Origin of the sequence: Janthinobacterium sp. FT14W (assembly GCF_009208755.1) — a bacterium.
GTDB classification, from domain to species: domain Bacteria; phylum Pseudomonadota; class Gammaproteobacteria; order Burkholderiales; family Burkholderiaceae_D; genus Janthinobacterium; species Janthinobacterium violaceinigrum.
In genome coordinates this window covers 1-47,659 of sequence record NZ_WFLL01000044.1, presented here as the reverse complement: position 1 = coordinate 47,659, position 47,659 = coordinate 1, and the positions used below count along the sequence as shown (strand labels likewise).

The window sequence follows — 47,659 nt, the reverse complement described above, 5'->3', positions numbered from 1 at the left end:
CGCCACGGCGCGCGGCGCGGCCGGCTTTGCGCTCGCGTTTGCGCGCGCGGCGGTCGCCTGTGCGCCATCGAGCTTGAAGACGCTGACCACTTCGGCCAGCTGGCCCGATTGCTCCTGCAGGGATTCGGCCGCGGCGGCCGCCTCTTCCACCAGGGCCGCATTCTGCTGCGTCACCTGGTCCATCTGGCCGATGGCCTGGTTGATCTGGTCGATGCCCGAGCTTTGCTCCTGCGTCGCCAGGCTGATTTCCGCCATGATGTCCGTCACGCGCTGCACGCTGGAGACGATTTCGGCCATCGTGCTGCCCGCCTCGGCCACCAGCTTGCTGCCCGCGTCGACGGCCACCACGGAGTCGCCGATCAGGGTCTTGATTTCTTTCGCTGCGCCAGCGGATCTTTGGGCCAGATTGCGCACCTCGGTGGCCACCACGGCAAAGCCGCGCCCCTGCTCGCCCGCGCGCGCCGCTTCCACGGCCGCGTTCAGGGCCAGGATATTCGTCTGGAAGGCGATGCCGTCGATGACGGAAATGATGTCGACGATCTTGCGCGAGGAATCGTTGATGGCATCCATGGTCTCGACCACCTTGCCCACCACCTCGCCGCCCTTGACGGCGACGCCGGAAGCGCTCAGCGCCAGCTGGTTGGCCTGCTGGGCATTGTCGGCATTCTGCCGCACGGTGGACGTCAGCTCTTCCATCGACGACGCAGTCTCTTCCAGCGAACTGGCCTGCTCTTCCGTGCGCGAAGACAGGTCCAGGTTGCCGCTGGCGATCTGCGACGACGCCGTGGCGATCGTCTCCGTGCCGCCGCGCACCTGGCCGACGATGTTCACCAGGCTGGTGTTCATGTCCTTCAGCGCCTGCAGCAGCTGGCCCGTTTCTTCCGTCGTGTGCACCTCGATCCGGCTGGTCAGGTCGCCCGAGGCCACCGTCTGCGCCACTTTCACGGCCGAATTGATGGGCTGCGTGATGGCACGCGTGATGTAGGCGGCGCAGCCGATGCCCAGCGCCGATGCCAGCAAGCCCATGACCAGCATCAGGCTTTCCGAGCGCACGACGGCCGCGCTGCCATCCTTGACGCCGGCGTCGGCCACGCCGTTATTGAGCTTGATGATCTCGTTGAGCGTGGCTTCGGCCTTGCCGAACAGGCTGCGCGAATCCTGGTACTGCTTGTAGAAGGCCACGAACAGGGTCTTTTGCTGCTGCTCGTCGCGGTTGTCGGCCAGCTGGCGCAGGATGGCGCGCACCTTGTCGTCGTCGCCCTTCCAGGCCGCCCACTCTTCCAGGAAGCGCTTCCACAGCACGGCTTCCGCGGGCGTTTGCGGCAGCGGCTCGTACAGTTTGCGGCCCGCCTCGATATTGCTCCAGGCCTTGGTGCGCAGCTGCAGCGCTTCCGCGAACTTGTCCTGCGCCTGATAATTGTTTTCGTAGATGGCGGCCGTCAGGGTGGCGGCGGCAACGGCCGTCTGGCCCTCGCTCATCATCATCAGGCCCTGGATCGACGGCAGGCGCACCACGCCGATTTCATTGACGGCGTCGCCCACGGTGGCGATGCCCGAATAGCCGCAGATGCCGACGACCAGCAGGGCCGCCATCATCACGGCAACGAGCGTCGCCAACTTCCATTTGATCAGTAAATTCTTAAACATGGCTAGGTCCTTTATAAAGTCACGACGACTGCTGGCGAGGTTGGGGCTGGCATGTTCGAGTAAAACGGCTGACACTTGTATAAAGGCGGCGGGGATGGGGCAAACGCTTCGTTACAATTGGCTAGATTTTATAACTGGAAGCATAGTGGAAAAAGATGTTTCTGGCTGATACATACTTGATACAAAACAAGATTTATTTCTTTACTGTGGCGCGCCTTGCACAGCGCCATCCCCGAATGGGGAAATACCGCGCTTTGGGGCAAGAAATCCTGCCCTGCCCCTATTGGCTGCGCAGTTGATAGTCGTATAAGATGAGCAACAAGCTAACCACAGGCAGACCATGGCATATCCTATCGAACACAAACTGGTGATCGGGGTCGCTTCCAGCGCCCTGTTCGACCTGGCCGAATCGCACCAGGTCTACCTCGACAACGGCCCCGAGGAATACCGCAAGTATCAGGAAGCGCATATCGACACGGTACTGCCGCGCGGCGTGGCCTTCCCCTTCATCCGCCGTTTCCTGAACATCAACAAGCACTATCCACGCCAGTCGCCCGTGGAAGTGGTGCTATTTTCGCGCAACTCGCCGGAAACGGGCTTGCGCGTCATGCACAGCATCGCCCACTACGGCCTCGATATTTCGCGCGCGGCCTTCATGACGGGCCAGTCGCCGTATCCCTACCTGCCCGCCTTCAACGCCTCGCTCTTCCTCAGCGCGAACGAGGACGACGTGCGCAGCGCGCTGGCCTGCGACTATCCGGCCGGCCTGGTGCTGCCGTCGCGCACGGAAGACGACGAAAACGACGAAGAGCTGCGCGTGGCCTTCGATTTCGATGGCGTGATCGCGGACGACGAAGCGGAAACCGTGTTCAAGCGCAACAACGACGTCGATGAATTCCACGCCCATGAAACCCTGAACGTGGGCACGCCGCACCGCCCCGGCCCGCTGGCCGGCCTGTTCCAGAAGCTGGCCACCATGCAGCGCCTGGAAGAAAGGGCGCAGCGGCGCGACCCCGGCTATAAAAAGATCCTGCGCATCGCCATCATCACGGCGCGCAACGCGCCCTCGCACGAGCGCGTGGTGACGACCCTGAAAAGCTGGGGCGTGGCGGCCGACGAGACGTTTTTCCTGGGCGGCATGGACAAATCGCGCGTGCTGGCCGTGTTCAAGCCGCATATCTTCTTCGACGACCAACTGAGCCACCTGAAATCGGCGGGCGGCACCATCCCCATGGTCCACGTGCCGTTCGGCATCGCCAATGTCCGCGCAGGATAAAACCTGCTGCGCGTCGTGCTTTGCGGCCTGCGATGCTCACTGTGCTCAAGCACAGTTGCGCTTCTCGGCCACAAATCACTGCCGCTCGCGACGGTTTTCTCAAGCGCGGAGATATAAGTGATGGTCTATAATCCTGCCTGTCAGCGCCGTCACTGGCGGCGCGGCGCGCACCACAGCTGTCCCACTCAACTGCCTCTGCCACTAGTGTCATCGCCTGCATGTCCTTAGACTTAACAAAAGCCCTCCCCAAGCCCGGCAACCGCTACGCGCTGCCCGCCCTGTATGGTTCATCCGACGCCTATGCCCTGGCGCTGGCCGCTTTGGCCTTGAAAGCGCGGGGCCAGATGCTGGCCGTGGTGGTGGCGCAGGCCAGCGACGGCCAGCGCCTGCTCGATGAAATCCCGTGGTTCGGCGGCGCGCAGCTGCGCTGCCATCTGCTGCCGGACTGGGAAACCCTGCCCTACGACGCCTTTTCGCCGCACCAGGACCTGGTTTCCGAGCGCCTGGCCACCCTGCACGAAATCCAGACGCGCCAGTGCGACGTGCTGATCGTGCCGGCCACCACGGCGCTGGTGCGCCTGGCGCCGCCGTCCTTCCTGGCCGCCTACACCTTCTTCTTCAAGAAGGGCGAAAAGCTCGACGAGGCGCGATTGAAGTCGCAGCTGACCCTGGCCGGCTACAGCCATGTCTCGCAAGTGATGTCGCCCGGCGAATACTCGGTGCGCGGCGGCCTGCTCGACCTGTTCCCCATGGGTTCGGCCCTGCCCTACCGGCTCGACCTGTTCGGCGACACCATCGAGACCATCCGCACGTTCGACGCCGACACCCAGCGCTCGCTGTATCCCGTGCACGAGGTACGCTTGCTGCCGGGGCGCGAATTCCCCATGGACGAAGCGGCCCGCACCACGTTCCGCAACCGCTGGCGCGAACAGTTCGAAGGCGACCCATCGCGCTCCGTCGTCTACAAGGACATCAGCAGCGGCATCGCCTCGGCCGGCATCGAATACTATCTGCCCCTGTTCTTCGAACAGACGGCCACCCTGTTCGACTACCTGCCGCCCGACGCCTCGCTGGCCCTGGTGGGCGAGATCGACTCTGCCATCGGGCGCTTCTGGACCGACACGCAGTCGCGCTACCGCTTCCTGAAGGCGGACCGCGAGCGGCCGATTTTGCCGCCCGAATCGCTGTTCCTGTCGGACGAACAGTTCTTCGGCCTGGCCAAGCCGTATCCGCGCCTGGCGATCGCCAAGTCGAACGATGCGCTGGCGTCCGAACTGTCGGCGCCCGTGCCGAACATCGCCGTCAACCGCCGCGCCGACGATCCGCTGGCCAACCTGCGCAGCTACCTGCTGCAAGCGGGCCGCCGCGTGATGATCTGCGCCGAAACGAACGGCCGCCGCGAAACCCTGCAGCAGTACTTCACCGAATACGACCTGCAGCTGGCGCCCGTGGAAGGCTGCGACGGCTTTTTGCAATCAAGCGCCAAGCTGATGCTGGGCGTGGCGCCGCTGCATGCGGGCTTCGAACTGTTCACGCCGGAAGGCAATCTATCCTTCATCACGGAGACGGAGCTGTATGCCGGCTCCGGCCGCAGGGTCGGCACCAGGAAACAGGAAGGCGTGACGCAGGTCGAGTCGATGGTGCGCGACCTGTCGGAACTGAAGATCGGCGACCCCGTCGTGCACATCAACCACGGCATCGGGCGCTACATGGGCCTGACCAGCATGGACCTGGGCGAAGGCGAGACGGAATTCCTGCACCTGGAATACGCGAAGGACACCAAGCTGTACGTGCCCGTATCGCAGCTGCACGTCATTTCCCGCTATTCGGGCGCTTCGCCGGAAGACGCGCCGCTGCACTCGCTCGGTTCGGGCCAGTGGGAAAAAGCGAAAAAACGCGCGGCCGAACAGGTGCGCGACACGGCCGCCGAGCTGCTCAACCTGTATGCGCGCCGCGCGCTGCGCCAGGGCCACTCGTTCGAATTCTCGGCGCACGACTACCAGCGCTTCGCCGACAGCTTCGGCTTCGACGAAACGCCGGACCAGGCCGAGGCCATCCACAACGTCATCAAGGACATGACTTCCGGTAAGCCGATGGACCGCCTCGTGTGCGGCGACGTCGGCTTCGGCAAGACGGAAGTGGCCTTGCGCGCCGCCTTCATCGCCGTGATGGGCGGCAAGCAGGTGGCCATCCTGGCGCCCACCACCCTGCTGGCCGAGCAGCATGCGCAAACCTTTGCCGACCGCTTCGCCGACTGGCCCGTGCGCATCGCGGAATTGTCGCGCTTCCGCAGCGGCAAGGAGATCACGCAGGCGTTCAAGGGCATGGCCGACGGCACCATCGACATCGTCATCGGCACGCACAAGCTGCTGTCCGACGACGTGAAGTTTACCCGCCTGGGCCTGGTCATCATCGACGAGGAACACCGGTTCGGCGTGCGCCAGAAGGAAGCGCTGAAAGCCCTGCGCGCGGAAGTGGACGTGCTGACCCTGACGGCCACGCCCATCCCCCGCACCCTGGGCATGGCGCTGGAGGGCCTGCGCGACTTTTCCATCATCGCCACGGCGCCGCAAAAGCGCCTGGCCATCAAGACGTTCGTGCGCAGCGAAGGCGAAGCCATCATCCGCGAAGCCTGCCTGCGCGAACTCAAACGGGGCGGCCAGATCTACTTCCTGCACAACGAGGTGGAAACCATCGAGAACCGCCTGGCGATGCTGACGGAACTGCTGCCCGAAGCCCGCATCGCCGTGGCGCACGGCCAGATGCACGAGCGCGACCTGGAAAAGGTCATGCGCGACTTCGTCGCCCAGCGCTTCAATATTTTGCTGTGCACGACGATCATCGAGACGGGCATCGACGTGCCGACGGCGAACACCATCATCATGCACCGCGCCGACAAGTTCGGCCTGGCGCAGCTGCACCAGCTGCGCGGCCGGGTCGGACGCTCGCATCACCAGGCCTACGCCTACCTGCTGGTGCACGACGTGCAGGGCTTGACGAAACTGGCGCAGCGCCGCCTGGACGCCATCCAGCAGATGGAAGAACTGGGCAGCGGCTTTTACCTGGCCATGCACGACCTGGAAATCCGCGGCGCCGGCGAGGTGCTGGGCGAGAGCCAGTCGGGCGAGATGACGGAAATCGGCTTCCAGCTGTATTCGGACATGCTGAACGAAGCCGTGCGCTCGCTCAAGGCGGGCAAGGAGCCGGACCTGGCCGCGCCGCTGGCCTCGACGACGGAAATCAACCTGCACGTGCCGGCCCTGCTGCCGGCGGATTTTTGCGGCGACGTGCACGAGCGCCTGTCGATCTACAAGCGCCTGGCCAACTGCGCCACGCAGGACAAGATCGACGATATCCAGGAAGAGCTGATCGACCGCTTCGGCAAGCTGCCCGACGCCGTCAAGGCCCTGGTCGAGACGCACCGCCTGCGCATCGCGGCAAAGACCGTGGGCATCGTCAAGATCGACGTGCATGGCGAGGCGGCGACCCTGCAATTCATGGCCAAGCCGCCCATCGACCCCATGCGCATCATCGGCTTGATCCAGAAGAACCGCCATATCAAGCTGCATGGCCAGGACAAGCTGAAGATCACGGCCGCCATGCCGGACCTGGCCGCGCGCGTGACGCAGATCAAGACCACCATCAAGCAATTGACGGTTTAGACTATTCCTATCATTTATGCAGGGCTGACCCATGACCAATACCAAGACCATCACCATGAATCTGATCCTGCAGGGCCTCGACGGCGATAGCGCCCGCCTCGAGCGCATCGCCGCGCTGGCCGCGCCCACGTCCATCACGCACCTGGGCCCGAACGCCGTACGCTGCGAGAAGATCGCCTACTCGCCCGCGCTGCGCCCCACCATCGAAGTGGCGGCCCAGGCGGCGCAGCTGGATGTCACCTACATGATGGGCCAGCGCGAACTCAGCGAGTTCAAGCTGGTGGCGATGGACATGGATTCGACCCTGATCACCATCGAGTGCATCGATGAAATCGCCGACATGCAGGGCTTGAAGCCGCAGGTGGCGGCCGTCACGGAAGCGGCCATGCGGGGCGAACTCGATTTCAGCTCCAGCCTGAAACAGCGCGTGGCCCTGCTCGAAGGCCTCGATGCGTCGGCCCTGCAGCGCGTCTACGATGAACGATTAAAACTGTCGCCGGGCGCGGAAGCCATGCTGGCGGCCGTGCAGAAGGCGGGCCTGAAAACCCTGCTGGTGTCGGGCGGCTTCACCTTCTTCACGCAGCGCCTGAAGGAGCGCCTGGGCCTCGACTACACGCATGCGAACGAACTGGAAATCGTCGACGGCAAGCTGACGGGCAAAGTGTTGGGGGGCATCGTCGACGCCGAGGAAAAACAGCGCACCGTGGAAAGAGTGTGCGCGGAACTGGGCATTTCCCCGTCCGAAGCCATCGTCATGGGCGACGGCGCCAACGACCTGAAAATGATGGGCATCGCCGGCCTGTCCGTGGCCTTCCGCGCCAAGCCCGTGGTGCGCTCGCAGGCGGACGTGGCGCTGAACTTCGTGGGACTCGATGGCTTGCTGAACGTACTGGCATGATTTGATGCGGGCCTGAGCCAGCAGCATCCGGCGGCATCCGGCGGCGCGCGCACGATCGCATATTTTTGCTATATTGCAAACTTGTGATCGTCCCGCCAGCCCATCGTGAAAGAACACCGCATGCCGCCACCGCTGCCCGAAGAAATACAACGCCACCTGGAGGTGTTTGTCGCCGCCGCGTACAACACGTTTGGCCCTGACCTGGTCGCCGCCGTGCTGTTTGGCTCGGCCGCCGACGGCCAGGTGCGCGCCACCTCCGACGTCAACCTGCTGCTCCTGCTCAAGCGCTTCACGCCGCCCGCGGCCGATGCGCTGCGCGGGCCATTGCGCCTGGCGCATGCCGCCATCGACCTGCAGGTGATGTTCCTGCTCGAAGGCGAATTGGCGCAGGCCGCCGACGCCTTCGCCGTCAAGTTCGCCGACATCATCGCGCGCCACAAGGTGCTGCATGGCGTTGACCCTTTTGCCAGCCTGCGCACGAACCGCGACGCCGTGCTGCGGCGCCTGCGGCAAGTGCTGCTGAACCAGCAGCTGCGCATGCGTGAACGGTATCTGCTCTTGAGCCTGAACGAAGAACAGCTGGCCGGCGCCATCGCCGACGCGGCCGGCCCGTTGCGCTCGGCAGCAGCGTCGCTGGCGCAGCTGGAAGGCCGGGCGCCGCAGCCGGGCAAGCAGGCGCTCGAAGCGTTTGTCGACCAGCTGGGCGAACCGGCCCTGCACGCGGCCTTGCAAGCCATGTCGGCGGCGCGCGAAACGGCGCGCCTGGCGCCGGGGCAGGCCCTGCCCGCCTTTACGGGCTTGATGGCGATTACCGAACGCTTGCGCGAGCACGCGGAGCAGATGCGGTGAACGGCCCCAATCCGTTCGACTGGAGCGGGCCGTGGTTCCTGCTCGCCTACCTGCTCTTCGGCGTACTCGTGCTGTATCTGGCGCGCGAGCTGCTGATCCGCCAGGAATTGCGCAATCCCCACGCCCAGCTGTCGCTGGCCGACGATCCCTACCGCATCGCCTTCCTGCGCGGCGGCGCCGTCGAGGCGGTGAAGATCGCCGCCATCGTGCTGGTCGACCGCGGCTTGCTGCGCGCCGACGGCCCCTTGCTGGAAACGGCCAGCGCCGACAGCCTGCGCTTCGCCAGCCATGACATCGAACGCGACGTGCTGCGGCTGTACCTGGGCCGCCAGGGCCACAGCAAGGAACTGGCCGTGCAGGCCGAGATGCTGCCCTCGTGCCGCGCCTACCTGGAGACCCTGACGCAGCAGGAACTGCTGGTCGGCCCGCCGCTGCTGCGCCGGCGCGAACGCATCACGTGGACCGCGCACTGGCTGCTGCTGACGGTGGCCGCCGCCAAGGCCGTCATCGCCATCAGCCGCCAGCACTACAACCTGCTGTTCCTGGCGCTGCTGCTGGCGATATTCCTGCTCGTGCTGCGCGGCTTGCGCAAGCGGCGGTCCAGCTGGAGCGCGCAGCGGCTGCTGACCGACCTGCGCATGCTGTTCGGCCGGCTGAACATGCGTTCGTCGCGCCTGCAGGCGGGCGGCAACAGCGCCGACATGGCCCTGCTGGCGGCCATCTTCGGCCTCGGCGCCCTGCCGCCGTCGGTGTACGCGTATGTCGCCCAGCTGTACCCGGCGCCCCGGCACAACACGGGCAGCGACTCGTCGTCCGGCAGCACGGGCGACTCGGGCGGCGGCTCGTCGGGCGATGGCGGCGGCTCTTCCTGCGGCAGCGGCTGCGGCGGCTGCGGCGGTGGCGGCGGCTGTGGCAGCTGACAAGGGGGCCGCGCGCGACCGCGTGGGCCTGGGCTGGCGCGGCGAGCTGGCTGCCGGCATCCTGTCGAACCTGGCGCACATCGATGTGCTGGAAGTGATCGCCGACGATTATTACCACGCCCCGCGCGCCGGCATCGCCGCCTTGTGCAGCCTGGCGCGCCAGGTGCCGGTGAGCCTGCACGGCGTCGGCATGGGCTTGGCGTCGACGATTCCCGCCGATCCGCGCCGCCTGCATGCGATGGCGCGCCTGATGCAGACGGTGCAAGCGGAATCGTGGTCCGAGCACCTGAGTTTCGTGCGCGCGGGCGGCGTCGAAATCGGCCACCTGGCAGCGCCGCCGCGCACGCCGCACAGCGCCGCCGGCGCCATCGCCAATATCGGGCTGGCCACGCGCCTTGTCGGCAGCGCGCCCCTGATGGAAAACATCGCCACCCTGGTCCAGCCGCCGGCCAGCACGCTGGACGAAGCCGCATGGCTGACGCGCATCCTCGACGGCGCGCAGGTGCCGCTGCTGCTGGACCTGCACAACCTGTATGCGAACGCCGTCAATTTCGGCGAGGCGCCGGAGCAACTGCTGCTGCGGCTGCCCCTGGACAGGGTGGGCGCCGTGCACCTGAGCGGCGGCCACTGGGTCGATGCGCCGGGCGGCGGCCAGCGCCTGCTGGACGACCACCTGCACGACGTGCCGCCCGCCGTCTTCGATTTACTGACCTTGCTGGCGCGCCATGCGCCCCAGCCCTTGACGGTGATCGTCGAACGCGACGGCAATTACCCGTCGTTCGGGCATGTGCTGGACCAGCTGGAACGGGCGCGCGCGGCCTTGCGCGCGGGGCGGCGCGCATGAGCTCTCCCGCACTGGAAACCTACCTGGCCAGGCTGTACACGGACGATGCCCTGCGTGCCGCCTTCCTGCTGGCGCCCCGTGCGCAAGCCTTGCTGCATGGCTTGTCGCCGCAGGAAGCGGATGCGATGGCGGCGCTGGACTGCATCGGCCTGCAGATGGCGGCGGCCAGCTACCGCGCCAAGCGCGCCGCGCACGGCAAGAAGGCCGGGCCGGCGCGACGCGGGTGGCGCCGGCTGCTGCCGGCCTGGCTCCGGCGCTCTACAGGACTATAACTGCCACAGCCGCAGCGGCAGCAAGCCCCACCAGGCCAGCACCAGCAGCAGCTGCAAGGCCGCCAGCAAGGCCACCCAGTCCCATTTCGCCAGCGAGCCCGCCCCGGCCGCCGTGCCCCGGCTGCGCCAGCAGCGGGCCAGGCCGAACGCCATGGCCAGCGGCAGCGCGCCCGTCGCCAGCGCCAGCAGCACGCTGGCGCTGGTGACGTCGCCCAGGCGCAGATAGGACTGGAAGTAAAAGAATGGCGCGGGCAGGAGCAGCGCCAGCATCGACAGCAGGGGCGCGAACAGATGGTCGCCCCGCGCCAGGCTGCGCCGCGCGGCGCGCCACGCGCCCACCAGCAGCACGTACAGCAAGCCCGCCGCGCCCAGGGCCAGGCTGCCCCACAGCACCAGCATGCGCAGCATCGACGCGCGCTCATAGCTGCGCAAACCGTCGCTGAGGATATGCTTGCCATCTTCCTGCAGCAGCACGTGCGACGGCGCGCTGCGGTCGCTGGCGCGGAACAGCAGGCCGCCCACCGGTTCCAGTTCCTTCGGCTCGCCCTGGAACGGGATCAGGAACAGCGATTCGCCATCCCATTTCAGGCGCGTGAAGCCGAAGACGGCATCGACCCAGGCCATGCTGGCCATGGAGCTGGGCGACGGCACGTAGACGCCCTGCCAGTTTTCCACCGTGGGCGCGGGCGTGCCGTGCGGGGCCGGCGCGCGCAAGGGCAGTTCCAGGTCGCGCAGCAGCAGGCGGTTGAAGCGTTCATAGTCGGCGGCTTCCGCATCCGTATTGAAGGCCACGAAGAAGGCGCTGTCCTGCTCCGGGTAGATGCACAGCATGGCGCGAAAACCCACGGCCGTGCCAGGGTGGCAAGCGCCCACCACGTTGTGGCGGTCGCGCACGGCCAGGGCCAGGCCATGGCCCGTTTCCAGGCCCGCCTGCGCCGCATCGGTGCCGGCCGGCTCGGACAAGGCGCCCATCAGCGCCAGGTCGATGAAGCGCTGGCCCTGCAGCTTGCCGTCGCCCATCAGGAACTGCGCCAGCTTGCCCATGTCGGCCGCCGTGGTGGTAAATTGCGCGGCAGGACGCAAATACTGGGGCACGGCCGCCTGCGCCACGCCATGCTCGAAGTGGCCCATGGCCAGGCGCGGGTCCGCAGGCGGGCCCGCCTGCGCGCTCAGTTGCGGGCTCGTTTGCGTGCTCATTTGCGTAACGAAGGCAAACGTGCTGTCCGCCATGCCCAGCGGCTGCAGCAGCTGCGCATCGAGGTAGCGTTCATATGGCTGGCCCGTGACCTTCTCGATCACCATGCCCAGCAAGCCATAGCCCATGTTGGAATACGCATAGCGGCTGCCGGGACGCGCGCGCACGCGCAGCAGGTTGCGGCCGCCGTCAAAAGCGTCGGCCAGCGGCGTGTCCGGCGCGGGGTCCAGGCTGAACGCCTGCCAGAAACGCACGTTGTCGAGGCCGGACGTATGCGCCAGCAGGTGGCGGATGCGCACGGGGTCGCTGGCCTGCCACGGGTTCTTCAGCGCCAGTTCCGGCAATACCTGCTGCAAGGGCGTGTCGAGCGTGAGCCGGTCTTCGCTGATCAGGCGCAGGACGCCCAGCGCCAGCGCCACCTTGCCCACGGAACCCACTTGCACGCGCGTGTCCGCCTGCATGGGTATTTGCTTGGCGGCATCGCGCACACCGGCGGCGCCCGTGCGCACTGTGCCATCGGGAAAGACTTCACTCCAGACGGCGCCCGCCAGGCCCTCTTCCTTCAAGCCGGCGGCAAACTCCGTCGCCAGGGGGGCGCCCGCGGCATGGGCCGCCGTGGCGCACAGCAGCAAGGCCGGCAAGGCGCGGCGCAGCCATGCGCCGGCGCGCGCGGCCAAGGTGGGATAGCGATCTCGTTTCAACAATGTATTCTGCCTTTTTCATGGACTGCGCCCCTGCGCCGCTTTGCTTGTTACAATTAAAAATTGAGCAACGACGGGAGCTTTCATGTCACAAGAGATTATTTTGGATACCCAACTCCAGCAGACCAGGAACCTGGCCTGGTGGTTGTACCTGATACATGGCGCCAGCTTTGTGTTTTCGCTGGGCGCGTTTTCCTTCATTCCGCTCATCATCAATTATGTCAAGCGGGACGAGGCGGCCGGGACCTTCGTGTACAGCCATCACAGCTGGATGATCCGTTCCTTCTGGTGGTATGTGGCCTGGATCGTCGTCGGCGCCATCCTGTGGATCACGCTGATCGGCATTCCGCTGGCCCTCGTCGTGTGGGGCGTGGCCTGGCTGTGGAAAGCCTACCGCTTGCTGCGCGGCTTCCTCGACCTGAACAATAACAAACCCGTGCCCATGTAAGGTTGACGTTGCGTGCGGGCAAGCCTTTGCGCTGACCCGCACACCCCTACATCGCCGCGAACGCCCGTTCGATATCGGCGATCAGATCCTGCGGATCTTCCAGTCCCACGTTCAGGCGCACCAGCTGGCCCGGCAGCTTCCAGCCCTTGCGCATGGCGGCGATGCGGTACGGCATCACCAGGCTGTTCGCGCCACCCCAGCTGTAGCCAATCTTGAACAACTGCAAGGCATCGACGAAGCGGTCCGTCTGCTGCTCCGTATAGCGGGCGTCGAACAGCACGGAAAACAGGCCGCCCGCACCCGTGAAATCGCGCTGCCAGATGGCGTGGCCCGGGCAATCTTCGAAAGCGGGATGCAACACCGTGGCGATCTCGCTGCGCTCCTTGAGCCAGGCGGCCACCGTGCGCGCGCCCGCGTCGTGGGCGTCGAAGCGCAGCTTCATGGTGGGCAAGCCGCGCAGCACCAGGTAGGCGTCATCGGCCCCCACGCCCATGCCCAGACGCATGTGCGCCTGTGCCAGGCGCTCGTGCAGCGCCCGCTCGCGCGTGATCAGGGCGCCCATCAGCACGTCCGAGCCGCCCGACTGGTATTTCGTCAGCGCCTGCATGATGAGGTCCACGCCCAGCTCGAAACCGCGCAGGGCCAGGCCCGCCGACCAGGTGTTGTCGAGGGCCACCAGCACGCCGCGCGCATGGGCGGCCGCGCAGATGGCGGGCAAGTCCGGCACTTCCATGGTCACGGAACCGGGCGCTTCCGTCCAGATGAGTTTGGTATTTGGCTGGATCAGGGCCGCGATGCCGGCGCCGATCAGCGGGTCGTAATAGCGGGCCGTGATGCCGAAATCCTGCGACAGCCAGCGTCCCAGTTCGCGGTTCGGGTTGTAGATGTTTTCCGGCAGCAAGACATCATCGCCCGTCTTCAGCAGGGCAAAGTCGACCATGGCGATGGCCGCCAGGCCTGACGGCGCCAGCAGGCAGTGCGTGCCCCCTTCGATCTCGGCCAGCCGCGCTTCCAGGGTGAACGTGGTGGGCGTGCCATGCAGGCCGTACGTGTAGGCATTCTTCTCTTTCCAGTCGCCCGAGCGCATGGCCGCCACGTCCTTGAACAGCACGGTGGACGCATGGTGGATGGCGTTGGGAAAGGCGGCAAAGCCTTGCGGGGCCTGGTAATCGCTGTGGATCAGCGCCGTCTGGGGGGATTTGATAGTGGTCATGGCGTCGTCGGCAAATAAAAAGGCGGGCCAGTCTGAGCTGGTCCGCCTTGATTGTAAGGGCTTTACGCCCCGTACGCCGTACGTATGACAGAGTGTTACACCTTCCCAGATATCATCTTCACCGCGTAAAAACGTTCAGGCCAAGGCGCGCTGCCGCAGGCAGTACTTGCTGTACGACAAGGCAGCGCAACGCCGGCATGGACGTTGTTTACTCCGCAGCGCCCCACAGGTCATGCGCATCGGCCGAGGTGATGGTCACGTCGACGAACTGGCCCACGGCCAGCTTGCGGTGCGGTTCGAACGGCGGTTTCACGTAGACGACGCCATCGATTTCCGGCGCGTCGGCGGACGAGCGGCCCACGCCGCCGGAGCGGGTGACTTCATCGATGAGCACGCGCACGGTCTTGCCGACCTTGGCTTGCAGGCGCTTGCGGGAAATTTCTTCCTGCAGCAGCATGACGCGGCCGCGGCGCTCTTCGCGCACTTCTTCCGGCACGGGGTTGGCGATTTCGTTGGCCGTCGCACCTTCCACGGGCGAATACGCGAAGCAGCCCAGGCGGTCGATCTGCGCTTCCTTGAGGAAGTCCAGCAAGTACTCGAATTCCGCTTCTGTTTCGCCAGGGAAACCGGCGATGAAGGTCGAGCGGATGGTCAGGTCCGGGTTGATGGCGCGCCAGGCCTGGATGCGGTCCAGGTTTTTCTCGCCGCTGGCCGGACGCTTCATGCGCTTCAGCACGTCAGGGTGCGCGTGCTGCATGGGAATGTCCAGGTATGGCAGGATGTGGCCGCCGCTCATCATCGGAATGATCTGGTCCACGTGCGGGTACGGGTACACATAGTGCAGGCGCACCCAGGCGCCGTAGGACTTGGCCAGCTCGCCCAGCGCTTCCGTCAGCTGCGTCATGTGCGTCTTGACGGGACGGCCATTCCAGAAGCCGGAACGGAATTTCACGTCCACGCCATACGCCGACGTGTCTTGCGAAATGACCAGCAATTCCTTGACGCCGGACTTGAACAGGTTTTCCGCTTCCATCATCAACTCGCCGATCGGGCGCGACACGAGGTCGCCGCGCATGGACGGGATGATGCAGAAACTGCAACGGTGGTTGCAGCCTTCGGAAATTTTCAGGTAGGCATAGTGCTTCGGCGTCAGCTTGACGCCTTGCGGCGGCAGCAGGTCGAGGAAAGGCGCATGCGGCTTCGGCAGGTGCAAGTGCACGGAATCCATCACTTCGGCCAGCGCGTGCGGGCCCGTAACAGACAACACTTTCGGGTGCACCTTCATGATGATGTCGTCGCCGGCAGCATCTTTCTTGGCGCCCAGGCAGCCGGTGACGATCACTTTGCCGTTTTCAGCCAGCGCTTCGCCGATGGCGTCGAGCGACTCTTGCACGGCGGCATCGATAAAACCGCAGGTATTGACGATCACCAGATCGGCGCCAGCGTAGGATTTCGCCGTTTCGTAGCCTTCGGCGCGCAGTTGGGTCAGGATTTGTTCCGAGTCGACCAGCGCTTTCGGGCAGCCGAGCGAGACAAAGCCCACTTTCGGCGCCGCACCTGGCATGGCCAGCATGGCCTCTGGCTTGGCGGAAGGAACGGGAATACGGTGAATTTCAGACATAGTTGGCAGCTAGTAAAATGGTGAGGCGAATCGGCTATTGTACCCCGAGCCGCCCCTTGCTGGCAGAACTATGCTGATTTGATGACGCCAATACAACTCCCGGGCGCGAAATGGCCCGCGAGCGTCTGGCATCGCTTACTTTTTGTCCGTCGGCGGCACCGGCGGCACAAACGGGAAGGTGCCGAACAGATTCTTGCTCTGGTTCTGCATCTGTTCCTGCATCTGCACGAACAGGCTCTTGCTCTGGTCGATGTAGTTGTTCATCATGCCTTGCATCATCGGGCCCTGGACATTCATGAACTGGGTCCACATTTCCGGGCTGAATGGCTTGCCTTCGAAACTGCCGGCCGACGTGCCCGTGAATTTGTGCTGGATATCGGTGAACGCCTGCACGTTCTTTTCCAGGTAGGACCCCATCATGCCCTGCATGGCATGGCCATAGTAGCGGATGATCTGCGACAACACACCGCTCGAGAACATGGGCGCGCCATTCGCTTCCTCTTCCAGAATGATTTGCAGCAAAATGCTGCGCGTCAAATCTTCATTGGATTTGGCATCGACGACGGTAAACACTTCATTGTCCAACACCAGCTGCTTGACGTCCGTCAAGGTGATGTAGGAACTGGTTTGCGTGTCGTACAGACGGCGGTTGGGGTATTTTTTAATCAGGCGGTCCATACTTTTTTTTGCACTACTCATCACAAGTTCCACTTATTGCGCCGCAGCGCGTACAGAGTTAATCCGAAAAAAAAGCGAACGTCGGTCCGCTTTCGCACCTGCCTACTTTTTCCATTATAGAGTGGAAAACGGCTCTATTGCACATCAGGGTAGTAGATTCCCGCATTTATTGCAACGCAACTAAAAGTAAGTTCTTGGCAAGACCGGAGATTACGCCGGCCTTGCCTGGCGAGCAGCTTTTATAAACTAGTCTGCCCTGACTTTAACATACCGCCCCGGCGCGGGCTCGATTGCCGCGTGGCGCTTGTTGCCCGGCTTGCCCGGCGCCTTCACCTGGGCGCCGCCATGTTCGGCCAGGAAGGCCGCCCATTCGGGCCACCAGCTGCCCGCGTGCTCCGTCGCGCCGTCCATCCATTGCTCGGCCGTCAAGGGCTTGGCTTTCGCCGCGCGTGCGCCTTTGCCTGCGTCATTGCTCCAGTAACTGCGCTTTTTCTTCGACGCGGGGTTGATCACGCCGGCGATGTGGCCCGACGCACCCAGGATGAAGCGGTTGGCTTTCGGTTTTTTCGGATTCAGCAAGGCCGTGCTGGCATACGCCGCGCCCCAGGGCACGATATGGTCTTCGCGCGAACCGTAGATGAAGGCGGGCGCGTCGATGCTGCTCAGGTCGACCTTTTCGCCGGCCACCGTCAGCTTGCCCGGCACTTTCAGGCTGTTTTCCAGGTAGGTATTGCGCAGATACCAGCAGAACATGGGGCCCGGCAAGCCCGTGCCGTCGCCATTCCAGTACAGCAAGTCGAACGCGGGCGGTTCCTTGCCCTTCAGGTAGTTCGACTGCACGTAATTCCATACGAGGTCGTTCGGCCGCAGGCTGGAGAACGTGCTGCCCAGGTCGCGGCCCGACATCAGCCCCCCCTTGGCCAGGGTCTGCTCGCGCAGCGCCACTTGCGGCTCGTCGATAAAGACGTCGAGCGCGCCCGTGTCGCAGAAATCGAGGAAGGTGGTCAGCAGGGTCAGGCTGGCGGCCGGATTCTCGCCCCGCGCCTTGAGCACGGCCAGCGCCGTCGAAACGATGGTGCCGCCCACGCAAAAGCCGAACATATTGAGCTTGTCCTGGCCGGAAATGTCCTGCGTGACCTTGATGGCTTCGATCACGCCTTGCTCGACATAATCGTCCCACGTCAGATGCTGCATGCTCATGTCCGGATTGCGCCAGGACATCAGGAACACGGTATTGCCCTGCTCTATCGCATAGCGCACGAGCGAGTTTTCCGGCTGCAAGTCAAGGATATAGAATTTATTGATGCACGGCGGCACCATCAGCAGCGGCCGCTGGTGTACCGTGGCCGTCGCCGGCGTGTACTGGAGCAGCTGGAACAGGGCGTTTTCAAACACCACGGTGCCCGGCGTGGTGGCCACGTTGCGGCCCACTTCGAAAGCCGATTCGTCGGACTGCGAGATGCGGCCCTTGCCCATGTCGGCCAGCATATTGCTCAAGCCCTTGGCCAGGCTCTCGCCCTTGGTTTCAATCAGGGTTTGCTGGGCGTCGGGATTGGTGGCGAGGAAGTTGGCGGGCGACATGGCGTCGACGATTTGCTGCACGGCAAACGCAATCTTTTGCTTCTGGTGCGGCGTCGCCTCCACGGCATCGGCCATGGCGCTGAGGAATTCCGCGTTCAGCAGGTAGGCTGCCGCATTGAAGGCCGACAGGGGGCTGGCGTGCCAGGCGGGCGCGGCGAAGCGGCGGTCTTTCAGTTCCGGTGTCTTGCCGGCCATAAAGTCAACCCACAAGCCCGTCAGCTTGGCCACGTAGGCATTTTTCAGTTGCTCGATCGCTTCCGGCTTGATGCTGGCGCCCGCATCCTGCAAAATGCCGGCAATCGGATTGCCGGCGGGCTGCGGTACCATGTTGAACCACGTCTTCCACTGCTCAGGATTGCTGATCTGCGCCATCCATTCCTTGGTCATCATTTGAGGATCGGGCATATTCATAGCTATATAAATCCATTCAAGAATTAATAAATAATTACTTCTGGGCCACCTGCATGCAAACTTTTACTCACTGCCACCACTCATGATGCTCATGACCGCTGTTGCCTGGATCTACGTCGTCGGCCTCATGGCGCTGACGGAACCGTCCATCGTCGCCGGGGTGATGACCTTCGTGCTGTACTGCGTCATCCCCCTGTCCATCCTATTCTATCTGACGGGCTCGCGGCGACGCAAACGCCAGGCCCAGCGTATCGCAGACATGCAAGCCCGCGCGCATGCCTCAGCAGACGATAAAACAAAAACGGCAGACACATAAGTGCCTGCCGTGCAGATTATTTGCGCCAGATCAAGCTGGCCTGTCTTCCCGTAATGCCATCGCGCCGGTAGGAGTAAAACTGCGCCGCATCGCTGACGGTGCAGTATTCCCCGCCCGCCACCTGCGCCACGCCATCGCGCAGCAGCATGGTGCGCGCCAGGCCGTAGATATCGGCCAGGTACTTGCCCGGCTTGCCAGCGATGGCGGTGAACGCGGCGGACAGCACTTGCCGCTCGGCATCATCGCGCGCGCCGTCTTGAAACGCCTGCAGCACGTCGTGCCCCACCTCGAATTGCTGCGGACCAATGGCCGGCCCCAGCCAGGCGAGGATATCCGTCGCGCCCTGCGCCCGCATCGATGCCAGCGTGCGCTGCAAGACGCCGTTGGCCAGGCCCCGCCAGCCCGCGTGGGCCGCGCCGACGACCAGGCCGTCGCTTGAACTGAACAGCACGGGCAGGCAATCGGCCGTCATCACCACGCACACGGCGCCCGCCTGCGTGGCGATGCTGGCATCGGCATCGGGCACGCACCCGTCCAGCTTGCCGGCATCGGCCACGGCCACGCCATGCACCTGCGACAGCCAGGCCGGCTGCGACGGCAGCATGGCGGCCAGGCGCGCGCGGTTGGCCGCCACGTGCGCGGGGTCGTCGCCCACGTGCGTACCCAGGTTCAAGCCGCCGCCGCCCTGCCCGTCACCATATGCTGCCTGGCTGACGCCGCCCGCGCGCCCGGTCGCCAGCGCGCCCACGTTGGCGGGCAAGCCGGGCCAATGGGGAATCAGGCAAGACAACGGTGCCGTCATCAGGCTTGTTCCGGCTCGGGAATACCGGCGGTGGCGATCAATTCCGCGAAGTCGTCGGCCAGCGGCACGATCCACTCGCACGCTTCCAGGGTGGCCGGATGCACGAGGCCCAGGCGGCGCGCCTGCAGCGCCTGGCGCGAGAACACGGACACCAGGTGCTGCTTGCCATATACATAGTCGCCGACCAGCGCAAAGCCCAGATGCTGCATGTGCACGCGGATCTGGTGCGTGCGGCCAGTTTCCAGGCGACATTGCATCAGGCTCACGGGACGGCGGTCGAGTTCGCCGCTGCCGATCAATTCATAGTGCGTGATGGCGGGCTTGGCCGTGAAGTTTTCCGAGACGGCCATCTTGACCCGGTCGCGCGGGTGGCGCGCGATCGACGCATCGATGGTGCCCGCCGCCTTCGGCGTGCCCCACACGAGGGCGAAATATTCGCGCTTGACGGTGCGCGCCTGCAGCTGGCGCACCAGGTCCGTTTGCGAAGCGAGGGTCTTGCCGACCACCATCAGGCCGCTGGTATCCTTGTCCAGGCGGTGCACGATGCCGGCGCGCGGCACGCCGGCCAGTTGCGGGCAGTGGTGCAGCAGGCCGTTGAGCAGGGTGCCCGACCAGTTGCCGGGGCCCGGATGCACGACCAGTCCGGCCGGTTTGTTGATCACGATGATATGCTCATCTTCGTGCACGATGTTCAATTCCATCGCTTCCGGCTTAAAAGCCTCGTCTTCCGGCGCGCTTTGCGGCAGAATGACGATCTTCTCGTCGCCATAGGCGGTCATGTTGCGTTTGGCAACTTTTCCGTCCACGGTCACGAAACCGGCTTCCAGCCACAATTGCAAGCGGCTGCGCGAGTATTGCGGCACCAGCTTGGAGATGACTTTATCGAGGCGGTGGCCGCAGGCGTCCGGCGTCAGTTCCAATGTAATCGGGGCCATTTCCTCGAAGACGTCGTCGGCGGCAAAATCGCCGTCAAACGCCTCTTCGGCAGCATGGTCAGAAAGGGAGTCAAACGCGGGGTCAGCCAAATTAGGCTTCGGAGTTAATATCACAGCATTCCCATCGGCTATAATCAGCCTATTGTAAAATCTTGGTTAAAACCTTCTTGCAAAACGTCATGCAAAAAAAATTATCGTTGGTAGTCGCTTCAGTCGTTCTGCTCGGCATGTCCGCTTGCAGCTTGTTGCCTGAAAAAGTGGATGAGACCAAAAACTGGTCCGTTACGAAATTATACTCGGAGGCGCGTGAAGAAATGGCCGGGCAGCACTATGAAGCTGCAATCGGCCTGTTCCAGAAGCTGGAGGCTAACTATCCTTTCGGCAACTATGCTCTGCAAGCGCAGATGGAGATCGCTTACGCGTATTATAAGTCGGGAGACCAGGCTCAGGCATTGGCCGCCGTCGAACGCTTCATCAAGTTGCATCCGAACCACGCCAATGTGGACTATATGTACTACTTGCGGGGCTTGATCAGCTTTAACGACCAGATCAGCTTCCTGAACTTCCTGTACGAGCAAGACCCGACCGAGCGCGATCCGAAAGCCACGCGCGAAGCGTTTGCCGCCTTCAAGCAACTGGTCGACAAGTTCCCAAATAGCAAGTACGCGCCCGATTCGCTGGCCCGCATGAACTATCTGATCGATGCGATGGCGAAATACGAAGTCCACGTGGCCCGCTATTACTACCGCCGCGGCGCCTACCTGGCCGCTGCCAACCGCGCGCAAACGACGATCAGCGACTTTGCCGCCTCGCCTGCCATCGAAGAAGCGCTGTTCATCATGTACCGCTCGTATGACAAGCTGGGCTTGACCGACTTGCGCGACGACGCTTTGCGCGTGCTGACCAAGAACTACCCGAACACGGCATTCCTCAGCCCGGAAGGGGTGAACAAGGAACGCAAGTGGTGGAAATTCTGGCAGTAAGTAAGCTGCAATAAAAAACCGGGCTAGCCCGGTTTTTTTTCTTGCTTCAACCCCAAAAGCAAGGACCGGGGTCATACCCTCAGGGTACGACCCCGGCTTTTGCAACGAGGAGGCTTTACCGATTCATGCGCGCTTATTCGCCCACTTTGCGTCTAAATACCCAGCTGGTATCGTTCGACGCTTCCGGCACGAAACCGTAGCCGTCGACGTCGAACTGCTTCAGCTGTTCCGGGTCGCGGATGGCGTTGACGGCCGCATAGCGGGCCAGCATGCCGCGCGCGCGCTTGGCGTAGAACGAGATGATCTTATACTTGCCGTTCTTCCAGTCCTCGAACACGGGCGCGATGACGGGCACGTCCAGCTGGCGCGGCTTGACAGATTTGAAATATTCTTCGGATGCAAGATTGACCAGCACCTTCGCGCCCTGCTCCCTGGCCGTGCGGTTCAGGCCATTGGTGATGGTGTCGCCCCAGAACGCATACAGATCCTTGCCGCGCGCCGTCGACAAACGCGTGCCCATTTCCAGGCGGTGCGGATGGATCAGGTCCAGCGGACGCAGCAAGCCGTACAGGCCCGACAGGATGCGCACGCGCGACTGGGCATAGTCGAGCTGGGACGGCTGCAGGCTGCGCGCCTCGAAACCGGCATACACGTCGCCGTTGAAGGCCATGATGGCCTGGCGCGCTTCGGCCAGTTTGGGAGTCCAGGACGCGTAGCGGGCCACGTTGAGGGCGGACAAGGCGTCGGAAATGCCCATCAGGCTACCCACTTCGGCCGGCGAAAACTGGCGCATGCGCTCGATCAGCTGGGCGGAATGGTCGAGAAAATCGGGGGTGCTGTGCAAGGAAGTGGTTGGCGGCGTCTCCAGGTCGAGACTCTTGGCGGGCGAAAGCACGATCAACATAAATTATCACTACAGAATAGAATTGCCGACATGATACCTGCTCCACAAAAACTCGTCCTCGACACCAACGTTTGCCTCGACCTGTTCGTCTTCAACGACCCGCGCTGGGCGCCCCTGCTGGCGGCCATGGAAAGCGGCGCCGTGCAAGCCATCACGCGCGAGGATTGCCGCGCGGAATATCTTGTCGTATTGCACTACAAACACCTGCCGCTCGATGAAGCCAGCCGCGCCGTTGCCGCCGCCCGCTTCGATGCCCACATCACCGTCGTGGCGCCGCCCGTGTCCGGCGTGCGCCTGCCCGTCTGCACGGACAAGGACGACCAGAAATTCCTCGAACTGGCACGCGACGCCAGCGCCGACATGCTCATCACCAAGGACAAGGCGCTGCTGAAACTGGCCCGCAAGACGGCCAAGGCCGGCATGTTCAAGATCATGGTGCCGGAAGGCTGGAGCTTGGCAAGCTGAGCCATCGAGGCCTGCACGGAACGCCACGCGCTGCGCTAGAATGGGACATGATTCCACTTTCCGCACCGCGGCCCTACCGTTCATGAACAGCCCGTCCCTGCCCCACCTGACGCCCACCCTGACCACCCGTTTGCCTCTGGTGGGCACCACCGTGTTTACCCGCATGTCCAGCCTGGCGGCCCAGCATGGCGCCGTCAACCTGGGCCAGGGCTTTCCCGACTTCGGTTGCGACCCGGCCCTGGTCGAGCTGGTCAGCGACGCCATGCGCGCCGGCCACAACCAGTATCCGATGATGACGGGCGCCGCGCCCTTGCGCGTAGCGATTGCCGCAAAGATCGCCCGCCTGTACGGCCACGCCTACGATGCGGGCACGGAAATCACCGTCACGGCCGGCGCCACGCAGGCGCTCACCACGGCCATCCTGTGCTGCGTCCACCCGGGCGACGAAGTCATCGTCATCGAACCGGCCTACGACAGCTATTTGCCCGCCATCGCGCTGGCCGGCGGCGTGCCCGTGCTGGTGTCCATGCAAGTGGGTGAACAAGGCTACAGCGTGCCGTGGGACAAGCTGGCCGCTGCCGTCAGCAGCAAGACGCGCTTGATCATCATCAATACGCCGCACAATCCGACGGGCACGATCTTGCGCCCTGCCGACGTGGCGGCGCTGGCCGACATCGTGCGCGGCACGCAGATCCTGATCCTGTCCGACGAAGTCTATGAGCACATGGTGTACGACGGCGTGCCGCACGCGTCCCTGAGCCGCAACGCGGAACTGGCGGCGCGCAGCTTCATCGTCTCCAGCTTCGGCAAGACGTATCACGTGACGGGCTGGAAAGTGGGCTACGTGGCCGCGCCAGCAGCCCTGACGGCGGAATTTCGCAAGGTGCACCAGTACAACGTATTTACCGTCAACACGCCCATGCAGCACGGCATCGCCGGCTACATGGCCGACCCGCAGCCCTACCTGGACTTGCCCGCGTTTTACCAGCGCAAGCGCGATCTGTTCCGCGACGGCCTGGCGGGCAGCCGCTTCACCCTGCTGCCGGCCGACGGCACGTATTTCCAGTGCGTGCGCTACGATGCCATTTCGCAAGAGACCGAAGCGCAGTTCGCCGCATGGCTGACGACCGAGATCAAGGTGGCCGCCATCCCTGTCTCCGCGTTTTACGCGCAGGGCAAGGAGTCGGGCATCGTGCGCTTCTGCTTTGCCAAGCAGGACGACACCTTGCGCCTGGCGCTGGAGCGCCTGCGCAGCATATAACCGAGCACTGAACATGGCTTCGCTGCGGCGGAGCAAAGGAAGACAGCATGGTACAGCGTCGCATCGGCCCCGCCGACCTGGTTCCCGGCGAACCCCTGCCCTGGGATCTTTTTCTGGCGGACCATAGTGCTGGCCCGCAACTACGCAAGGGACAGATCATCACGGACGGCACGCAGCTGGGCCGTTTGCTGCAGCTGGGCCTGTACGTGGGCGCACCGGACCAGCCGTCCGTGCTGCGCCTGCTGAACGAGGCGGCGCAGCGCCTGGACCGCCTGCTGCTCGACTTGCGCAGCGAAAACAATGCCGAGCGCGACGTGCGCGACATCGCCCGCGAACTGCTGCGCGCGCTCGAACACGATGCCGACATCGCGCTGGCCAGCATCCTGCTCAACCAGATCGCCGGCAGCTACGCCGTGCGCCACTGCATCGAGACGGCCCTGCTGGCCATGCTGGTGGGCCGCAGCATGCACAAGTCCCACGATGAGCTGCTGCTGATCGGCGCGGCCGCGCTGACGATGAACGTGGGCATGCTGCGCCACCACGACAGCTTCCAGGACCGGCGCGGCCCCTTGAACGACGAAGAGATGCGCATCGTGCGCCAGCATCCGCAGGAAAGCACGGAACTGCTGCGCTGCGCGGGCGTCGATGACGAGGAATGGCTGAGCTGCGTGCTGCTGCACCATGAAAACGACGACGGCAGCGGCTATCCGCAGGGCCGCACGGCCGATGAAATCCTGCAAAACGCCAAGCTGATCGGCCTGGCCGACCGCTATTGCGCCCGCGTTTCCGCGCGCAACTACCGGCGTTCCATCGTGCCCGACCAGGCCCTGCAGCACATCTTCCTCGACCAGGGCGTGCCCATCGACCCGCTGCTGGGCGAACAATTCGTCAACTTGCTGGGAAAATATCCGCCCGGGACGTTAGTGCGCCTGCGCAGCGGCGAACTGGGCGTCGTCACGCAGCGGGGCGCCACCCATGTCCACCCGCTCAGTGACGCGCAAGGCGTGCCGCTGGCCGCCGCCGAGCTGGCGCAGATGCCACCGCGCGACACGGGCAACAGCCAGTTCGCCATCGTTTCCTCGCTGCACGAAGACGATGCCGGCCTGCATTTCAGCATGCGCCATGTGTGGGGCGACGAAGCGCGCTTGTAAACCCGCCTCAGCTCGTGCCCGCAGGAGCATCCAGCAACTTCTGTTGCAGATCAAGGTTGAGCGCCCACTGCTCTTCCACCGGCATGGCGCGCCGCGAACTGGTCTTGAGGGAACCTTCCTGCGTCCACAGAAATGGATAAAAATTCAGGCATAGATCGCCGGACAGGGGCAATTCGTCAAAGTCCTCCGCATCGCCGGGCTGCCGGCCGTAAAACTGCCGCAACTGGCGGGTAAAGGCCCATTCGACAAATGCCGTGAAGCCGATCTCCAGCCCTTCCCACGCCAGTGTCTCGGGAGCCAGGTAATACAGCTTGCCCTGGTCCGGCCCGAGCGCACCGCCGTTGATGGCAAAAAAGCCGCCCAGCACGTCGTCGGCCACCAGCAGAAAACCGTCGGCCTTTCCTTCGTTCCACGTAGCAATGTTACGGCCGAGCTTGCCATGTCCGGAGCCCAATATCCGGAGCCAGCCATCGTCCACCAGGATGCCTCCCGTTTCATAGGCGATCGCGCCCAGGGGCGAACGCGTGGTGACCTGCAGGCTCAGCAGCACATCTTCCCTGCCGGCCGACGGCGGCAGCAATTCCACCGGGATGTCGGCCTCGCTGGCCCATTGCCGTATCAGCGGAAACGCCGGGTCTTCACTATCCAGTAATTCATTCAATGTACGCATTGCACCTGACCTTATCGATGACCGCTTCCGGCGGTCGGAGAGTTCATGACGAAGCTGGCACTGCCTGGCGGGCAGCGCCCGGCATTCCAGCGGCTCGCCCCTGGCGCGATCCAGTATCGATGACGACGTATCGATGACGACATCTGAACGCTGCGCAAATTTTACACATACCCACCCCAGCCCCCTTGCACGCCTGCCAGCGGCTGTGCAAAGCCGGCCCGATGCTGCCGTCCGGCATGCCGTGCATGCCCCCGTATCGACCGTTCATCCTGCGCCTGGCGCCATTCGTCGCCCCGCGCTCGCATGTCAGGACGGCCGCACCTACCATGCCAGCATGACCACTCCAATCCAGTTCAAGTCCGGCCAATTCTATGGCGACGTGCATCACGGCGCGCGCGGCAGCATTTTCGATATCCGCCGCCTGAAGGCCACGCGTGGCGAGGATGAAGTCGAAACGCACCGGCATGACGATGCCCATTTCGTCTTCGTCCTGTCCGGCACGTATATTTCCAGCGCCCTGCACGCCCCGCCGCGCGCGCCTTCGCCCACCCTCGTCTTCAATCCTGCCGGCACGACGCACCGCGACCGCTTCGTCGATGGAAAGGGCAGTTTCATGACGGTATCGCTCGACCCCGCCCTGCTGTCGGGCGCCGAGGAATTGTATGCGGCCCAGGAGTGCGCCACCATGTTGCGCGATACGGCCAGCGCGGCCGCCGCGTTCCGGCTCGCGCGCGAAGTCGGCCGCGGCGGCGATGGCGCCCTGCTCGAAGCGGGCGCATGGGAAATGCTGGCCAGCCTGCACAAGGCGCCCCGGCAGGCGCGCCCCGCCCTGCCCGGCTGGGCCCACCAGGCCTATGAAGCCGTGATGGACCTGGCCAATGACACGCATCTGCGCATCGCCGACGTGGCCGCCGCCCTGGACGTGCATCCCGTGCACCTGGCCCGCGTGTTCCGCCAGGCCTGGGGCTGCTCGCCGGGCGAGCTGCTGCGCTGGCGCCGCGTCGACCAGGCCTGCGGTTTGCTGGGCCGCCCGGAACTGAGCATGGCCGACGTGGCGCTGAGCGTGGGCTTTGCCGACCAGAGCCACATGAGCCGCGCCTTCCAGGCCCGCTACGGCATGACTCCCAGCAACTATCGCCGCCAAATGTTTCAAACGTTCAAGACAATGCCCAGATTGCAAGACTAGACTGTCCTTTTCCACCCCCGGAGCACACCCATGTTACGATACCTTCCCCTTCTTCTGGCCTTCGGCAGCAGCGTCCACGCGGGCGAACTGGACGGCGTCACCAGCGCCATCGAAGCGGGCGACTACAAGCAGATCACCAGCGTCGTCGTGGCGCAGCATGGCAAGCTGCTCTACGAACACTACTTCGACAAGGATGGCGCCGAAAGCCTGCGCAACACGCGCTCGGTTGGCAAGACGGTGGCCGGCATGCTGGTCGGCCTGGCCATCGAGCGCAAGTTCTTGCGTGCCGACACCCCCGTCCTGCCCTACTTTCCGGAACTGCGCCCGCTGGCCCATGCCGACCCGCGCAAGGACAAGATCACGGTCGAGGATTTCCTGACCATGAGCTCGCTGCTTGAATGCGACGACGACAACCAGCATTCGCGCGGCAACGAAGAGCGCATGTATCTGGTGGAGGACTGGAGCCGCTTCGTGGCGGACCTGCCGATCCGCGGCTTTCCCGAATGGCAGCCCCGCCCCGAGCAATCGCCGTATGGCCGCGCCTGGAGCTATTGCACGGCCGGCGTAACCCTGCTGGGGCCGCTGCTTGAAAAGGCGAGCGGCCAGGGTGTGCCGGACTTCGCCGCCGCCAACCTGTTCAAGCCGCTTGGCATCGACAAGGTGAAATGGCAATTCCAGCCCAAGGGCAGCGCCATGACGGGCGGCGGCTTGCAGCTGCGCAGCGTGGATCTGATGAAGCTTGGCCAGCTCTACCTTGACGGCGGGCGCTGGCATGGCAAGCAGGTGATGCCGGCCGAATGGGTCAAGCGCTCGATCGCCCCCCACGCCAACGCGCGCGAAGGCATGGACTACGGCTACCTGTGGTGGCTGCAACCGTTCACGGCCAATGGCCGCACGGTACAAAGCTACGGGATGGCGGGCTCCGGCGGCAATAAAGTGCTCGTCCTGCCGGAACTCGGTGCCGTGGTCGTTATCACCACGACCAGCTTCCAGGTGCGCGACGCCCATGGCCTCAGCGAAAAATTGCTGACCAAGCTGATCCTGCCGGCATTGATGCGCCCGTGAGCGCCCTTCATTTTGCGGACGTCAAGTACGCCCGCAAGCCATGCGTGAGCACGAAAGGAAACACGCTCGCGTGATCTTCATCCGCGAAGACGCGCAAACGGGTTTTCAAGCCGGGGAACTTGTGCGATGTCAACTTCCCGTCGAATTCGCGCAAGTCGGCCACCATGTCGGCGTCCTCTTCCGAGCGCGAACGCTTCTTGCCCGCCGCCAGCCTTTCCAGGCCGCCGATGCCGAAGAAGACGGACGCGGGCAAGTCCTTGTGGCTGGCGGCATACGCCTGCTCGCGGTCGAACATCACGCCGGCGTCGTACCACAGCGACGGGCTGCCGAGGATGTAATGCTCGAAGGTGCGCGGTTCCGTCAGCAAAAATTGCAGGCCCAGCAGGCTGCCGTACGAGTGGCCGATAAACACCTTGCGCTGCATGTTCGCGCGGTAGTGCTGCGCGATGAAGGGAAACACTTCGCCCGAGACGAACTGGCCATACGCCTTCGCTTCGCCGAACGCCGGCTGCCGTCCCGGCATGTCCGAGCGGTAGTCGTGCTTGCGCGGCGTGGTGGGCGTGTAATCGCGGCGGCGGCTGTACACGCCGCCATCGCCATTCGCGTACGACAGGCCGACCACGATGACTTCCTCCATCCCCGCATGCTTGTTCAGGCGCTGCGCGATATTGCGCACGACGGGAAATGCATAATTGGCATCGACGACGAACAGCACCGGATAGCGCTTATTGCCCTGCCGATAGGAATCGGGCAAGGCCACGTACACCTGGTAGTCGCGCTTCAAGGCTTGCGCGCGGATGTCGCGCACTTCCGTATTCTCAAGAACGTAGCTGGCAGGCGCGCTGGCGGGCGCGGCGAGGGCGCTGTTGAACACGCAGCAGAAGGCGACCAGCAGGCCGGCAGGTTTTAAATTGTGCAATTTCAAACGGCATTCTCCATGACATGGTGATGGCAGCCCGGCATCGGGCATGCCAGGGTGAACAATGAAGCAGTACGCGTCAGCACGCCGGGACCGCCAGGACAGTCAGGGCCGCCGACGCCTGCCGCACGCGATTCGCCCGCCGCAGGAAGTATCCCAGAGGCAAGCCACACAGCAAAACATACAGCAAAAATATCAGGAAAGGCCCCGCTTCGCTCCACGCGTTGGAGACTGAGGCCGTCATCAGTAAGCTGACGAGCAATGGAAAAATCAGGTCGCCGCGTGTCGGCGCCACGACTTCGCCCGTGGTGTGATTCAGCCAGCCTCGCAGCGCTGCCCAGTCGCCGTCCCGCTCGAGGACTGCGGTAATTTCCATGCCAGCTTCAATCGCCGGCCAGCCCGGAAGCGTGAACGAATAATGCCGGCTGCTGGCGGTGGCGAAACCAGACTGCGTCGACATCCCATGCCGGCTGTTACTGCGCCGGATGGGAAAGACCCGCTCAATTTTCACGGTGCTTGGATACAAGGCTTGCTCCGGCCGATGCAAGCGTCTGACGATCGGTGGCGGCTACTTCGCCGCCGTCAGCTGCGCCAGCTTGCGCTCGACAAACGCCTGCAGCTGGGGCGACAGGGTTTGCAAGCCCTTGGCCCGCTCGAAGGCCTGGCGCGCCTGGGCCGGGTGCTTGTCGGCTTGCAAGGCTATCCCCAGGCCCATCCACCAGACGCTGTTGTCGGGCGCCGCCTGCAGGGCCAGCTGGTAGTGTTCCGCCGCTGCGCCGTAGCGCTGCTCGCGCTGCAGCACGCCGGCCAGGAAGGCGTGGTATTCGCCGTTGTCGGCGGCGTACGGCAAGCTGCGCGTCAAGGTGTCGAGGGCGGCCGTGCCGCCATTGGGTTTATCCAGCTGCAAGCGGGCCAGCATCATTGCCTGCGCCGGCTGTTTCGGGTCCAGCGCCAGGCTCAGCTGCAGCTGGCGGGCCGCCTCGTCGGGGCGCTGCGCTTCGAGCAGCAGGCGCACCAGGGTTTCGCGCGCGCCCTGGTGGCGCGGGTCCAGCTGCAGGGTCTGCTGCAAGGCCAGCATGGCGTCGGAGACGCGGCCGTCCTGCAACTGGGCCAGCGCGCGCCGGTATTCATTTTCCACGCGCTGCTGCGGCGTGACTTGCTTGCCGTCGACGATGCGCTCGCTGGCGGCGGGCGCCGCCAGCGTCACCACGGGCGCGGCGGCAGGCTTGGCGGGTTTTTCCGTGATGCGGCGCAACTCCTCTGGACGCGCCTTGACGGATATGGGGACGGCCTCTCGGGCCTGGAACACGGGCTCGGGTTCCGCCGCGACGGCGGGCGCCGCTGCGGCCACCACCGGCACTGGTACCACGGCGGCAGGCGCCGGGACCGCGACAGGAGCAGGTACGGGGGCCGATACGGGAGTCAATACCGGCGTGCCGGCCACATTGACCAGCACCGGCGGCACGGGCGGGCGCTTCAGGTAGACCCAGCCCAGGGCGATGGCGGCGGCCGTCAGGCCGGCCGCGCCGCCGAAGACCAGCGCGCGCGAAACGCACCGCTCGCGTTCGGGCACGGAGCGGATGCCGCCCGCGTCGCCGCGTCCATCGGGGGTGCCGCGGGCATCGAGATCTTGCAACATCTTGTTAATCAGGCTCATCTACAGGCTCATCTTCGTCATCGGTTCAATAAGGTCCAGCTCACGCCGCAGGCGGCGGCCAGCACGCCGGCGCCGGCCAGCCACGGCCAGGGGCGGTGCCAAAAACGGGGCTTGCTGGCCAGGGTGTCGCTGGCGGCCAGCGCCACGTGGCGGCCGCTGACCTGCTGCCGCCCTTCGCCATACGCCACCATCAGCGCCTTGTGCGCCATGATGTTGATCAGGCGGGGGATGCCGCCGGACGCCGTGTACAGGCGCGCCACGCCGCCGCGGCTGAACAGGCGCGCGCCGTCGAAGCCCGCCACGCGCAGCCGGTGCGCCACATAGAAGTCCACGTCGTCGCGCGACAGCGGCCCCAGGTGATAGTGAAAGGTGATGCGCTGCGCCAGCTGGCGGATTTCCGGCAGGGCCAGCTTGACGTCCAGCTCGGGCTGGCCGAACAGCACGATCTGCAGCAGCTTGCGCTTTTCCGTTTCCAGATTCGTCAGCAGGCGCAGCGCTTCCAGGCTGTCGACGGGAATCGCCTGCGCCTCGTCCAGGCACAGCAGCACGCGCCGGCCCTGCGCCGCCAGATTCAGCAGGCGCAGATTGATGGCGCGCAGCAGCTGGTGCTGCTCGATATCTTTTTCCAGCAAGACATCGAGGTCCTCGGCCAGCGCCAGGATCAGCGAACGGGGCGGCAGGTTCGGATTCGGGATGTAGGCCGTGACGAAGTCCGGCCCCAGGGACTGCATGAACTTGCGGCACAGAAAAGTCTTGCCCGTGCCCACTTCGCCAGTGATCTTGATGAAACCCTCGCCATTGCGCGCCGCCACCAGCAGGGTGTTGAGCGCCTTTTGCGACTGCGGGCCGTTGAAGAAGAAACTGGTATCGGGTGTGAGGCCGAACGGCGCCTCGCGCAAGCCGAAATGGGCCTGGTACATTTAACGCCGCTCCGCTGGACGGCGCGGGTCGAGCGCCTCGATGCGCTTGCCCGCATCGAGCAAGTCCTCGTTCCAGCTGTTCGCGCCATCGACGATGGTGGGCTTGATCAGCACCACCAGTTCGCGCTTCTGGATCACCTGCCCCGTGTTGCGGAACAGCGCGCCCAGCACGGGAATGTCGCCCGCGCCCGGCACCTGCGAGCGGTCCGCCGTGGTGGCCTGGCGCATCAGGCCGCCGATCGCGACGATGCGTCCATCCTGGCTGCGCACCATGCTGTCCATCTCGGACGTGCTGGAGGCGGCCAGCGGCAGTTTCAGCGAACCGGCGCTGCCCAGGTCGATTTCCTTGCTGATGGTCGACACCTGGCTGACGGACGGGTGCACGTGCAGGATGATGTTGCCATCCGCATCGATCTGCGGCGTCACGTCCAGCACCACGCCGGAAAAGAACGGTTGCAAGGTCACGTTGGGGCTGGTGGTGGCGCCGCTGGCCGTGGTGTTGGTGGTGGTCGACACGCCCGTCACGTAAAACTCGTCCGTGCCGATCTTCAGCACGGCCTTCTGGTTATTCATGGTGGCGATGCGCGGGCTCGACAGCACGTGCACGGAGCCTTGCGATTCCAGGAAGGAAATCATGGCGGCGAAATTAGCCGTCTGGAAAGCCAGGCCGAACATGGAACCGGCCGAGTTCGCCGCCGAGCTGAGGCCAAAGCCGCTGCTGGCCGTCAAGCCGCTGCCATTCGTCATGTTGGGCGGCTGGCCGCCATTGAACGGCAGCGGCGCCAGGGTGCCGCCCGGCTGGATGAAGCCCGTCGAGATGCGGTTCGTGTGGCCGCTCTTGATCGAGGCAAACGAGGCCCAGTTGATGCCCGTCTGCGTGTTGTCGTTGAGCTCGACTTCGAGGATCTTCGCCTCCAGGATCACCTGGCGGTCGACGGACAATTGCGTGGCCTTCAGGTACATGTCGACATTGCGCAACTCGTCCGGCATGGCGCGGATGACGACCACGCCCGATTGCGGGCTGAGCACCACTTGCCGGCCGCCGTCGCTGCTGCCGACGATGGCTTCCAGCGCCGCCTTCAATTCCGGCCAGAAGTCTGCCGTGGACGAGGTGGTCAGGTTGCTGCTATCGAGGGTGCGGCCGCCCTGCCCCCCATTGGTTTGCTGGTTCTGGTCGTTATTCTGGTTGTTGCCCTGGTTGCCATTCTGGCCGTTGCCCAAGCCGCCCGAACTGGTCGAGCCCACGGAACCGACCGACGTCGACGACACGCGCAGGTTGGAGCTGCCCCGGCGCGCGCCCGTCAGGTAATTGACATGGAACAAGCGCGTCTGCATGGTCAGGGGCTTGATGTAGATCTGCGTGCCCTCGACCTTGTAGTCGTAGCCGTACAGTTCGCGCACGGCGTCGAGCGCCTGGAACAGGGTCACATCCTTCAGGTTGGCGGAAATCGTGCCGCCGATGTCGGGGTGGACCAGCATATTGTAGCGCGTGCCGGCCACGATGGAGGTGAAGAACTGGCGCGCCGGCACGTTGTTGAAGGCCACGTTGAAGCGCTCGTCGAGCGCGGCGCGGGCCTTCGGCAATTGCTGGGCCAGGGTTGCCACGGGCGGCAGCAGCGCCGCTTCCACGGCGTCCGGCTGGGCCGCTGGCGCCGTGCTGGCTGCCGCGCCCTTGACGGCATCGGTGATCGCATTGTAGGTGTCGCGCTTGACGGGCGCGACATTGCAGCCGCCCAGGCCCAGGCTGACGCTGATGACAGCCGCCATCGTACTGATCTTGAACATGCTCGCCTTGTGTTGATTGAGTTGCTTGGCCACTTCTTCTACTCCTGCTTGCGGTCGGTCTTGCGATCGGTCGTGTTGTCGGTCTTGCTGCTGGGATACAGCTTGAAGGTTTCCAGTGATTTACCGCGCCGCAACAGGACGGCCGTGTCGCGGATGTCCGTCACCACGGCGTCGCCCACCTTGCTGCCGATTTTCACCACCTGGCCATCGATGACGGCCAGGCGGCGCCCGCCCGGCTGGGTGGAAATGAGCACCGATTGCAGCTGCGGCCGGGCCGCAACGACGGGCGCGGCGCTGGCCGGCGCCCACAGCGCCGCCGGCGGGCGCGTGGGATCGTCGAGCGCCTGCGCCTGCGCGCCCGGCCCGGCCAAAGTTAACGTCAAACCCAACGCCAGACCCAGCGCGAGGAAAAGCGCAGGCAGCGCGGGACCAGAGGTCAGAGTGCGATCCATGTGTCGTCCATGCTCAGGGTATGTAAGGTCAGGGTCAGGGTGGCGCCCGGGTAGCTTGCCGCGTCGAGGTGGGCGGCGCCCCAGAAGACCCGGGTCGGCATCGATTGCAGCGCCTGCATGTATTGCACCATGTCTGCATAGCTGCCTTGCAGCACCACTTCCACGCCATGCTGGTGCAGCAAGGGGGCCGGGGCCGCTGCCTTGGCAACGTCCGTCTTCGCTGCCGCATCGCCGTTCGCGGCATCGGCCGGGCGTGCGCCCACGGCGCTGGGGGGCAGGGTTTTCAGCGAGAGCACGCGCAGGCCCGCATGCCGACGCAGCATGTGCTCGAGCAAGATAAGCATGCGCTCGGGCGCCACCAGGCCGTGCTGCTTCTCGCGCAGCGACTGCGCCAGCGACGCCGTTTCCGCCTGCAAGGCCGCCAGGCGCGTGCGCGCTTCCTGGTCGGGATCGGTGGCGTGGGCCAGCATGGTCAGCTCGATTTCCTTGTTCGTGGCGGTCAACAAGCTTTGCTTTTGCGCAATGCTCGCCTCCAGCGCCGCGCGTTTCGCCAGCAGGGGATTAAAGCTCATGAAATAAAACACGAACAGGACGGCGGCCGCGCCGGCGCCAGACACCATCAGCCGCTCGCGCAGGCTGAGGGCATCGAAGGCGGCAGCCCATTTCTTCAGCAGGGGCAGCATCAGCGTGTTCCTTCCGCAACAGGTTGTGCCGGCGCGGCGCCCGCGGCGGGCCCGGCGGTGCGGTCCGCCGACTGCAGGCTGAACGCCACATACGGCAGGCTGGCCGCCTTGCCCTCGGCCACGGCCGGCGGCTCGGGCTGGCTAATGTCGAGGCTGGCGAAGGTCTTGCCTTTCAATATCTCCTGCTGGCCCAGGCGCGTGATGTACGCGGGCAGCAGCGAGGCGTGCAAGGCGCGGCCCTGCAAGCCGAAGTCATTGCCGGCGCCGGCGATGTCCACGCCCGTCAGCCATACGCCCTCGACGCGGGCCTGCGCCAGCGCGCGGAAATAGCCGGCATAGCCGAAGGTATTGCCCAGCTTGCCGCTTTCCAGCACGTGTGACGCATCCTGCAGCAACTGGCGCTGCGCCTCGACGGCCGCCAGTTCCTGCGCCAGCGCCGGATCTTTCTTGCGTGGAGGAAAATCGCGCAAGATCTGGTCGCGCTTTGCCTCGCCCTGCGCCAGCGCCGTCTTGACGTCCGCTTCGCGCCGTTCCAGCTCGGCCACGGCGCGCTGGAACAGCGTGCCCAGCACCAGCAGGAGCAGCGCCAGCCCGCCCAGGCCCAGCCCGGCCGTGCGCGCCGACATCTGGTGTTTTTTGCGTTCAAACTGGGGATTGAACAGATTGATCTGCTGGCTCATGCGCCCTTCCCTTCGTGCTTGCCCGCGTGCGGACCCGCCTCGCGCAACGCGGCGCCGATGGCCAGGAAGCAGCGCGCCTGCATGGCGGGGTCGCGCAGCTCGGCGGCCTGGGAAAAGTCCAGCACCGTGGCCAGGTCCAGCTGTTCGACGGGCATGTAGAGATTCTCGGCCAGGTAGCCGTGCAAGCCGTCGCCGGCGCCCGTCATCAGCATCAAGCGGGCCAGCGAAATGAAATGGAACTGGCGGTCGAAGTGGTCGAACGAGCGCTGCAGTTCCAGGGTGACGCGGTCGTAGTACTGGCTGGCGTCGGGCGACTGCAATTGCGTCAAGGTCACGTCGATGCGGCGTGCCTGGTACAGCTCGCCGTTGAAGCTCATGGTCAGCAAGCCGCCGTCGCCATCGAAAAACAGCACGGCGATGCCGCGTCCCGGCGTTTCCAGCAAGGTGGCGATATTGCGCTGCGCCATCTCGGGGATATCGATCACGGACAGGCCGATCTTGCATTCGGCATACTGCGCCTGGCGGCGCGACACGGCGCTGTTGCGCGCGGCAACGGCAAACACGCTGCTGCCCCGCTGGGTGCCGTTCGGGTCGCCGGGAATGTCGAACACGTCGATGGTGGCTTCGGCCAGGGGGAAGTCCAGCATGTCCTTCAGGCGCCAGCCCACGGCCGTCTTCAGCTCTTCGCGCGGCACGGCCGGCGCTTCCAGCGACAGCAGCTGGTATTCGCCGCCGGCCAGCACGGTGGTGCAGTGGCGCGCCGGCGCTTGCAGATCCTTGCCCAGCTTTTCCAGCACCTCCGTCGGCGCCGGCCGCGCGGCGGCCTGGTAGCTGGCGCCCAGCACGCGCGGCATGCCGTCGGCGGAACGCTGGACAACAACGGCGCTGACACCTTCACGGCCAAACGCCGTGGCCAGCCATCCATCGTATTTCTTTGCTCTTGCGAATAAACCCATGCGAACTATCCAGTGTAAGTGCGTGCCCGATCTTGTCGCGCAGATAATGCAACCGACCAATTTTAATTCATGAAGCCAACTTTGTTGTGTAAAAACAATAAATTAGCGATCTTTTTTTCACGCAGTTGACCTTACTGCGACAACACGGCTTGCAGGCGGCGCTGGACGTAATCGGGGTTATTGCCCGGGTTCGGACAACCGGCAGGTCCAGGCTGGTTGCAAGCCGTGGCCGTGATGGTCCAGCTGGTCAAGGTACCGGGCCCCGTGGCCGTGCTGCATTGCACGCTGACGCTGAACGCCGACAACGTCGTGCCTGACGGCAAACTGAACGTGGTGGCGCCGATGCACGCCGCGCCGGCGGTCAGGCCCGCGCCGATCTGCCGCTGCAAGCCCCATTCGAGGCCGGCGCGGGCAGCCTGTTCGGCGCGCACGCCCTGCACGTCCATGGCCGACTCCGTCTGCTGGAAGGTGGAGATATTCACCATCACGGCCGCCAGCGCGGCCAGCACCACGAGCAGGAAAATGGCCGTGACGAGGCTGAAACCGCGCATGCGGCCCGTGCGATAGCTGAGCAAGCGCCTCATGGCGTATTCCTCGCCTGCACCTGTTGCACCAGGCGCAGCACGCCCGTATTGCTGTTCGGCGCACCCAGGCTCAGGTCGATGTTCACCAGTCCCCGCTGCACGTTGGCCAGCACGGTATAGCTGAAGGCGCACGCCGTCACCTGGCGCGCCAGCAGGGCGCCCTTGTCCGTCGCCAGCGGCGCGGTGCCCGCCACAAGCGGCTGGGCGGACTGGATGGCATAGCCCGCGTAACGGGTCAGGGTGCCGGTCGCCAGATCGCACGCATAGGTGACGGGCGTGGTCACCACCTGGAAACGGTTCGACGGCGACGGCAGCGGCGCGGGCGCCGTCGTGAAAGGATAACTGCCCAAAGTGACGACATTGCCGGACACGGCCGTGACCGGCGCGCGGTTGCAGCCCGTCGCCGCGCTGCATGAATAGGCGTCGTTCGGCGTATAAGCCGTGCCCAGGTTGTAGACGACGATCTGGTCGCCCACGCCGATCGCCTGGCGCGCGCCCAGCGCATCGGCGGGCATGGCGCCGACGACGGTAAAGCTCAGCGGAGTGCTGGGGGCGGGAGGCGTCTCGAAGCTCAGCACATTGCCCAGGCCGGCCGGATCGCTGTCGCTCAGGTAGCGCCCGCCCGTCTTGGTCAGCAGCAATTCCAGGTACAGGCCATTGCCCCCCACGCGCACGCTGTTGGGCAGGGCCAGGCGCACGTCGCGCGTCAGGCGGCGCGCTGCCGTGTCGGCCGTGTCCGCCAGCGCCGCGCGCGCCGCGACATCCATATAGCCTTGCACGGGCACCCGGATGAAGACGGCGACCATGGCGCCGATGATGCCCGTGATGACGATCACGATGACCATCTCGACGAGGGTAAAGCCGCGCGCAAGGCGCCTGGCATGAAGGATAGTTTTCATGGAATACTGTTCGGCGCATAGCGCACGCGATAGCCGTCGAGCACGATCTGCTGATCGGCATACGGCACGGTCACCTGGATGCGCAGGGCTTCCGTGGCCGGCAAGCCATTCAGGGCAACCTGGGTGATGACCACCGAGGCAATATATGCCTGGGGAGAACCGGCAGCCCAGACGGTGCCCTGCGCATCCGTCGTGTAATCCGTGGCCTTGCCATACGCGCTCACATAATCGTTGACGTTGTCGAAGGGCCGCGGCATCCCGCCCGCCTCCTGGCCCGCCACTTCCGGGATGGCGCAGCCGGCGGCGCTGGTGGCCGTTTCCGCGGCCGGGTCTTGCGGATCGCAATACGTAAAGCGCGCCAGCTGGATTTCTTCCAGCATGCCTTCGGCTATCGCCAGCGCCTGCTTGCGCAGCTGCGGATCGGCGCTGCGTTTCGTCGTCAGGCTCATCACGCCCAGGATGGCGGCCGAAGCCACGCCGACGATGACGATGAACAGCACCAGTTCGATCAGGGTCACGCCCCGCTCACGCTGGCGCCGCAGGCTAGTGGACATAGCCGGTCTCCCCTTCGACCGTGACGTCGCGCTGCGTGCCGTCGCCCTGGATGCTGATGTTCAACTGCGCGGGGAATGTCGATACGGCAGGAAACACATCGCCCTGCGCATACGGCTTGCCCAGCGCGTCGAAATAAAAGCCCGCCGTATTGGCAGGATTGGTGGACAGGGTCACGCTGGCCGGACGGCCTTCGCACAGCCAGTTGTCCCCCAGGCAGTACTGCAGCGTCTCCTTGCTGCCGCTGTTCCTGCCCGTGGGCGGCAGCACTTTCTGGTCATCGTTGCAAACGGCATCGAAGCACAGGGCCACGCTGTTGTTATTCATGCGCACAAACACGGCGCGGTTTTGCGCCACCGCCAGCTTTTGCCCGTAGCGCACGATATTCGTCACCTGGTCGGCAAAGCTGCGCGCGTCAAAAGTATCGCGCTGGAAAAAACGGTTGACGGCAAAGGTGCCCAGCAAGCCCGCCAGCACCAGCACGGCCACCAGTTCGATCAGGGTAAAGCCGGGCGCAGCCGTACGCCGCAGGGGGCCTGGCGGCCCTGCGTGGCGATGCGGAAAGACTGTCGGTGGCTGCTGCAATGGATGGCCCGTAAAAAAGCCCAACGGGCTGGCGCCTGGGGTTGGGCTGGTGGTGCGCAAGGAAAGCCGGGCGTGGCCGGGCATTCCTTGTCAATAACTTACTTGCGCTTACTTACACGACGTGGTGCTTGCACCGATCACGATGTTGGGCACGCCGCCAGCTGCGGCCGGAGCCGTATAAGTCACCGAGCAACCCGTGCGCGTGGCGTCTGGCGTAACGACATAGCCAGTAGCGGTGGCCACCGTGTAGTCGGTGGTCGTAATGCCAGCGGCCGCGCCGATACCGGCTGCCGTTGCTGCAGGGTAGCCGAACGCGCCGTCAATGTCGATACCTTCCATCTGCACTTTCGGCGTATCGACGGAACCCTTGACCAGCCATTGCGCATGGTACAGCGCCGAGCCCGCCTTGATGGCGCCGGCGGCCGCCTGCATCTTGGCCACGCGCGCATCGGTCGACATGTCGATGAATTTAGGAATGGCCGTCGCGGCCAGGATGCCGAGGATGACGATGACGACGATCAGTTCGATCAGGGTAAAACCTGCCTGGGCGCCGCTTTTCAAACTACGTAAAGACTTGTTCATTCTTGCTTTCTCCAAAAATCAAATAAAAACATTAAAACCAACGCCATGAAACTGTCGCTGCACCGGACCAGGAAGCGCGTCAGTTTGCTGCCGAATCCGGCGATTTCCACACCACGATATCGGGTTCCTGGGCGAGCTTGTCAAGATCGGCGTCTGCACTTGGCAAGGTTACCTTAAATTTCACTAAATCAACCCTTTTACTGGGAAAAATATTGCCATTACTAAACAAATAGATGATTTTTTGTTCTTTTTTATCGTACAACCAATTCCCTGCTGGCAATTTTTCCAGGTCCGGCTGCACGAACTCGCCCAGGTAGTTGGCCGGCTTGTCATCCAGCCAGTCGAACGGGTTTTGCCGCGCCAATGCCGGCAACCTGTCGCGCCCGTCCGCCAGGTACAGGTGCAGCACCTGCACCCGCAAACTGGTGCGCAATACCCCCAGCATCTGCGCCACGGCCACCTGCTGCGCCTGCCGCTGGTAATAACTGGCGCGGTTCAGGAACACTGCCACCAGGATGGCGAACACGCTCGCCACGACCGCCAGCTCGAACAGGGTGAAGCCGCGCTGGCGAACCGGCCGCGCCATCAGTGCAGGGCCGCCCGGCCCAGGTCCCAGATCGGCAGGAAGATGCCCAGCGCCAGCACCAGCACCATGGCGCCGAGGAAGACGATCAAAATCGGCTCGATCTGCGCCGACAGGGTCTTCAGCTCGTAATCGACTTCGCGCTCATACATGTCCGCGATCTCGTCCATCAGGTCGTCGAGCGAGCCCGATTCCTCGCCCACGGCGATCATCTGCAGCACCACGGGCGTAAACACGCCGGCCGCCACCGAGGTGCGCAAGATGCTTTCGCCCCGCTCGACGCCGTCGCGCATCTGCTCCACGCGCGCGCTCAAATAGGTGTTATCGACCGTTTGCGATACCACCGTCAGCGCCTGCACGATGGGCACGCCGCTGGTGCTGGACAGGGCAAAGCTGCGCGCGAAGCGGGCCATCGTGCCCTTCAGGATGATCTTGCCGGCGATCGGCAGGCGCAGCTTGGTCCGGTCCCACTTATATAGACCCTCTTTCGTGCGCAGCCAGGCGCGCCAGCCGAAAAAGCCGCCCGCGCCCAGCATCAGCAGGACGGGCCAGTACGCGGTCGTGAAGCGCGACGTGCCGATCAGCACGCGCGTCATCAAGGGCAGTTCCGCATGGAAGCTGGCGAACACCTTCTCGAACTGGGGAATGACGAAGATATTCACCACGACCATGGCGGCCAGCATGGCGAAGACGACGAAGGTCGGATAGCGCGTCGCCGTTTTCACGCGCGCGCGCATGTCGCGGTCGAATTCCAGGTGGTCGAACAGGCGCAGGAACACTTCATCGAGGCGGCCCGTCATTTCGCCCACGCGCACCATCGACAGATAAAACGGCGTGAAGATGGCGGGGTGGCGCGCCATGGCGGCCGACAGTTCGCGCCCCGCGTCCAGCGACTCGCGCACATCCTTGATGATGCGCCCGAACGCGGGGCTGATGGCGGACTCCTGCAGGCCGGCCAGGCCGCGCATGATGGGCACGCCCGCTTTCAGCAGGGTGTACAGCTGGCGGCTGAACAGCTGCACGTCCATGGGCGTGACTTTTTTCTCGGTCAGCTTGTCCCACCAGTTCAACTTGCTGGCGCCCGCCCCCGTCACCGTCTGCCTGGTGGCGCTGATGTCGACGGGCGTGCTGCCGCCTGCCATCAATTGATCGGCCACGGCGCCGCTGTCGGCGCCTTCCATGACGCCGGTCAACAGCTCGCCGCTGGCGCTGCGCGCCTTGTAGGAGAAAAACGGCACCTCAATCCTCGCTCTGGTTGCTGATGCGCATCGCTTCCATCACCGTCGTGCGGCCCTGCACGACCAGCTGCACGGCGTGGCGGCGCAGGGTTTCGCCCGCCATCTGCTCCGTCGCCACCTTCATGAAGTGGGAAGGATCGGCATGGTTGGCGGCGTCCGCCACGGCGCGCGTGATTTCCAGCAATTCATACACGCCCGTGCGGCCCCGGTATCCCATGCCATTGCAATGCGAGCAGCCCTTGCCGTGGAAATACTGGTTGCGCTCGACCAGCTCGCCCAGTTCCAGGCGCAGCCATTCGTATTCGTTGGGCGTGGGCGCGTACGGCGTGCTGCAGCTTTCGCAGATCACGCGCACCAGGCGCTGCGCCAGCACGGCTTGCAGCGAGCTGCCCACCATGTAGCGGGGCACGCCCATGTCCATCAGGCGCAGCGGCGTGCTGATGGCGTCGTTCGTATGCAGGGTCGACAGCACCAGATGGCCCGTCATGGCGGCGCGCAAGCCGATCTGCGCCGTTTCCTGGTCGCGCATCTCGCCGACCAGCACGATATCGGGATCCTGGCGCAGGGCCGAGCGCAGCACGCGGGCAAAATTCAGTTCGATCTTGTCGTTCACTTGCACCTGGTTAATACCAGGCAAGCGGTACTCGACAGGGTCTTCCACCGTGATCAGCTTTTTTTCCACGGAATTGAGCTCGGACAAGGCGCAATACAGGGTCGTCGTCTTGCCGCTGCCCGTCGGCCCCGTCACCAGCACCAGGCCGTTCGGGCGGCTGACGATGGCGCGGAACTGCTCCACCAGCCGGGACGGCATGCCGATGGCGTCCAGGCGCAGAGTCGTGCCGCCCTGGTTCAGCAGCCGCATCACCACCGATTCGCCGTACTGGGTGGGCATGGTGGAAATACGCACGTCGATGCGCTGGTTTTTCACGCGGATGGCGAAGCGGCCATCCTGCGGCAAGCGCTTCTCGGAAATATCGAGGTCCGACATCAGCTTTAAACGTAGCGCCAGCGAACTGGCGATCTTGCTGTCCGCTTCCGTCTGCAGGTGCAGCACGCCGTCGATGCGGAAGCGGATCTGCAGCCGGCCTTCCTGCGGTTCGATGTGGATGTCCGACGCGCGCACCTGCGTGGCATCCTCGAACACGGATTGCAGCAGCTTGACGATGGGCGCCTCTTCCAGGCCCGGATTGGCGGCCAGCGCGCCGAAGTCGACGGAAACGTCGCCCAGGTCCTGTTCCAGCTCGCGCGTCAGGGTGGAGATATCCTCCGTGCGGCGGTAGATGCGGTCGATGGCGGCCAGCACTTCCGTTTCATTGACCACGGCCAGTTCGATATGGCGCTTGACCAGGCGCGAAATTTCATCGTACGCAAACAGGTCGGTGGGGTCGGACATGCCGACCAGCAAGCCCTCGCGCCGGTCTTCCAGCACCAGCGCGCGGAAGCGCCGCGCCTGGGTTTCCGGCAGCAGCCGCACCAGTTCGGGATTGATGTTGAAAAACTTCAGATTGATGTAGGGAATGTCGAGCTGGCGCGCCAGCGCGCCCGAAATCTGCTCTTCCGTGACGAAGCCGTGCTCGACGAAAACGCGGCCCAGCTTGCGCCCCGAACGCTTCTGTTCCGTCAAGGCCTGGCCCAACTGTTGTTCCGTCAGCAATTTCTGCTGCACCAAAATTTCACCGAGCCGGACTTTCTCTGGCCTTGCCATGCTTGCTCCTCGACAGATTCATCAGACGATGCACGCCAGCGGCGCGCGGGGGGTATTTTATTCCAGAACCTGTTGTTTCTTAAAGAAAATACATTCCGTGGCTTGATTTTCGCGCATTTCAACACTCTGCAAGTAAACACTTGCCGCCCACCTGCGCCCATGGCAATAATGGCGGTGGTATCCCGTCTTGCCTGCCCACCCTAGCCCCTATGAACGCCTGCGCCATCGAGTTCCACAACGTGCATCTGCAGCTGGCGGGCAACGCCGTGCTGCGCGGCGTCGACCTGCAGGTGCGCGCAGGAGAACTGTTCGGCCTGGTCGGCGTGAATGGCGCGGGCAAGACTTCCCTGCTCAAATGCCTGCTGGACTTTTGCACGCCCGAACGGGGCGACATCGCCATCTTCGGCCAGCCGCACCGGCACGCTGCGGCGCGCCAGCCCCTGTCCTTTTTGCCGGAACGCTTCCAGGCGCCGTATTACCTGACGGGCGGCGACTTCCTGCGCTACCTGTCGCGCCTGCACGATGTGCACCCTGGACCGCAAGCCGTGCAGCAGGCGCTGGCCGCGCTGGACCTGGCGCCGGATGCCTTGCTGCGCCCCGCGCGCGACTATTCGAAAGGCATGATGCAGAAACTGGGACTGGCCGCCTGTTTGTTGTCGGACAAGCCGCAGCTGGTGCTCGATGAACCGATGAGCGGACTCGACCCGAAGGCGCGCGCGCAGTTCAAGCAAGTGCTGCGGCAGGCGCGCGCGCAGGGCCGGGGCGCCCTGCTCACTTCGCATGCGCTGGCCGACGTGGAAGAATTGTGCGACCGCATGGCCATCCTGCACGGGGGCCGCATCGTGTTTACGGGCACGCCCGCCGAATGCCGCGCGCGCCACGGCGGCGCGCAGGACGCCAGCCTGGAGCAGGCGTTCCTCAATTGCATCGCGGCATGAACGCCGGCACGCACGGCACGCCCTCCACACAGCCCGGGCGGCCGTACGCGCCGTCCCCGCACGGCATGTATCTGCGCCATTTCGGCTTGCGCACGGCGCCGTTCGGCATCACGCCGGACCCAGCCTTCTTTTATACGGGCAATACACGGGGCGAACTGCTCGATGCGCTGCGCTACGCCGTCACGCAGGGCGAAGGCATCATCAAGCTGACGGGCGAAGTGGGCAGCGGCAAGACCATGCTGTGCCGCATGCTGGCCGACTGCCTGCCGCCCCACGTCGACGTGCTGTACCTGCTCAATCCCCGTTTGGAACCGGACGAAGTCCTGCACGCCATCGCCGCCGAACTGGACCTGGCTTTGGACGGCTGCCGCGCCGACGCCGTGCTGCGCGCCCTGCACGACGAGCTGATCGCCAGGCATGCGGCGGGACGCCAGGTGGTGCTGCTGGCCGAAGAGGCGCAAGCCATGCCGGGCGCCACCCTGGAAGCGCTGCGCCTGCTGACGAACCTGGAGACGGCCAGCCACAAGCTGCTGCAAATCGTCCTGTTTGGCCAGCCGGAATTGCAGCATACCTTGGACCTGCCCCAGTTCCGCCAGCTGAAGGAACGCATCACCCACAGCTTTACCGTGCCCCGCCTGCCGCAAGCCTTGCTGAACGACTATCTGGCCTGCCGGCTGGCCGCCGCCGGCCGCACGGCGCCGCTCGTCTTTACTCGGGCCGCGCTGCGGGCGCTGGCCCGCGCTTCGCAAGGCATCGTGCGCAGGATCAATATCCTGGCCGACAAGGCCTTGCTGGCCGCATATGCGGACGATGCGCAGCAAGTGAGCGCGCGCCATGTGCGCCTGGCCATCGCCGACAGCCCCTTCTACCGCGCCCCCTGGCACGCGGGCAAGCTGCTGGCGGGCGCCTTGAGCGCGCTGATGCTGGTGCTGGCCGCCGCGCTGCTGTGGCAATGGCGGACAAGCAGCCCGGACCGGGCAGCAGCCATGGCGACGACGACAGCGGCAACGGCGGTGACAGCGGCGGCGACAGCGGCGACGGGAATGGCGCCGCCATCCAGCCCGCTCAGCCAGCTCAGCCAGCTCAGCCAGCCAAGCCAGCCAAGCCAAGCAGCAGGCCATGCTGGCCAGCCGGGCCGCACCAGTCACACCGATGACGCCGCGCCCGCCCATGCGGCCGCCGCCGCGGCAGCGTCCGACGCAGCGGCGCCGCGCGCATCCACCGTGCCGCCCGCGCCGTCCACGCTGCTCGACAGCAAACTGGCCGAATCGCGCGACTGGCTGGCGCAGCAAGGACCGCAGCAGCGGGTGCTGCACATTGCCAGCCTGCCCGCCAGCGACACGGTTGCAGCGGAAACCTTTTTGCAACAGGCGCAGCAAGCCATCGGCCTGCACGACATCCACGTCTTTCGCCTGCCCGGCGCGGCCCCCGCAACTGCCGCGCCCACTACGCTGGCCGGCACGCCATCGGGCCTGCGCCAGGCGACGCCAGCGCAGGCGCCCGCCAACGCCGGCGCGCGCCTGGCCATCGTCTACGGCAGCTATGCCGACCAGGCCAGCGCCGATGCCATTCGGGCCAGGCTATCCCCCGCGTCGCCACAGAAAATATTGCTGAGCAACATAGAGAGTATCCGCACGGAAATGAAAACCGTCGCCCCGCCGAAAACGGGACGTGGCGCCCCCTGACTTTATTTCTGCATATTGCCTTCCAGGCCAGCACAGCCGATTGCTTTTAGGCGATCATGCTGGTTAAAATTACAAAAGCACAATACGACTCCAAGGGCGAACTTTTCATGACTCAACACCCTATTCCTGTGCTGGCCTCTTGGGTCACCCTCGCCTGCAGCGCCATGCTGGCTGGCTGCGCTACGCAGCAAACGCCGCTGTCGCCGGCCCACATCAACGCCCCGCCCCGCCCCGGCGGCGCCATTCCCGAGCCGGTGCAGCAAAGCAGCGCGCTGGCCGCGCCCCTGCCCGCCCCGAAGGTGGAAACCTACAGCGTCACCGTGCACAAGGTGCCCGTGCAATCGCTGCTGTTTGCGCTGGCCCGCGACGCGGGCATGAATATCGACATCCACCCGCAGGTCGAGGGCAGCGTCACCCTGAATGCGCTGAACCAGACCCTGCCGCAACTGCTGGCGCGTATCGGCAAGCAAGTCGATATGCGCTACGAAATCGATGGCAAGAACCTGACGGTGCTGCCCGACGCGCCCGTGTGGCGCAACTACAAAGTCGATTACGTCAACATGGCGCGCAGCACCAACAGCAGCGTGAATATCGCCACGCAAATTTCCACGGCGGGCGGCGGTGGCGGCAACAGCAGCAACCCCGTCGGCGGCACGCAGGGCAGCGGCGGCAATGGCAACAACAATTCGACCACACTGGTGGTGAATCGTTCGGAAAATAATTTCTGGTACAGCCTGGAAAAGAATATCCGCGACCTGCTGCGCGACACCACGCTCAACGACGTGCAGGTGGACCCGCTGGCGCAGCTGAACCAGCAATTGACAACGGTGCCCGGCCAGCAGGGCCAGCCAGGCCAGCCGCAGAACCCGGCCGGCAATTTCCCCGCGGCGGGGACGGCGGGCCAGTACGGCGCCCAGCCGCCCATGCAAAATGGCGGCCCGAACGGCAGCCAGTATGCGTCGGCATCCGGCCAGCAGGTGGCCGGCCCGAATGCGGCTCCCGGCCAGCCGCTGGACGCGAACGGCATGCCATTGCTGAAACTGGCCAACAAGGGCAGCCCCTCGTCCGTGGTCGTCAACGTGGAAGGCGGGCTGATCGCCGTGCGGGCCACGGGCCGCCAGCATGAAAAGATCGCCGAATTCCTCGACGCCGTCGTGCACAGCGCCAAGCGGCAAGTGCTGATCGAAGCGACCATCATCGAAGTACGCCTGAGCAATGAATACCAGCAAGGCATCAACTGGTCGCGCCTGACGGGCAGCCTGCAGCTGCGGCAAGGGCAAGTGGGGACGGCGGGCCTGCCCAGCGGCGTCGCGCCCAACGCCACGCCGGGCATCTTCCTGCTCAATTATCTGAAGGACAGTTTTTCCACCACCATCCAGCTGCTCGAATCGTTCGGCAAGGTGAAAGTGCTGTCCAGCCCGAAGATCAGCGTGCTCAACAATCAGACGGCCATGCTGAAGGTGGTGGACAACAATGTCTTCTTTACCATCAAGGTGACGCCCGCCGTGATCAGTTCGACGGGCACCATCACCACGCCGGCCACCTATGAATCGAAGCTGGAAACGGTGCCCGTCGGCTTCGTCATGAGCGTCACGCCGCAGATTTCCGACAGCGATGAAGTGACCTTGAACGTGCGTCCCACCATCACGCGCATCGTTGGCTACGTGCAAGACCCGAATCCGGCCCTGGCCACGGCAAACGTGCAAAGCCGCGTGCCCGTGATCCAGGCGCGCGAGCTGGAATCGATCATGAAAGTGGGCAACGGCCAGATCGCCGTGATGGGCGGCCTGATGCAGGACTCCATCGACAATGCCAAGGATGGCGTGCCGGGCCTGTCCAGCCTGCCTTTGGTGGGCAATCTGTTTACCTATCGCAATGAGGCAAGCAGCAAGACGGAACTGGTGATCTTCATGCGTCCCGTGGTGGTCAAGGATGCCAGCATCGACGGCGATTACCGCGACTACCGCTACCTGCTGCCCGGCCAGACGCCGCTCAACAGCCAGCCGTACACGGATGGCCCGCCGGCGGCGGCCACCCAGCCGCAGGCCCGCCTGCAGGGAGACTTTCCATGAGCTTGCTGATGCAGGCGCTCAAGAAGGCCGAGCGCGCCAAGCAGAACAGCCTTTCCGACGAGGAATTGGAAAAGCCGTCCGAAGCCTATGACCAGGTGCTGGAACTGGCGCCGGCCGACGCCATCCCGCCGCCGCGCCCCGTGCCTGCCGCAGCCCCGCCGCCCGTGCAGGCAGCGAGCACCTTGAGCCTGGAACCGCTGTCCGACGCGCCTGCGCCGCAGCCGCAGCCG

Annotated in this window: 45 protein-coding genes and 1 pseudogene; 19 read left to right on the top strand and 27 right to left on the bottom strand. The window is 64.6% G+C overall.

The genetic code is table 11. The features are described from left to right. Positions 1 to 1,647 (bottom strand): methyl-accepting chemotaxis protein (locus tag GCN74_RS23255; protein WP_152258865.1); only part of this gene is annotated, 1,647 nt, incomplete at its 3' end. Between the two features lie 340 nt (positions 1,648 to 1,987). Between GCN74_RS23255 and GCN74_RS23250 the strand changes: the two genes are divergently transcribed. The 7 genes from GCN74_RS23250 (at position 1,988) to GCN74_RS23220 (ending at position 10,368) form a co-directional block, all read left to right on the top strand. Next, positions 1,988 to 2,923 carry a 5'-nucleotidase gene (locus GCN74_RS23250; RefSeq protein WP_152258864.1) on the top strand — a complete coding sequence of 312 codons (936 nt, stop codon included), beginning with the start codon at positions 1,988 to 1,990 and terminating at the stop codon, positions 2,921 to 2,923. Positions 2,924 to 3,141: 218 nt separating this feature from the next. After that, the gene (mfd, locus tag GCN74_RS23245) at positions 3,142 to 6,585 is read left to right on the top strand and encodes a transcription-repair coupling factor (protein ID WP_152258863.1); all 3,444 of its coding nucleotides are present in this window, start codon (positions 3,142 to 3,144) and stop codon (positions 6,583 to 6,585) included. A gap of 55 nt (positions 6,586 to 6,640) precedes the next feature. Then, positions 6,641 to 7,483 carry a phosphoserine phosphatase SerB gene (serB, locus tag GCN74_RS23240; RefSeq protein ID WP_152258871.1) on the top strand — a complete coding sequence of 281 codons (843 nt, stop codon included), beginning with the start codon at positions 6,641 to 6,643 and terminating at the stop codon, positions 7,481 to 7,483. Between the two features lie 120 nt (positions 7,484 to 7,603). Further along, positions 7,604 to 8,332: a nucleotidyltransferase domain-containing protein gene (locus tag GCN74_RS23235; protein ID WP_152258862.1), complete on the top strand. Its 729-nt coding sequence runs from the start codon at positions 7,604 to 7,606 to the stop codon at positions 8,330 to 8,332. Further along, positions 8,329 to 9,252 (top strand): TIGR04222 domain-containing membrane protein, encoded by a 924-nt coding sequence (locus GCN74_RS23230; RefSeq protein ID WP_152258861.1) that lies wholly within the window; start codon positions 8,329 to 8,331, stop codon positions 9,250 to 9,252. Before GCN74_RS23235 ends, GCN74_RS23230 begins: the two co-directional genes overlap by 4 nt. Continuing rightward, a complete protein-coding gene (locus GCN74_RS23225) occupies positions 9,242 to 10,096 on the top strand; it encodes a DUF692 domain-containing protein (protein WP_193317215.1) in 855 nt (284 codons plus the stop codon). Before GCN74_RS23230 ends, GCN74_RS23225 begins: the two co-directional genes overlap by 11 nt. Continuing rightward, positions 10,093 to 10,368 (top strand): hypothetical protein, encoded by a 276-nt coding sequence (locus tag GCN74_RS23220; RefSeq protein WP_152258859.1) that lies wholly within the window; start codon positions 10,093 to 10,095, stop codon positions 10,366 to 10,368. Before GCN74_RS23225 ends, GCN74_RS23220 begins: the two co-directional genes overlap by 4 nt. Here the strand turns inward: GCN74_RS23220 and GCN74_RS23215 are convergent. Then, complete coding sequence (locus GCN74_RS23215; RefSeq protein WP_193317214.1) at positions 10,363 to 12,264, bottom strand: serine hydrolase domain-containing protein; 1,902 nt, start codon at positions 12,262 to 12,264, stop codon at positions 10,363 to 10,365. The two genes, GCN74_RS23220 and GCN74_RS23215, sit on opposite strands and share 6 nt — an antisense overlap. Positions 12,265 to 12,349: 85 nt before the next feature. Between GCN74_RS23215 and GCN74_RS23210 the strand changes: the two genes are divergently transcribed. Continuing rightward, the gene (locus GCN74_RS23210; protein WP_152258857.1) at positions 12,350 to 12,712 is read left to right on the top strand and encodes a DUF4870 family protein; all 363 of its coding nucleotides are present in this window, start codon (positions 12,350 to 12,352) and stop codon (positions 12,710 to 12,712) included. A 46-nt stretch (positions 12,713 to 12,758) separates the two neighbouring features. On the opposite strand, the gene GCN74_RS23205 is transcribed toward GCN74_RS23210, so the two are convergent. The 4 genes from GCN74_RS23205 to phaC form a co-directional block, all read right to left on the bottom strand. Further along, entirely contained in the window at positions 12,759 to 13,925 is a 1,167-nt protein-coding gene (locus GCN74_RS23205) for a cystathionine beta-lyase (protein WP_152258856.1), read from the bottom strand. Between the two features lie 208 nt (positions 13,926 to 14,133). Continuing rightward, positions 14,134 to 15,489, bottom strand: coding sequence for a 30S ribosomal protein S12 methylthiotransferase RimO (gene rimO, locus GCN74_RS23200; RefSeq protein WP_193317217.1), 1,356 nt, complete (start codon positions 15,487 to 15,489; stop codon positions 14,134 to 14,136). A gap of 192 nt (positions 15,490 to 15,681) precedes the next feature. Continuing rightward, positions 15,682 to 16,245: a polyhydroxyalkanoate synthesis repressor PhaR gene (gene phaR, locus GCN74_RS23195; RefSeq protein WP_152258855.1), complete on the bottom strand. Its 564-nt coding sequence runs from the start codon at positions 16,243 to 16,245 to the stop codon at positions 15,682 to 15,684. A 225-nt stretch (positions 16,246 to 16,470) separates the two neighbouring features. Beyond that, positions 16,471 to 18,216, bottom strand: coding sequence for a class I poly(R)-hydroxyalkanoic acid synthase (gene phaC / locus GCN74_RS23190; RefSeq protein ID WP_193317213.1), 1,746 nt, complete (start codon positions 18,214 to 18,216; stop codon positions 16,471 to 16,473). 82 nt (positions 18,217 to 18,298) lie between these two features. Here phaC and GCN74_RS23185 point away from each other — a divergent pair, with 82 nt between their 5' ends. Then, positions 18,299 to 18,532, top strand: a complete 234-nt coding sequence (locus GCN74_RS23185) for a hypothetical protein (RefSeq protein ID WP_226939182.1) — start codon at positions 18,299 to 18,301, stop codon at positions 18,530 to 18,532. Positions 18,533 to 18,548: 16 nt separating this feature from the next. Here the strand turns inward: GCN74_RS23185 and pgeF are convergent, their stop codons facing one another. Both pgeF and GCN74_RS23175 read right to left on the bottom strand, forming a co-directional pair. Then, positions 18,549 to 19,334, bottom strand: a complete 786-nt coding sequence (pgeF, locus tag GCN74_RS23180; protein WP_152258854.1) for a peptidoglycan editing factor PgeF — start codon at positions 19,332 to 19,334, stop codon at positions 18,549 to 18,551. Beyond that, on the bottom strand, positions 19,334 to 20,359 hold the full coding sequence (locus GCN74_RS23175; RefSeq protein WP_152258853.1) for an RluA family pseudouridine synthase: 1,026 nt from the start codon (positions 20,357 to 20,359) through the stop codon (positions 19,334 to 19,336). The genes pgeF and GCN74_RS23175 overlap by 1 nt, the downstream gene beginning before the upstream one ends. A gap of 89 nt (positions 20,360 to 20,448) precedes the next feature. Here GCN74_RS23175 and GCN74_RS23170 point away from each other — a divergent pair, with 89 nt between their 5' ends. Beyond that, positions 20,449 to 21,252: an outer membrane protein assembly factor BamD gene (locus tag GCN74_RS23170; RefSeq protein ID WP_152258852.1), complete on the top strand. Its 804-nt coding sequence runs from the start codon at positions 20,449 to 20,451 to the stop codon at positions 21,250 to 21,252. 133 nt (positions 21,253 to 21,385) lie between these two features. Here the strand turns inward: GCN74_RS23170 and yaaA are convergent, their stop codons facing one another. Continuing rightward, on the bottom strand, positions 21,386 to 22,156 hold the full coding sequence (yaaA, locus tag GCN74_RS23165; RefSeq protein WP_152258851.1) for a peroxide stress protein YaaA: 771 nt from the start codon (positions 22,154 to 22,156) through the stop codon (positions 21,386 to 21,388). 30 nt (positions 22,157 to 22,186) lie between these two features. On the opposite strand from yaaA, the gene GCN74_RS23160 reads away from it, so the two are divergent. The 3 genes from GCN74_RS23160 (at position 22,187) to GCN74_RS23150 (ending at position 25,033) form a co-directional block, all read left to right on the top strand. Beyond that, positions 22,187 to 22,621 (top strand): putative toxin-antitoxin system toxin component, PIN family, encoded by a 435-nt coding sequence (locus tag GCN74_RS23160; protein ID WP_152258850.1) that lies wholly within the window; start codon positions 22,187 to 22,189, stop codon positions 22,619 to 22,621. An 82-nt stretch (positions 22,622 to 22,703) separates the two neighbouring features. Continuing rightward, positions 22,704 to 23,882, top strand: a complete 1,179-nt coding sequence (locus GCN74_RS23155; protein WP_152258849.1) for a pyridoxal phosphate-dependent aminotransferase — start codon at positions 22,704 to 22,706, stop codon at positions 23,880 to 23,882. A gap of 47 nt (positions 23,883 to 23,929) precedes the next feature. Beyond that, positions 23,930 to 25,033, top strand: a complete 1,104-nt coding sequence (locus tag GCN74_RS23150; protein WP_152258848.1) for an HD-GYP domain-containing protein — start codon at positions 23,930 to 23,932, stop codon at positions 25,031 to 25,033. A gap of 7 nt (positions 25,034 to 25,040) precedes the next feature. On the opposite strand, the gene GCN74_RS23145 is transcribed toward GCN74_RS23150, so the two are convergent. Continuing rightward, complete coding sequence (locus GCN74_RS23145; RefSeq protein WP_152258847.1) at positions 25,041 to 25,703, bottom strand: DUF2625 family protein; 663 nt, start codon at positions 25,701 to 25,703, stop codon at positions 25,041 to 25,043. 334 nt (positions 25,704 to 26,037) lie between these two features. On the opposite strand from GCN74_RS23145, the gene GCN74_RS23140 reads away from it, so the two are divergent. Together GCN74_RS23140 and GCN74_RS23135 are read left to right on the top strand one after the other, a co-directional pair. Then, positions 26,038 to 26,889, top strand: coding sequence for a helix-turn-helix transcriptional regulator (locus tag GCN74_RS23140; protein ID WP_193317212.1), 852 nt, complete (start codon positions 26,038 to 26,040; stop codon positions 26,887 to 26,889). A 30-nt stretch (positions 26,890 to 26,919) separates the two neighbouring features. Next, positions 26,920 to 27,954, top strand: coding sequence for a serine hydrolase domain-containing protein (locus GCN74_RS23135; protein ID WP_152258845.1), 1,035 nt, complete (start codon positions 26,920 to 26,922; stop codon positions 27,952 to 27,954). Positions 27,955 to 27,961: 7 nt separating this feature from the next. Here the strand turns inward: GCN74_RS23135 and GCN74_RS23130 are convergent, their stop codons facing one another. From GCN74_RS23130 to GCN74_RS23050, 17 genes are all read right to left on the bottom strand, one after another. After that, positions 27,962 to 28,879, bottom strand: a complete 918-nt coding sequence (locus GCN74_RS23130; protein WP_152258844.1) for an alpha/beta hydrolase — start codon at positions 28,877 to 28,879, stop codon at positions 27,962 to 27,964. A gap of 73 nt (positions 28,880 to 28,952) precedes the next feature. Further along, complete coding sequence (locus tag GCN74_RS23125) at positions 28,953 to 29,399, bottom strand: hypothetical protein (RefSeq protein WP_152258843.1); 447 nt, start codon at positions 29,397 to 29,399, stop codon at positions 28,953 to 28,955. 42 nt (positions 29,400 to 29,441) lie between these two features. After that, entirely contained in the window at positions 29,442 to 30,530 is a 1,089-nt protein-coding gene (locus GCN74_RS23120; protein WP_152258842.1) for a tetratricopeptide repeat protein, read from the bottom strand. 17 nt (positions 30,531 to 30,547) lie between these two features. Then, positions 30,548 to 31,450 (bottom strand): ExeA family protein, encoded by a 903-nt coding sequence (locus GCN74_RS23115; protein ID WP_152258841.1) that lies wholly within the window; start codon positions 31,448 to 31,450, stop codon positions 30,548 to 30,550. Further along, complete coding sequence (gene mshL / locus GCN74_RS23110; protein WP_152258840.1) at positions 31,451 to 33,235, bottom strand: pilus (MSHA type) biogenesis protein MshL; 1,785 nt, start codon at positions 33,233 to 33,235, stop codon at positions 31,451 to 31,453. 38 nt (positions 33,236 to 33,273) lie between these two features. After that, the gene (locus tag GCN74_RS23105) at positions 33,274 to 33,687 is read right to left on the bottom strand and encodes an MSHA biogenesis protein MshK (protein ID WP_226939181.1); all 414 of its coding nucleotides are present in this window, start codon (positions 33,685 to 33,687) and stop codon (positions 33,274 to 33,276) included. Beyond that, positions 33,672 to 34,370, bottom strand: coding sequence for a type II secretion system protein GspM (gene gspM, locus GCN74_RS23100; protein ID WP_152258839.1), 699 nt, complete (start codon positions 34,368 to 34,370; stop codon positions 33,672 to 33,674). The genes GCN74_RS23105 and gspM overlap by 16 nt, the downstream gene beginning before the upstream one ends. After that, entirely contained in the window at positions 34,370 to 35,050 is a 681-nt protein-coding gene (locus GCN74_RS23095) for an MSHA biogenesis protein MshA (RefSeq protein WP_152258838.1), read from the bottom strand. The genes gspM and GCN74_RS23095 overlap by 1 nt, the downstream gene beginning before the upstream one ends. Then, positions 35,047 to 36,006 (bottom strand): agglutinin biogenesis protein MshI, encoded by a 960-nt coding sequence (locus GCN74_RS23090; RefSeq protein ID WP_152258837.1) that lies wholly within the window; start codon positions 36,004 to 36,006, stop codon positions 35,047 to 35,049. Before GCN74_RS23090 ends, GCN74_RS23095 begins: the two co-directional genes overlap by 4 nt. 131 nt (positions 36,007 to 36,137) lie before the next feature. Further along, positions 36,138 to 36,590, bottom strand: coding sequence for an agglutinin biogenesis protein MshP (locus tag GCN74_RS23085; protein ID WP_152258836.1), 453 nt, complete (start codon positions 36,588 to 36,590; stop codon positions 36,138 to 36,140). After that, the gene (locus GCN74_RS23080) at positions 36,587 to 37,489 is read right to left on the bottom strand and encodes a prepilin-type N-terminal cleavage/methylation domain-containing protein (protein WP_152258835.1); all 903 of its coding nucleotides are present in this window, start codon (positions 37,487 to 37,489) and stop codon (positions 36,587 to 36,589) included. The genes GCN74_RS23085 and GCN74_RS23080 overlap by 4 nt, the downstream gene beginning before the upstream one ends. Continuing rightward, positions 37,486 to 38,043 (bottom strand): prepilin-type N-terminal cleavage/methylation domain-containing protein, encoded by a 558-nt coding sequence (locus GCN74_RS23075; protein ID WP_152258834.1) that lies wholly within the window; start codon positions 38,041 to 38,043, stop codon positions 37,486 to 37,488. Before GCN74_RS23075 ends, GCN74_RS23080 begins: the two co-directional genes overlap by 4 nt. Continuing rightward, positions 38,033 to 38,686 carry a Tfp pilus assembly protein FimT/FimU gene (locus tag GCN74_RS23070; protein ID WP_226939180.1) on the bottom strand — a complete coding sequence of 218 codons (654 nt, stop codon included), beginning with the start codon at positions 38,684 to 38,686 and terminating at the stop codon, positions 38,033 to 38,035. Before GCN74_RS23070 ends, GCN74_RS23075 begins: the two co-directional genes overlap by 11 nt. 48 nt (positions 38,687 to 38,734) lie before the next feature. Beyond that, the gene (locus GCN74_RS29585; RefSeq protein WP_152258832.1) at positions 38,735 to 39,208 is read right to left on the bottom strand and encodes a type II secretion system protein; all 474 of its coding nucleotides are present in this window, start codon (positions 39,206 to 39,208) and stop codon (positions 38,735 to 38,737) included. Positions 39,209 to 39,287: 79 nt separating this feature from the next. After that, positions 39,288 to 39,794 carry a type II secretion system protein gene (locus tag GCN74_RS23060; RefSeq protein WP_152258831.1) on the bottom strand — a complete coding sequence of 169 codons (507 nt, stop codon included), beginning with the start codon at positions 39,792 to 39,794 and terminating at the stop codon, positions 39,288 to 39,290. Further along, positions 39,794 to 41,029 (bottom strand): type II secretion system F family protein, encoded by a 1,236-nt coding sequence (locus tag GCN74_RS23055; protein WP_152258830.1) that lies wholly within the window; start codon positions 41,027 to 41,029, stop codon positions 39,794 to 39,796. The genes GCN74_RS23060 and GCN74_RS23055 overlap by 1 nt, the downstream gene beginning before the upstream one ends. A gap of 1 nt (position 41,030) precedes the next feature. After that, positions 41,031 to 42,734 carry a GspE/PulE family protein gene (locus GCN74_RS23050; RefSeq protein WP_152258829.1) on the bottom strand — a complete coding sequence of 568 codons (1,704 nt, stop codon included), beginning with the start codon at positions 42,732 to 42,734 and terminating at the stop codon, positions 41,031 to 41,033. A 209-nt stretch (positions 42,735 to 42,943) separates the two neighbouring features. Here GCN74_RS23050 and GCN74_RS23045 point away from each other — a divergent pair, with 209 nt between their 5' ends. The 4 genes and pseudogenes from GCN74_RS23045 to GCN74_RS23030 all read left to right on the top strand — a co-directional run. After that, entirely contained in the window at positions 42,944 to 43,672 is a 729-nt protein-coding gene (locus tag GCN74_RS23045) for an ABC transporter ATP-binding protein (protein ID WP_152258828.1), read from the top strand. Next, positions 43,669 to 45,357: an ExeA family protein gene (locus GCN74_RS23040; protein ID WP_226939179.1), complete on the top strand. Its 1,689-nt coding sequence runs from the start codon at positions 43,669 to 43,671 to the stop codon at positions 45,355 to 45,357. The genes GCN74_RS23045 and GCN74_RS23040 overlap by 4 nt, the downstream gene beginning before the upstream one ends. 107 nt (positions 45,358 to 45,464) lie before the next feature. Then, a complete protein-coding gene (gene mshL, locus GCN74_RS23035) occupies positions 45,465 to 47,429 on the top strand; it encodes a pilus (MSHA type) biogenesis protein MshL (RefSeq protein WP_152258827.1) in 1,965 nt (654 codons plus the stop codon). Further along, positions 47,426 to 47,659: pseudogene (locus GCN74_RS23030) on the top strand (tetratricopeptide repeat protein); the annotation flags it as partial. The gene mshL (GCN74_RS23035) and the pseudogene GCN74_RS23030, both read left to right, overlap by 4 nt.

What these genes read in the sequence shown, in the direction of transcription:
- GCN74_RS23120 (WP_152258842.1), bottom strand. Translation starts at nt 30,530, where the DNA reads ATGAGCCTGATTAACAAGATGTTGCAAGATCTCGATGCCCGCGGCACC.
- GCN74_RS23185 (WP_226939182.1), top strand. Translation starts at nt 18,299, where the DNA reads ATGATGCTCATGACCGCTGTTGCCTGGATCTACGTCGTCGGCCTCATG.
- GCN74_RS23135 (WP_152258845.1), top strand. Translation starts at nt 26,920, where the DNA reads ATGTTACGATACCTTCCCCTTCTTCTGGCCTTCGGCAGCAGCGTCCAC.
- phaR (WP_152258855.1), bottom strand. Translation starts at nt 16,245, where the DNA reads ATGAGTAGTGCAAAAAAAAGTATGGACCGCCTGATTAAAAAATACCCC.
- GCN74_RS23210 (WP_152258857.1), top strand. Translation starts at nt 12,350, where the DNA reads ATGTCACAAGAGATTATTTTGGATACCCAACTCCAGCAGACCAGGAAC.
- GCN74_RS23155 (WP_152258849.1), top strand. Translation starts at nt 22,704, where the DNA reads ATGAACAGCCCGTCCCTGCCCCACCTGACGCCCACCCTGACCACCCGT.
- GCN74_RS23220 (WP_152258859.1), top strand. Translation starts at nt 10,093, where the DNA reads ATGAGCTCTCCCGCACTGGAAACCTACCTGGCCAGGCTGTACACGGAC.
- GCN74_RS23075 (WP_152258834.1), bottom strand. Translation starts at nt 38,043, where the DNA reads ATGTCCACTAGCCTGCGGCGCCAGCGTGAGCGGGGCGTGACCCTGATC.
- yaaA (WP_152258851.1), bottom strand. Translation starts at nt 22,156, where the DNA reads ATGTTGATCGTGCTTTCGCCCGCCAAGAGTCTCGACCTGGAGACGCCG.
- GCN74_RS23040 (WP_226939179.1), top strand. Translation starts at nt 43,669, where the DNA reads ATGAACGCCGGCACGCACGGCACGCCCTCCACACAGCCCGGGCGGCCG.
- mshL (WP_152258827.1), top strand. Translation starts at nt 45,465, where the DNA reads ATGACTCAACACCCTATTCCTGTGCTGGCCTCTTGGGTCACCCTCGCC.
- GCN74_RS23250 (WP_152258864.1), top strand. Translation starts at nt 1,988, where the DNA reads ATGGCATATCCTATCGAACACAAACTGGTGATCGGGGTCGCTTCCAGC.
- GCN74_RS29585 (WP_152258832.1), bottom strand. Translation starts at nt 39,208, where the DNA reads ATGAACAAGTCTTTACGTAGTTTGAAAAGCGGCGCCCAGGCAGGTTTT.
- gspM (WP_152258839.1), bottom strand. Translation starts at nt 34,370, where the DNA reads ATGCTGCCCCTGCTGAAGAAATGGGCTGCCGCCTTCGATGCCCTCAGC.
- GCN74_RS23160 (WP_152258850.1), top strand. Translation starts at nt 22,187, where the DNA reads ATGATACCTGCTCCACAAAAACTCGTCCTCGACACCAACGTTTGCCTC.
- serB (WP_152258871.1), top strand. Translation starts at nt 6,641, where the DNA reads ATGAATCTGATCCTGCAGGGCCTCGACGGCGATAGCGCCCGCCTCGAG.
- GCN74_RS23150 (WP_152258848.1), top strand. Translation starts at nt 23,930, where the DNA reads ATGGTACAGCGTCGCATCGGCCCCGCCGACCTGGTTCCCGGCGAACCC.
- GCN74_RS23085 (WP_152258836.1), bottom strand. Translation starts at nt 36,590, where the DNA reads ATGAGGCGCTTGCTCAGCTATCGCACGGGCCGCATGCGCGGTTTCAGC.
- GCN74_RS23045 (WP_152258828.1), top strand. Translation starts at nt 42,944, where the DNA reads ATGAACGCCTGCGCCATCGAGTTCCACAACGTGCATCTGCAGCTGGCG.
- rimO (WP_193317217.1), bottom strand. Translation starts at nt 15,489, where the DNA reads ATGCCAGGTGCGGCGCCGAAAGTGGGCTTTGTCTCGCTCGGCTGCCCG.
- GCN74_RS23090 (WP_152258837.1), bottom strand. Translation starts at nt 36,006, where the DNA reads ATGGGTTTATTCGCAAGAGCAAAGAAATACGATGGATGGCTGGCCACG.
- mfd (WP_152258863.1), top strand. Translation starts at nt 3,142, where the DNA reads ATGTCCTTAGACTTAACAAAAGCCCTCCCCAAGCCCGGCAACCGCTAC.
- GCN74_RS23205 (WP_152258856.1), bottom strand. Translation starts at nt 13,925, where the DNA reads ATGACCACTATCAAATCCCCCCAGACGGCGCTGATCCACAGCGATTAC.
- GCN74_RS23050 (WP_152258829.1), bottom strand. Translation starts at nt 42,734, where the DNA reads ATGGCAAGGCCAGAGAAAGTCCGGCTCGGTGAAATTTTGGTGCAGCAG.
- mshL (WP_152258840.1), bottom strand. Translation starts at nt 33,235, where the DNA reads ATGTTCAAGATCAGTACGATGGCGGCTGTCATCAGCGTCAGCCTGGGC.
- GCN74_RS23095 (WP_152258838.1), bottom strand. Translation starts at nt 35,050, where the DNA reads ATGAGCCAGCAGATCAATCTGTTCAATCCCCAGTTTGAACGCAAAAAA.
- GCN74_RS23060 (WP_152258831.1), bottom strand. Translation starts at nt 39,794, where the DNA reads ATGGCGCGGCCGGTTCGCCAGCGCGGCTTCACCCTGTTCGAGCTGGCG.
- GCN74_RS23235 (WP_152258862.1), top strand. Translation starts at nt 7,604, where the DNA reads ATGCCGCCACCGCTGCCCGAAGAAATACAACGCCACCTGGAGGTGTTT.
- GCN74_RS23115 (WP_152258841.1), bottom strand. Translation starts at nt 31,450, where the DNA reads ATGTACCAGGCCCATTTCGGCTTGCGCGAGGCGCCGTTCGGCCTCACA.
- GCN74_RS23140 (WP_193317212.1), top strand. Translation starts at nt 26,038, where the DNA reads ATGACCACTCCAATCCAGTTCAAGTCCGGCCAATTCTATGGCGACGTG.
- GCN74_RS23105 (WP_226939181.1), bottom strand. Translation starts at nt 33,687, where the DNA reads ATGGATCGCACTCTGACCTCTGGTCCCGCGCTGCCTGCGCTTTTCCTC.
- GCN74_RS23080 (WP_152258835.1), bottom strand. Translation starts at nt 37,489, where the DNA reads ATGAAAACTATCCTTCATGCCAGGCGCCTTGCGCGCGGCTTTACCCTC.
- phaC (WP_193317213.1), bottom strand. Translation starts at nt 18,216, where the DNA reads ATGAATATGCCCGATCCTCAAATGATGACCAAGGAATGGATGGCGCAG.
- GCN74_RS23170 (WP_152258852.1), top strand. Translation starts at nt 20,449, where the DNA reads ATGCAAAAAAAATTATCGTTGGTAGTCGCTTCAGTCGTTCTGCTCGGC.
- pgeF (WP_152258854.1), bottom strand. Translation starts at nt 19,334, where the DNA reads ATGACGGCACCGTTGTCTTGCCTGATTCCCCATTGGCCCGGCTTGCCC.
- GCN74_RS23145 (WP_152258847.1), bottom strand. Translation starts at nt 25,703, where the DNA reads ATGCGTACATTGAATGAATTACTGGATAGTGAAGACCCGGCGTTTCCG.